The sequence below is a fragment of the Nitrospirillum amazonense genome (genome assembly GCF_007828045.1).
GTDB classification, from domain to species: Bacteria; Pseudomonadota; Alphaproteobacteria; order Azospirillales; family Azospirillaceae; genus Nitrospirillum; species Nitrospirillum amazonense_C.
This window is the reverse complement of record NZ_VITN01000018.1, coordinates 1-55528: the sequence shown is the minus strand read 5'-3', so window position 1 is coordinate 55528 and position 55528 is coordinate 1. Positions and strand designations below refer to the sequence as shown.

The following is a 55528-nucleotide window of genomic DNA, read 5'->3' as shown; positions in this document are numbered from 1 at the left end:
CCCTGGGCGCCGTCCCCCTGGGCGCCGCTCCCTTCAGCGCGGTTCCCGGCCGCCAGCGCCCGGGCCAGCTGCTCCTCCTCCGCCACCGACAGGAAACGGTCCAGATCGTGGATCAGCAGCAGGCCATCCGACAGCCGCACCACGCCGACGATGGCGTCGTCCACACCGGGGACCACGCCCTGGGCCGACACCCAGTCGACCGGTGCGCCCGCCACCGTGCCCACCACGCTATCGACCAGCAGGACGACGGTACGGCGCAGGCCGCGCGCCACGATCATATGGTCGCTCAGCGACAGGGGGCGGCTGTCCAGGCCGAAGCGGCGGCGCACGTCCATGACCGGCACCACCTGACCTTGCAGGTTGATGACGCCGCGCACCAGGCCCGGCGCGCCCGGCAGGGGCGTCACCGCCACGGCCCGCACCGCCCGCTCCACCATGGCCAGCGGCAGACCATAGGCCTGGCCGTCCAAGTCGAAGCGCAGTAGGAAGGCGCCGGCGCCTTCCGCCGTGGCGGGACCCGAGGTCAAGCCCCGCTCAACCATGGGCGTCCCCTTCCCCATCCGGCAACCCCACCGTGGCGGCGGTCAGCAGCAGCTTTTCCAGATCGACGGGCTTGCTCAGGAAGACCTCCAGGCCCACGGCACGGCAGCGTTCCCGCTCCTCCGCCGTGACCCCGGCGGTCAGCACCACCAGGGGCGGCAGCGGCCGGTCGGGCGTACGCTGCAGGGCGCGAATCCGGGTCGTGGCCTCCAGCCCGCCCATGATCGGCATATGCATGTCCATGAACACCAGGTCGTAGGTGCCCGTGTCCACCGCCCGCACGGCGGCGGCGCCGTTGTCCACGATATCCACCTCATGCCCCACGCCGCGCAGGATGGTGGACACCAGGATCTGGGTGGACCGGTCATCTTCCACCAGCAGGATGCGGCGGCCGCCCCTGGCGCGGCCCGACGGGGCCTGGGCCTCGGCTCCGGTGAGCGGAGGCAGCGCCGCCGCCTCTTCCGCCGGCACGGCCAGCGGCAGTTCGAACCAGAAGCGGCTGCCCTGATCCGGCACGCTCTCCACCCCGATGCGCCCGTCCATGTGCTCCACCAGGCGGCGGCAGATGGCCAGGCCCAGGCCCGTACCGCCGAAACGGCGGGCCGTGGTCTCGTCCACCTGGCTGAATTCCTCGAACAGGCCGGACAGCCGCTCCGGCGGGATGCCGATGCCGGTATCGGTCACGGATACCCGCAGGCGCGACGGCGCGCCCCCCAGGCCAGCCGGCGGCGGCAGCACCTCCGCCGTCAGGCTGACGCTCCCGGCCTGGGTGAACTTCACGGCGTTGGTCAGCAGGTTCAGCACCACCTGGCGCAGCCGGGTGGGATCGCCCATGATCTTGGCGGGCAGGGCGCTGGTCACGGCGGAGTTGAACGCCAGGCCCTTGCCGCTGGCCGAGGGGCGCACCAAGGCGATGCAGTCGTCCACCAGGGTGCGGAAATCCAGGGGCAGGCTTTCCAGGGTCAGGCGCCCGGCCTCGATCTTGGACAGGTCCAGAATGTCGTCCAGCAGGCCCAGCAGGGCGCGCCCCGCCTCCGCCTGCAAGGTCAGCAGGCGGTGCCATTCGCCGGGGCTGACGCCACCGCGCAGCAGCAATTCGGAAAAGCCGATGACGCCGGTCAGCGGCGTGCGCAGTTCATGCGCCACGGTGGCCAGATAGCGCGACTTGGCCTCGTTGGCCATGTCGGCGGCCTTGCGCGCGGCCAGCAGGTCGCGGGCCGTGGCCGCCAGATCCTCCGTCCGCTCCGCCACCCGGCGCTCCAGCGTGGCGTGCGCCTCGCTCAAGGCCTGTTCCGCCTCCTTCGCCGCGGTGATGTCGCGGGCGATGGTGACCAGGCCCTCGGTCGCCCCCTCGCCGTCCTTGAAGGTGGAACGCACGACCGAGTACCAGCGACGGCGCGATGGCGCCTCCGCCGAAGCCGGGGCGTCCTGCTGGATGTCGGTGACCGTGATGCCGGCTTCCAGGGCCGCCTGGTCCGCCGCCTCGCGGCGCGCCGCTTCCTGGGCCCCGATCTCCTGGTCCGTGCGGCCGACCAGGTCGTCGGGGTTGTCCACGCCCAGGGCCTTGGCATGGGCCACGTTGCTGCGCAGGTAGCGCAAGTGCTTGTCCTTGAAGGCGATGGGATCCGGCACGCTGTTCATCAGGTGCGACAACAGCAGCCGCTCCTCCGCCAGGGCGCGGCGGACGGCGCAATGTTCCGCCGCCTCGCGAATCAGGCGGCGCAGCCGGTCGGGCGTCCATGGCTTGGGCAGATAGCCGAAAATCTGGCCGGCGTTGACGGCGGCGCCCAGGGCGTCGATGTCGGTGTAGCCGGTGATCAGCACACGGGTGGCATCCGACAGTTCGCGCGCCCAGCGCAGGAATTCATGGCCGGCCATGCCCGGCATACGCTGGTCGGAAATGATGACCAGGGGGGCGATGTCGTCGCCCTCCAGCATCGCCCGGGCCTTCAGCGGCGACGTGCTGGTCAGGACATAGAACTCGTCCTCCAGCGCGTCGGCGACCGCCATAAGCACCTCCGGCTCATCGTCGACCACCATGACGGTGGGCAGCTCCTGGGCGATCATCATGGTTCCCCCGGCATCATGCTTCCCCCGGCGTCGCATGCGCCGTTTGCGCAGGGTCTGGCAGGGTCGGCGCGCCGGCGGACGCCCCGTCCATGGGGATCTCGATCACCACCTCCGTACCCCGCCCCTCGTCACTATGGAATTCCAACCGCCCCCGGTGGCGCTGGATGATGCTATAGGAAATGGAAAGGCCAAGGCCAGTCCCTGACCCCACGGGCTTGGTGGTGAAGAACGGCTCACAGATGCGGTCGCGGATGGCAGCGGGGATGCCGTGGCCGGTATCCCGCACGGACAGGCGGAACATGGCCCCGTCCCGGCCCGTCGCCAGGGTGATGGTGCCCGTGTCTTCGATGGCGTCGATGGCGTTGCCCACCACGTTCATCAGCACCTGGTTCAGCGGCCCCGGCTGGCAGGTGATGCGCTTGGGCCCCTCATACCGCCGCTCCACCGTGATTCGGTCGGACAGCTTGTGCTGCAGCAGGGTCAGCACCGATTCCAGGCTGTCCTCGATCTCCACCTCCTTCACCTCCGCCTCGTCCAGGCGGGAGAAGGTGCGCAGCTTCACCACCAGGTTTTCCACCCGGTCGATGCCCAGGCGCATGGCGTCCAGCCGTTGGCGCATCTTGTCCAGGTCGCGGGCGCCCTTGTCCGACAGGTGGCCCTGCACCTCCGGCGTGATGGTCTCCAGGCAGCGCAGCACGGTGCCCAGGTGGTTGCCGACGAAGGCCAGCGGGTTGTTCAGCTCATGCGCGATGCCGGCCACCAGCGCGCCCAGCGAGGCCATCTTGGCCGCCTGCACCAGCTGCGCCTGCGTGCCCTGCAGTTCCTGGTACGCCTGCGCCAGCTCGGCGTGCGACCGCTCCAGCGCCTCCGTCATGGCGGCGCGCTCCTGGGCGATGCGCCGTTCGTCGCGCGTGCGCTCCAGCTCCAGCTCCTTGTCCCGGAATTCGCCGCTGATGCGCAGGTTCTCCTCATGCAGGAACTTGCGGCGCAACAGGGCGCGGATGCGGGCCTTCAGGATCTCGCTCTCGCCGGCCTTGCCCACGAAGTCGTCGGCCCCCGCCTCCAGGCCGCGCATCATGTCCTCTTTGTTGTCGCGGGAGGTCAGGATGATGATCTGGAACAGGCGGTCATGCTGGCGGCGCATCCGGTCCAGGTGCTGGCACAGCTCCGTGCCGCTCATCTCGGGCATGACCAGATCGACCACGACGCAGTCGAACTTCTCCTCCGCCATGCGGGCCAGCGCCTCGCGCCCGCTGGACACGCCGATCACCTCGTGCCCGTCCTCCTGCAACTGGGCGGTGATGAAGAAGAGATAGGTGGGGCTGTCGTCCACCACCAGCAGGCGGCTCTGGCGGATGTCCACCGGCGCCTGGACCACCGCCGCCGTGGTCTTGCGCAGCAGGGCACCCACCCGGCTCAGCAGGATGTCGGTGTCGACCGACTTGGGCACATAGGCGTCGGCGCCGCTGTCGTAGCCCTGGCGTTCCCGGTCGGCGGCGTGACTGTCGGTCAGCATCAGGACCGACAGGCCGCGCGTGCGCATGTCCATGCGCACCCGGCGCACGAACTCGTCCCCGTTCATGCGCGGCAGGTGGTAATCGACGATGGCCAGGTCGGGCATTTCCCGGCCCAACTGCTCAAGCGCGCTTTCGGCGTCGCCACAAACGGTGACGGACCATCCCTGGCGTTCCAGCATCATCTGCAATTGCAGGGCCTGCGTCGGCGAATCCTCGACCAGCAGGACGCGATGCGCGGACCCGCCCGTCATGGGCCGGCCCAGACCGCCGCCACCCGCGCGGCGACCCCTCGCTGATCCGTCATTTCCGTCTCCAGGCCGGAACCCACCACGCACTGCCTTTTCCGGGACATCCCCCGTCCCACCTTGGTTAGCGGGGCCATATTGGTTAACTGGGAAAGTGCCGGTTTCTCGAACCGTTTTCCACCATTCCCTGATGAAGGGGAAACCGTGGCGCCTGACCGCCCCCCTGTCGACTGACGCGTCATGGGTACCCCGTGCGGGCGAACTTGGGGGCCGGGCGTGAGGCCTCCCCTGGGATCGCCTGGAATGATAGGCGGTGGCATCCGTTCATGCGCGGGCTCATCCGCATAGATTCCACCACGGGGGCGCGGCCCATGCCCGCCCACCGGCGCGCCAACCCGCCCTCTCATAATTGCGCGATGGGCATCCCATATGGGACGGTGGACCTGAAACCGGCACGCCTAGACCAAGGACTTGAGCGCACCCATGAGCACCACGCCCACCGACACCGCCGCCGGCACCGCTGACAACCCCTTGCTGGCCACCACCGGCCTGCCCGCCTTCGACGCGGTCAAGCCGGAACATGTGGGCCCGGCGCTGGAGGCCGCCATCGCCCGGCACGACGCCGTTGTCCAGGCCGTCATCACGGGAGGCGACCGCGGTTTCGACGCCGTCTGCCGCGCCATGGAACAGGCGGAGGCTGACCTGTCCGACCTATGGGCCACGGTCAGCCACTTGCACAGCGTCGCCGACACGCCCGAACTGCGCGCCGCCCATGCCGCGGCGCTGGAGCGGCTGATCGGCTATTCCTCCTCCGTCGCGCAGAACCCGGACCTCTACGCCGCCTATGCGGCCGTGGACCTGTCCGTCCTGGGCGCGACGGAGCGGCGCCTGGTGGAACTCAGCCTGCGCAACTTCAAGCTGGGCGGAGTCGCCCTGCCGCCGGCCGAGCGGGAACGCTTCGCCGCCCTGCAGGTGGAGCTGGGCCGGCTGCAAACCGCCTACAGCAGCGCCGTGCTGGACGCGACCGAGGCCTGGGTGGAGCACATCACCGACGAGGCCCTGCTGGCCGGCGTGCCCGAGGCCGACAAGGCCATGCTGGCCAGCCTGGCGGCGGCGCGCAACCTCGACGGCTGGGCCGTCACCCTGCACCAGCCCTCGGTGCGCGCCATCCTGACCTACGCCGACAACCGCGACCTGCGCGCCCGCGTCTACCGCGCCTATGGCACCCGCGCCTCCGACCAGGGCCCCCTCGACCAGAAAAACGGGCCTGAGACCTTGGACAACAGCGACCGCATGGGCGCCATCCTGGCCCTGCGGCGCGAGGCGGCGGCGCTTCTGGGCTTCAATGACCCGGTGGACCTGTCACTGGCCACCAAGATGGCGCGGTCGGGTGCCGAGGTCGTGGACTTCCTGCGCGACCTGGCCCGCCGCGCCCGCCAGCCGGCGCTGGCCGACAAGGCGCAGCTGGAGGCCTTCGCCCGCGACACGCTGGGCATCGACGCGCTGGAGCCCTGGGACAACGGCTATGTGGCGGAGAAGCTGCGCCAGGCGCTGCACAGCGTCGACGACCAGAAGATCAAGGCCTACTTCCCCCTGCCCCGCGTGCTCGACGGCCTGCTGGCCCTGCTGCGCGACGTCTTCGGCATCACCCTGACGCAGGAGGAAGGCACGCGCGTCTGGCACAAGGACGTGCGCTACTACACCCTGTCGCGCGACGGCGTGCCCTTCGCCGGGCTGTACATGGACCTGTTCGCCCGCACCGGCAAGAAAGGCGGCGCCTGGATGGCGGTATGCCGCGCGCGCCTGAAGCGCCAAGACGGAACCCAGCTGCCCGTCGCCTACCTCAACTGCAACTTCGCCCCGCCGGCGGGGGGCAGGCCCAGCCTGCTGAGCCATGGCGACGTGCTGACCCTGCTGCACGAGATGGGGCACTGCCTGCACCACGTGCTGAGCGAGGTCGATTATCCCTCCATCAGCGGCGTCACCGGCTTCGAGTGGGACGCGGTGGAACTGCCCAGCCAGTTGCTGGAGAATTTCGCCTGGGACCGGCAGATCCTGCGCTCCATGTCCGGCCATGTCGACACCGGCGAGCCCCTGCCCGACGCGCTGTTCGACGCCATGCTGGGGGCCCAGCGCTTCCAGGCGGCGCTGGCGCTGCTGCGCCAGGTGGAATTCGCCCTGTTCGACCTGCAGATGCACCTGGACGCCGGGATCACCGACGCCGCCGGCGTCCAGGCCCTGCTGGAGCGGGTGCGGGCGGAGGTGGCGGTGCTGACCCCGCCGGAATGGCACCGCTTCGCCCACGCCTTCACCCACATCTTCGCCGGGGGCTACGCCGCCGGCTATTACAGCTATCTCTGGGCGGAGCGGCTGTCGCTGGACGGCTTCGGCAAGTTCCTGGAGGGCGACAGGGCGGCGGCCGGCGAGGCCTTCCGCGCCCAGGTCCTGGCCGTGGGCTCCTCCCGCCCCGCGCTGGACAGCTACATCGCCTTCCGTGGGCGCGAGCCGGAAAATGATGCGCTGCTCAAGCGGTACGGTCTGGCGGCTTAGTTCGCCCTCAGGCGGCGGGCGGGTCCATCCGGGCCCTTGCCTTCCTCGCTCTCCAATCCCCTACGCTCCCCGGAAAGCTCCGGCGCCCGCGGTCGCGGGCTACCAATAGCGCGGGAAGGTTCCCACGCTATTGGCTTTTGGGGCCCAAGATCAAAAAAGGTGGCTGGCGGCCAGCACCAGGATCAGGCCGGTGACGGAGACGATGGTTTCCATCACCGACCAGGTCTTCAGCGTGTCGGCGGTGCTGAGGCCCAGGTAGTTCTTCACCAGCCAGAAGCCCGGATCATTGACGTGGGAGAAGAACAGCGAGCCGGCGCCCACGGCCAGCACCAGCCATTCCGGCGCCACCCCGGACGTGGCCGCGACCGAGGTCAAGGCACCGGAGGCGGTGATGGTGGCGACGGTGGCGGAGCCCGTGGCCAGGCGGATCATCACGGCGATGCCCCAGGCCAGCAGGATGGGCGACACCGCCCCCTGCTCGGCGAAGCGCGCCAGCGTGTCGGCCAGCCCGGCCTCCACCAGCACCTGCTTGAAGGCTCCGCCGCCGGCGATGCTGAGCAGGATGCTGGCCGCTGGCGTCATGGCCTCATGCCACAGCGCGTCCCAATCGACCGGCTTACCCCCACCCCACGTTCCAGGGCTGAAGAAGGCGGCCAGGGCCACCAGGTTGGCCAGCAGCAGGGCCACCGGCGGGGCACCCAGCAGGGACAGCACGGGCCCATGGCTCAGCGCCGGCACCGCCTTGGCGGCGATCAGCACCACCGGCAGCAGGATGACGGCCAGCGCCGTCCAGGGTGAGGGCAGCGGCCTGTCCGGCATCTCTACCCGGGCGCCATCCCCGCCAGCGACATGGGGTGTGATCAAGCCGGCGAACACCGGCCCCGCCAGCACGGCGATGGGCAGGCCCAGCAACACGCCCAGCACCAGGGTCGGCCCCACGCCGGCGCCCAGCTGGTCCACCGCGATGATGGGCCCGGGATGCGGCGGCACCAGGGCGTGCAGCACCGACAGCCCGGCTAGCGCCGGCAGCATCAGCAGCAGGCGCTGCCGCCCGCCCCGGTCGCCGGTAATCGGCAGGGCCGCGATGATGGGCAGCAGCAGGACGACGCCGGTTTCGAAGAAGAGAGGTAAGCCCAGCACCAGGGACGCCAGCAGACAGCCCCACGGCCGCCAGCGCGGCCCCACCGCCCCCACCGTGGCATTGGCCAGGGCGGCGGCGGCGCCGGAGACCTTGAGCATGGCCCCCAGGGTCAGGCCCAGGGCCACCACCAGGCCCGCCCCGCCCATGATGTCGCCGAAGCCCTTCTGAAGGGCGGCCAAGGCCCGATCCGCAGGCATCCCCCGCGCCACCGCCAGGGCCAGCGCCGCGCACAGCAGCGCCAGGAAGGGGTGCAGCTTCAGCCGGATGATCAGGACCACGGCCAGGGCGATGCAACCGCCCGCCGCCAGGACCAGCCAAAGATCGCCGCCTACCACGCGGCCGCCCCGCGCGATCGGGAACCGGTATCGCCCAACGCCATCGCCCATCCTTCCAGGCCGTTCACTCCCGGACCGGAGCTTCCCTGGCGGGAGCGCTTTTGTCCACCGGTTCCCTTACGCTTACAGCGGCGCCAGCAACCAGTGCAGGCTGAACAGGCCGTCCGGGTCCACCCACACCTGCGTCGGCTCGAACCCCGCGGCCCGGGCCATGTTTTGGAAGGTGGCGGGCGCCAGCTTGTAGGAATCCTCGATGTGGATGCGTTCGCCGGCACGGAAGTGGAAAAAGCGGCCCGCCACGGCGGCGCGCTGTTCGCGCTGGCTGATGAGAAAGATCTCTATCTTCGACTGGTCCTCGTTGAAATAGGCGTAGTGGCGGAAGCCGGACAGGTCGAAGGTGCCGCCCAGCTCACGGTTGATGCGGGCCAGCAGGTTGAGGGAGAAGGCGGCGGTGACGCCCGCGCTGTCGTTGTAGGCGGCCTCCACCACCGTGATGTCCTTGGGAATGTCCACGCCCACCAGCATGGCCCCACCCGGCAGCATGTTGGCGCAACGCGCCAGGAAGGCCGTGGCCGCCACCGGCGTCAGGTTGCCGATGGTCGACCCGGGGAAGAAGCCCACGCGGCGCCGGCCCACGGTGGGCAACGACAGGGTCTGCTGGGTATAGTCGCCGCAGACGGCCACCACCTCGATCTGCGGCATGTCCAGGGCCAGGGCCGCCGCCTCGCGGATCAGCTGGTCGCGGGAGATGTCGATGGACACGTAGGAGGCCGGGCGGTCCAGCGCATTGAGCAACAGGCGGCTCTTACGGCCGTCGCCGGTGCCGAACTCCACCACCTGCGCCTCCGGCCCCGCCAGCGCGGCGATCTCCGGCCCCAGCCGCTGCAACATGGCCAGCTCCGTGCGCGTGGGATAATACTCCGGCAGCTCGCAGATGCGCTCGAACAGGGCGGCGCCGGCCGCGTCGTACAGATATTTGCAGGGGATGCGGCGGATGGGGTGGGACAGGCCCGCCAGCACATCATCGCGGAAGCTGGCCGTGGCCGGCTCAAAATCCACGAAGCTCACGCGATCGATCACGTCCGTCACGGTCATGGCGTCGTCCTCGCAAGTCGAATGCCGGAGAATTGCCAGCGCGCGGCCGGCGGGAAGAAATTGCGGTAGGTTTTGCGCACATGGCCGGCCGGGGTGGCGCGCGACCCGCCGCGCAGCACCATCTGGCCGCTCATGAACTTGCCGTTGTATTCGCCGATGGCGCCGTCGGGCGGGCGGTAACCGGGGTAACCAGTGTAGGCGCTGGCCGTCCATTCCCAGACGTCGCCGTAGAAGCCGGCCACGGTATGGGCGTGGAAACTGCCGTCGTCCCCGGGCCGCTGGCCCGGTTCGCCCGCCGCGATCTCCCACTCCGCCTCGGTGGGTAGGCGGGCGCCTGGCCAGCGCGCCTCTGCCCACTTGGCGTAGGCGTCCGCCTCATACTGGCTGACATGACAGACCGGATCATTGGGATCGATGGCGCGAACGCCGGACAGGGTCTTCACCTGCCACTCGCCATCCTCCGCCCGCTGCCAGTACAGGGGCGCCTGCCAGCCCTGGGCCTGCACGGTGGCCCAGCCGTCGGACAGCCACAGGTCGGGACGGCGATAGCCGCCATCGGCGATGAAATCCAGATACTCGGCGTTGGTGACCACGCGGTCCGCGATTTCGAACGCCTCCAGCCAAACCTTATGGCGGGGGCCTTCGTTGTCGAAGATGAAGTCCTCCTGCCCCGTGGCGCCGATGGCGTAGAGGCCAGCGGGCACGCCGCGCCAGACGATCTCCGCCGCCGTCAGCGCCGGCGTGGCCGGCGCCGGGAAGACGGCCGCCGGGAAAGGGTGTAGCAGCAGGGCGTGCTTGATGTCGGTGATGATCAGTTCCTGGTGTTGCTGCTCATGCTGCAGGCCCAGCTCCAGCAGGGCGGCGGCGCGGGCGTCCACACCCCCGGCCAGCCAGGCATCCATGGCGTGGTCGACATGGGCGCGATAGTCCAGCACCTGCGCCACCGTGGGACGGGACAGCAGCCCGCGCGCGGGGCGCGGCCAGCGCTCGCCCACGCCTTCGTAATAGGAGTTGAAGAGGTAGCGGAAACTGGGGTCGAAGGGCTGGTAGCCCGGGACCAGCGCCGTCAGCAGGAAGGTTTCAAAAAACCAGGTGGTATGGGCCAGATGCCATTTGGTCGGGCTCGCGTCCGGCATGGACTGCAGCGTCTGGTCCTCAGCGGTCAGGCCCCGGGTGCGGTCCAGCGTTTCCTGGCGGACGGCGCGGTAACGCGCCTGGGCATCGGCCGGGCGGTGGCGGCCCAGCAACGACAGAGCGGGCTGCACCGGCGACGCGGCGTCAGCGGGTACCGGAACGGCGAAAGGCACAGGCGAAGTCCCCCTGGTAGGAATAGCCCCGATTGGAAAGGCCAGCGGTCAGCCCCGCGCTGATGCCCCTGCCGATGACTGGATCATGCCGGCGATGCCCCGTATTGCACGGACTACGCGTAATCGCACCGAAACGGGCGACGCCCCATAAGGTTAGGACTCACCAGGGGGATTGCAAGGAAGGCAAACGACGGGAACGGCCCCGGAATACCGCGGCCGTTCCCGAAACGCCTGGGGTCAACGGCTGCACAGCCGGGCCAGGATGAAGCCCGCCGCGCCAGCCAGCGCGATGGCGGTCAGGGGCCGCGCCGCCACGCGGGTACTGACTTCCTGCACGGCGACGTCGCCCTTGGCCTTCGCCAAGTCGGCCGCGGCGTAGGCGCCTTCGCGCAGGGCGTCATAGGCGGTGCGGCCAGCCCGGCTCGCGGCGGCGGCGGTATCCGCCGCGATGTCCGAGGCCTTACCGGTCACGTCGTCGATGCTCATGCTCGCCATGGGACTGATCTCCTTATCGTCTCCGGGATTGGATCGTCTCCGGGATTGGTCCGGGATTGGAATGATGGTGTGAAACCCGCACCGGCGGTGATTTGTTCCCACCGTTCCGCTTGGGGCGGGTACCTCTACCGGGGCGGCCCTACCCCACTTTCCCCGGGCCGGACGGACGCTCAAGTCCGCCCAGGGCCGACAGCGCGTCGCAAACCGCCTTCATCTGTTCGGCGGTTTGCCCCGGGGTGGCGCCGGTCATGCTTTCCTCCGACGCGACCATCAGCAGCTGCAGGTCATGTTCCCAATGCTGCAGCAGCTGAATTTTCTGCTCGCGGGTGTATTGGTCCGACACGACGATATCGTGCGGCCGTTCGAAATGGCTGGAAACGTCGCCCAGAAGGCGACCCAGGTCCTGGCTCATCATCTTGTCCTCCGTCGTTTGGCGTGGGACAGGGGTGCGGAGGTCGGGCGTCAGGCTCTGCCTGTCAGCACCAGGACCAGCACGACGATCAGCACCAGGCCCAGCAGTCCGCTGGGGCCGTATCCCCAGCCGCTGCTGTAGGGCCAGCTGGGCAGGGCGCCGATCAACAACAGGATCAAAATAACCAACAAGACGGTTCCGATCATGACGGGCCTCCTGAACAGGGTTCGGTTGTCAAATCGCTGACGAACCCAACCACGCCGGCAGTCATTTGTTCCGGCTTAGGCCATCCGGACCAGTCCCGGACCAGTCTAGGACTTTGGTCACGGCAGCGAAGCTTTGGCCGAAGCGTGTTCCGGCGAAAGAGGGTCGGACCGTCGGCGGGGAACAAAGGCGGCGGGGCCTGATTTAGACTGCACAAATGACGGCCCGGCCCGGAGGGCAGGCCCAGCGCCCCGATTCCCGCCACCCCATGCCCCGTTCCGTCACAGGGCAGACGACCGTGGGACGGACAGGTCCCGGGGGGCGACGCCGGGACGCGACGCCCCGGGCGTCGATGACCTGGGCGTCGATGACCCGGGCGTCAATGAGATGAAGGGACATCGTCATGCAGCTGTTATTCTGCGTCGGCCTGGGCGTCGTCTTGGGCCTGGTCTGCGGCCGGATCGTCAACGGCCAGCCGGGGTTTTTTACGGTGGAGGCCCTGCTGGGCGCCATCGGCGCCGTCATGGGCGCCTTTTTCTTCGGCGGCCTGGGCGTGCCCGCCAGTGCCCCGGTCTTCCTGCACACGATGCTGTTCGCCACCTTTGGCGCGGTGGCCGCCATGATCACCCTCTATGCCATTCTCATGGCCGTTTATTGGGGCAGCACCTTGTTGCGCGAGTATGAGGAGGAGGAGGGCGACACTGACCCGCCCCCGGCGGAAGCCCTGCCGGTCGCCACACCCCTGGCGGCCGGTGCCCGGCAGATGGAAACCACCATCAGCCTTTAACCCACCCAGCGAATGCCAACCAGCATATGGAGGACATCCATGCCCGCCAAATCCCAGTCACAGCAGAAGGCCGCCGGCGCGGCGCTGGCCGCCAAGCGCGGCGACATCAAGAAAAGCGAGTTGAAGGGCGCCTCCCGCTCCATGGAGAAATCCATGAGTGAGAAGGAGCTGCACGACATGGCGTCGACCAAGCGCAAGGGCAAGGCCGAGCACGTCCGCCACTGAGCGCTCGTCATTCCAGGTTGCGTCCCATGAACGATCGGGGGGCCGGGCGGCGACGCCCAGGCCCCCGATCATTTCCGCGCCCCATCCCCCCTCCTGGTTCTGCCCCCTTGCCGGCGCCGGCCAGGGCGGTATAGTCGGCGGCATGATCCGGCTGCCCCTCCTTCCCTTGCTGGCGTTCCTTGCCCTCGTGACCCTGGTCACGGGCTGGTCGGCGCCCGCGCGGGCGCATGAGTGCGGGCAGGCCATTACGGTGGCCGCGTCCACCGCCCCCGCCGATACCCCCGCCCCACACCCCGTCGCGACCGCCGCCCACGACTGCCATGAAACGGCCGACTGCTGCTGCGCCGGCGGCATGGCGGGCTGTGCCACGGGGTGCGCCGGCCTGCTGGTGCCGTCCGCCCTGCCGGGCGCGGAGCGGACCGCCGCGCCGCTGGTGCTGGCGCCCGCCGGCGACAGCCGGGGTGTCGGCCTGGCCTTGGCGCCCGCCCTGGGGCCGCCCAGACCCAGCCGCATCGCCTGAGGCCCGGGCGCCCCTTGGCGGGGCCCCCGCGCGTTCCCCCGCGACCGGTTTGCCCTTTCTCCCGAGCTTTCCCATGCCCCCATTCCTTGCGCGCGTCGCCCTGCTGGCGACCGTGGCGGGCTGCGCCCCCGTGGCGCCTCCCGCCTTTCCGCCGGAACCCGGCGCCGCCGACGCCGGCGCCCCCGTGACACCTTGGGTCCGGCCCGCCCCGCCCGCCGAGGCGGCGCCCACCCCGGATGCGGCCCCCATGCCGGCCATGCCCGGCATGAACCCCAGCATGGACCATGGTTCCCACCACGGGAGCACGCCATGACCATATCGAAATGGCTGACGCCGCTGATGATGGCCGGCGCGCTGGCCGGCTGCGCCACCGTCCCGCCCGAGGCCGGCTTCCCCGACGTGCAGAAGCAGCTGGCGGCCCGCGTGCCCCAGCGCGTGGCCTGGAACCGCGATGCCGCCGCCGACGCCCAGGCCGGCCAGGCGGTGGCCGCCCTGCTGGCCCGGCCGCTGACCGCCGACGGCGCGGTGCAGGTGGCGCTGCTGAACAACCCCGGCCTGCAGGCAACCTATGAGGATCTGGGGGTAGCCCAGGCCGACCTGGTGCAGGCGGGCCTGTTGCGCAACCCCATCCTGTCCCTGGCCACCGAGTTTCCCACCAAGGGGGCGGAGCCGCCGAAACTGGAATTCAGCGTCGTCGCCAATTTCCTGGATCTGCTGTGGCTGCCCGCCCGACAGAGGGTGGCGGCGGAACGGTTCGAGCAGGTGAAGCTGACCGTCAGCGCCGAGGTGGTGGACCTGGCGGCCGAAGCCCGGGCCGCCTACCTGCGCCACCGCGCGGCGCTGGAGGAGGCGCAGACCCTGGCCCAGGCGCTGGACGCGGCGCAGGCGGCCTATGACCTGATGGTCCGGCTGCATCAGGCCGGCAACGTCAGCGACCGTCGCCTGGCCACCGAACAGGCCGCCCTGGAGGAAACCCGGGTGGAAAGCATGGAGGCCGCCGCCGAGGTCACCGCCACGCGGGAGACGCTGACCCGCCTGATGGGCCTGTGGGGCGCGCGGGCCGATTGGAGCGTGGCCGGCGACCTGCCGCCCCTGCCCCCCGAGGAACCCGGGCTGGCCGCCGTGGAGAGCGCCGTCATCGCCGGCAACCTGAAGCTGGACGCCGCCCGGCGCGCCACCGCCACCAAGGCCTCGGCCCTGGGCCTGGCCGACGCCAGCCGCCTTTGGACCGACGGTGAGCTGGGCGTGGCCGGGGAGCGGGAGACCGACCGGTCCCTGGTCATCGGCCCGTCCCTGACCCTGGCCCTGCCCCTGTTCGATCAGGGCCAGCCGGCCGTGGCCAAGGCGGAGGCCGAGTACCGGCAGGAGGCGCGGCGCACCCTGCAACTGGCCGTGGACCTGCGGTCGGAGGCGCGGGAGGCCCGCGACCGCCTGGTGCGCGCCCGCGACCTGGCGGACCATTACCTGCACACCGTCCTGCCCCTGCAGGACCGGTTGGTCCGCCTGGGCATGGCCGAATACAACTACATGCTGACCAGCCCGTTCGAGGTCATGGCCGCGCGCCAGGCCCGCCTGACGGCCTATCGCCGCTACATCGCCGCCGTGCGCGACTATTGGCTGGCGGACGGCGACCTGATCCGCCTGGCGGGCGGACGCCAGACCATTTCCCAACCCACCCCCAACGAAGCGCCCCAACCGGGAGGCCCGTCATGACCACCTATCTTCCCTGGGGCCGCCGCCAGTTGCTGAAGTCCGCCGCCCTGCTGGGCGGTGCCGGCGCCCTGCTGCGCGGGACACCGGCGGCCGCACAGGACCACGCCCACCATACGGCACCGACCGCGCCCACCGGCGGCCCACGCGCCATGAGCATGGACCGCAAGACGGTGGCGGCGTCGGTCACGCCACCCCGCCCGCCCAGGCTGGTGCCCGGTACCGACCGTCCGGCCACCATCACCCTGAACGGCGGCACCCTGCCCTTCGTCCTGAAGGACGGCGTCAAGGAATTCCACCTGACGGCGCATGAGTTCGAGCAGGAGTTCGCGCCCGGCTTCAAGGTCAAGGTCTGGGGCTACAACGGCAGCAGCCCCGGCCCCACCATCGAGGCGGTGGAGGGCGACCGGGTGCGCATCCTGGTCACCAACAAACTGCCGGAGCCCACCAGCATCCATTGGCACGGCGTCCTTCTGCCCTCCGGCATGGACGGGGTCAGCGGCCTGTCCGCGCCGCCCATCCCGCCGGGGGAGACCTGGGCCTATGAATTCACCCTGCGCCAGCACGGGACCCAGATGTACCACCCGCATTTCGATGAGATGGTGCAGATGGCGGTGGGCATGATGGGCATGTTCATCATCCACCCCAGGGACGCCGGCATCGGCCAGGTGGACCGCGACTACACCATGATGCTGCACGCCTGGGCCATTCACCCCGGCACCTCGCGCCCCGATCCGGCCGTGATGCTGGAACACGACACCTGGACCATCAACGGCCGGGTCTTCCCCGCCGTGGAACATCTGGTGGTCAAGACGGGGCAGCGGGTGCGCCTGCGCATCGGCAACGTGTCCATGCACGAGCATCCCATGCACATCCACGGCCACCACATGTGGGTGACGGGTACCGATGGCGGCATGATCCCGGAAGGCGCCCGCTGGCCGGAGACCACCATCCAGGTGCCGGTGGGCAGCACCCGCACGGTGGAGTTCGTGGCCGACAACCCGGGCGACTGGGCCTTCCACTGCCACAAGACCCACCACGCCATGAACACCATGGGCCACGACATCCCCAACTTCCTGGGCGTCAGCCAGGGTGAGGTGGCGCAGCGCCTGGGCGCGCAGCTGCCGGGCTACATGCCCATGGGCGGCGGCGGCATGGGCGACATGGGGGCCATGACCGGCATGATGCCCGGCCCGGCCAACACCCCGCCCATGATGACCGGCACCGGGCCCTATGGCGGCCTGGACATGGGCGGCATGGTGACGGTGATCAAGGTACGCGACGAGGTCGCCGCCGACTACCGCGACCCCGGCTGGTACAAGGCGCCCAAGGGCACCATGGCCTGGAGGGTGGGGTGACCTAATAGCGTGGGACGGGGGCGGGGCGGCACGCCATAGTCGGCCCCGTCCCCCGCTTCTACCTCGCGTGCCCCCATGCCTGACAGCGCCGCCCCAGCCCGCCACGCCCGCGCCGTCACCTATCTGGTCGCCGGCGCCTTTTTCATGGAGCTGCTGGACGGCACGGTCATCGCCACCGCCATGCCGCGGATGGCGCGGTCCTTCGGCGTGGCGCCGGTGGACATGAACATCGGCATGACGGCCTATCTGCTGGCGCTGGCGGTGTTCATCCCCATCAGCGGCTGGGTGGCCGACCGGCTGGGGCCGCGCACGGTGTTCGGCGGCGCCATCGCCCTGTTCACCCTGTCGTCCCTGCTGTGCGGCCTCAGCCCCAGCCTCTGGACCTTCACCGCCGCCCGCGTCCTGCAGGGGTTGGGCGGGGCGGCCATGGTGCCGGTGGGGCGCCTGATCATCCTGCGCATCACGGAAAAGAAGGACCTGATGCGGGCCATCGGCACCACCGTGTGGCCCGGCCTGGTGGCGCCGGTGCTGGGCCCGCCGCTGGGCGGCTTCATCGTCACCTATGCCGACTGGCCCTGGATCTTCTTCTTGAACCTGCCCCTGGGCCTGGCGGCGCTGGCCATGGCCGTCGCCTGGGTGCCCAACGAGCGCCCGACCGACACCCGGCCCCTGGATGTGAAAGGCTTCCTGCTGTCGGGCGCGGCCCTGGTGGCCCTGGTCTTCGGCCTGGACACCCTGGGCCAGGGCACGCGGGCGCCGGCGCAGGCCGTCGGCGGCATCGCCCTGGGCTTGGCACTGTCGGTCCTGACCATCCGCCACTGCCGCCGCCACCCGGCACCGCTGTTCAAGCTGGACGCCTTGCGCCTGCCGACCTACGCCATCGCCGTCTGGGGCGGGTCGGTGCAGCGGGTGGCCATCGGCACCGTGCCCTTCCTGACCCCGCTGCTGCTCCAGACCGTGCTGGGCCTGGACGCCCTCCAGTCCGGCACCCTGGTGCTGTGCATCTTCGCCGGCAACCTGTCGATGAAGATGGTGACCAACCAGGTGCTGCGCCGCTTCGGCTTCCGCCGGGTGCTGCTGGTCAACGGCGTGCTGATGTCCTTGTCGCTGGCGGCCTGCGGCTTGTTCACGCCGGACACGCCCAAGGCGGTTGTGGGGCTGGTGCTGTTCCTGGGCGGCCTGTTCCGCTCCATGCAGTTCACCGGCCTCGGCACCATCCAGTTCGCCGACGTGCCCAAGGAGGAGGTCTCGGCCGCCAACACCCTGGCCGCCATGCTGGGCCAGCTGACCTCCGGCCTGGGCGTGGTGGCGGGGGCGCTGGCCTTGAACCTGGGCGCCTTCCTGCGCGGCCATCCCCAGGGGCAGTCGGACCTGATTGATTTCCGCAACGCCTTCTTCGTCATGGGGGCCGCCGTGCTGCTGAGCCTCTACGACGCCTGGAAACTGGCGCCCGACGCCGCCCGGAACGTCAGCGGCCACCAGCGCGCCTGACGCGAGGGTGCGCGGTCGACAGCACCGTCCATCTGAGCCAACGCCGCCCTGTTCGGCTACGGCGCCCAGCACGCGGTCTTACCCGGGCTGGGATTACGTTGAACTGATGGTGTGCATTGCCCTTTCCCGGCATCAGTTCAGGTCAGCAGTTCCGGAATCCGCACGCCAAATCATGATGAGGACGGTCACGTCCCGCCGAGGAACCCGGCGGCTTTACAGGGTGGCCAGCGCGGACTCCACCAGGGCGTCCAGGGTGCCGTCATGGTGGAACCCCGCGGCCTCGGCGGCCGGCGTCAACAAGGGCGGATGGGCGCCGAACGCCGCCTCCAGCGCCGCATCGGGGGCATGGACGACCAGGCCGGCGTCGGTCCCCGTGCGATGGGCGATCGCCGCGATTAGGTCCCCCATGGGGACGCGCAGGGCCGGCAGGGTGACGGCGCCGCCGGCGGGCATGAGCGCGCTGTCGATATGGGCGGCGTACAGCAGGTTGTCGATGCAGCGGTCCAGCGACATGGCCCAGAGGGTGGCGGTCGGCGACACCGGGCAGGTGTAGGGCCGCCCGGCCGCCAGGGCATGGAACACGTCGCTCATGAAGGCGGACTTCAGGCCGGTGGCGCCGCCCGGGCGGGCCAAGATGCCGGACAGGCGGACGGCCACCGGATCGACCAGGCCCCGGCGGCGATAGTCAGCCAGCGCCACCTCCACCATCAGCTTGTGCGCGCCATAGGTCATGGCCGGTCGCAGGGGGGTGGCGTCATCGACCAGCGCCGGCAGGGGATGACCCAGCACGGCGATGGTGCTGGTGTAGACCACGCGCGGCGGCGGCGTCCGGCCCCCGTGCGCGGCGGCCATCGCCTCAATCAGGTCCAGCGTGCCGTCCAGGTTCACCTTGCGCGACAGGCCCGGGTCGCGGGCCGCCGCCCCGCCCGGCAGGGCCGCCAGGTGGAACAGCACGTCGGCGCCATCCGCCACCAGCCGGGCGCGCACCGCCGCGTCCGACAGGTCGCCCGCCACCCGCGTGACGCGGATGTCGTCAACCTGTGGCGGTTCCAGGTCAGCCAGCGCCAGCCGCTCCACCCCCCGCCCGTCCAGGCCCTGGGCCAGCAGGCGCCGGGCCAGGTGGCGGCCGACGAAACCGCCGGCACCGGTCAGAATGATCCTCATGGGCGCACCCGCATTTGCCTGGCTCTTCCGCCGGCCACGATAGCCGCGCCCCGCCCCATCCCATAAACGATAGGATGGAGGCGTGGTATCGACGGCACCGAAGGGTCGCGCTGGAAAGGGCGCCGCTAGCGGCGGCCGGCCTGACGCGGCGGCCGAACTAAGCGGCACACGAAACTGCCGCGCGACAAAATATAAAGGTGAGCCCCATGCACTACAAAAAGTGTTAATGCCTCTGCCCGGGTGCGTTACGCTGCGCCCACCTCTAGTAATGGGCCCCCTTCCGGGATGAGACGCGGACTTAGCTGACCAGATGGCCGAAAAAACACTGAAACCCGGCAACGACCTGATGAAACGGGTGCAACAGGCCTTCCTCACCTATGGGTACAGCGACCTCACCATGGTGGACCTGGCGGAGGCCTGCGGCTTCACTCGCCGGGCCCTGTACCACTATTTCAGCAACAAGGAAGACGCGTTCAAAGCCACCATGCGGCATGAGAACGCGGCCCTGATCCAGGCGGGGATGGAGGCCGGCACCCGCGTGCGCCAGGCCGGCGGCGGCGCGCTGGACATCATCACCGAGATCATGGACGTGCGCTACGGCTACACCCGCCGCGTCCTGTCCAAATCCCCCCACATCATCGACCTGAACGCGGAGGCGTTCAAACGCGGCCGCGAGCAGATGATCGAGGCCGCGATCAATTTCCAGGCGCAGCTGGAAAAGCTGCTGCGGGACTTGGAGCAGGACGGCCTGCTGCGCCTGTCGCCGGAATTCACCCACGCCATGGCAGCGCAGGCCTTGGCCGATGGCGGCCGCGCCGTGAACCAGAGCCTGCCGCCCTTCCCCGCGGAGCACCTGACGGCCCGCTATCGCGCCATGTGCCGCGCCGTGCTGTTCGGCTGCGCCACATTACCCGAACCTAAAGCGGGGCCCGAACCCAAAGCGGGGTGAACCCCGGCGGGGCCTAAAGCGCGCGGCGCAGCGTCAGGTTGACGCGCCGCGCGCCCAGCAGCGGGTGCGTGCCCGCCTTCAGCGGCAGGATGCCGTGATGGAACAGGCGCGACGGCCCGCCCCAGACCACCACATCGCCATGGGCCAGGACCACCCGGCGCACGGGATCGGTGCGCTTCAGCCCGCCGAACTGGAAGGTCGCCGGCAGGCCCAGGGACAGCGACACGATAGGGTGGCCCTTGTCCCGCTCATCCCGGTCCTGGTGCAGGGTCAGGCGTGCGCCGGGCTCATACTGGTTGATCAGGCAGGCGTCGGGATCGAGGCCGGCGTAGCCGGCCGCCCCCGCCGCCGCGCGCGCCAGGTCGCGCACGATCCCCGGCAGGGGCGGCCACGGCAGGCCGGTCAGCGGGTCATGGGACGCGTAGCGATAGCCGGACCGGTCGGTGACCCAGCCGGCGGGCCCGCAATTGGTCATGGCCACCGACATCTCGAACCCGCCGGGCGTCACCATGCGGCGGAAGGGCGCGGCGGCCGTGACCTGCGCCAGCGCCACCAGCAGATCCCCGACCCGGGCCAGTGCCCAGCCGCGCAGCAGCACGGCGCCCGGGCCGATCTCCTCCCGCGCCGGCGGGGGAGGCTCCAGCCCGGCCAGCAGATCGGTCATCATCCCAGGCGTTCGATCAGGGCCATGGCGGCGGCGGGGTTGCGCACCTTATGGCCGCTGATGACATAGAGGTAGACGTCCTTGCCGCCCGATGCCCAGTCCTTGGCCTTCTTGGCCCAGGCGTCCAGGGCGGCATCGCTGTAGCCCTTTTCCTCCCCCTCCGTCGTGCCCATGATGCGGGCGTAGATGAAGGGGGCGGTATCGACCTCGATCTCCGGATAGTCGCTGTCGGCGGCGTGGATGACGGCCACGCTGTGCGTGCGGGCCAGCTCCGCGAACTGCGGATCGCGGAAGCTGTCGTGCCGCACCTCCACCGCGTGACGCAGCGCCCGCCCTGCCGATTCGGCCGGCAAAGCCGCCAGGAAGGCGCCGAAATCCTCTGGATCGAACTTCTTGGTCGGCATGAACTGCCAGTTGATGGGGCCCAGCTTGTCCTTCAGCTCCAGCACGCCGCTGTCGATGAAGCGCTGCACCGACTCCGCCGCCTCCGCCAGCACGCGGCGGTTGGTGGTGAAGCGCGGCCCCTTGAGGGAGAAGACGAAATCGTCCGGCGTCTCGTCATGCCACTTGGCGAAGCTCTCGGGCTTTTGCGAGCCGTAATAGGTGCCGTTGATCTCGATGGAGCTGAGCTTGCGGCTGGCGTATTCCAGCTCCCGCTTCTGGGTCAGGCCGTCGGGGTAGAAGGTGCCCCGCCAGGGCTCGTACGTCCAACCACCGATGCCCACCCGGATACGGCCCTGCTTCGCCATCGCTTCCTCCCCTCGCCCATCGCCAATCGCCGACGTCGCATAGCGCGCCGCGCGTCATCCGCCCGCCCGTTTCCCCACACGGAAACGGGCGGCCCCGCCATAGGTGGGGCACGCCCGGGAAACGTCAACGGTGACGGAAGGAGGAACGCCTTCAGGCCTTCAGCCGTTCCGCGTGCCATTCCAGATGGTCGCGCATGAAGGTGGAGATGAAGAGGTAGGAATGGTCGTACCCCTCCTGCAGCCGCAGGGTCAGGGGGATGCCGGCTTCGGCGCAGGCCTGGCGCAGCAGCTCCGGCCGCAGCTGGTTTTCCAGGAAGCTGTCGGCCGTGCCCTGGTCTACCAGCAGCTCGGGCACCCGCGCGCCATCCTGGATCAGGGCCACGGTGTCATGCCGACGCCAGGCGGCCGGGTCGTCGCCCAGGTAGCCGGGCAGCGCCTTCTGCCCCCAGGGCACCTGGGTGGGCGCCACGATGGGCGCGAAGGCGGAGACGGACTTGAAACGGCCCGGGTGGCGCAAGGCCACGGTCAAGGCGCCGTGCCCGCCCATGGAATGACCGGTGATGCCTTGGGCGGCCATGTCGACGGGGAAGTTGGCGGCCACCACGTCCGGCAGTTCCTTGGTCACGTAGGACCACATGCGGAAATGCGGCGTCCACGGCGCTTGCGTGGCATCGACGTAGAAGCCCGCGCCCTGGCCCATGTCCCAGGCGCTGTCATCGGCCACGCCCTCACCCCGGGGGCTGGTGTCGGGGCAGACGATGACCAGGCCCAACTCGGCCGCCGCCTGGCGGAACTCGCCCTTGTCGGTGACGTTGGCATGGGTGCAGGTCAGGCCCGACAGGTACCAGACCACGGGCAGCTTGGCCCCCTTCTCCGCCTGCGGTGGCAGGAAGACGCTGAACACCATGGGCGTGCCGGTCTCGGCCGAAGCGTGGCGGTAGACGCCCTGGGTCCCGCCGTGGCTGCGGCTGGTGGATACGGTCTCAAGGGTCATGGGATCAGCTCCAGACATGGAAAGACCGGGCGCGGCGGCCGCGCCCGGTCCTGCATCGGGTTTATCAGTACACCACCACCGAGCGGATGGACTCGCCGGCGTGCATGAGGTCGAAGCCCTTGTTGATCTCGTCCAGGCTCAGGGTGTGGGTGATCATGGGGTCGATCTGGATCTTCCCGTTCATGTACCAGTCGACGATCTTGGGCACGTCGGTGCGGCCCTTGGCGCCACCGAAGGCCGACCCTTTCCACACCCGGCCCGTCACCAGCTGGAAAGGACGGGTGGAGATCTCCTTGCCGGCCTCGGCCACGCCGATGACGACGGAGACGCCCCAGCCGCGGTGGCAGGCTTCCAGCGCCTGGCGCATCACCACGGTGTTGCCGGTGCAGTCGAAGGTGTAATCGGCGCCGCCATCGGTCAGGGCCACCAGGTGCTGGACGATGTCGCCCTCCACCTTCTTCGGGTTCACGAAGTGGGTCATGCCGAAGCGGCGGCCCCATTCCTCCTTGCTGTCATTGATGTCGACGCCGACGATCTTGTCGGCGCCCACCAGCTTGGCACCCTGGATGACGTTCAGGCCGATGCCGCCCAGGCCGAAGACGATGACGTTGGCGCCGGGCTCCACCTTCGCCGTCTTCACCACGGCGCCCACGCCGGTGGTGACACCGCAGCCGATGTAGCAGGAGGTGTTGAAGGGCGCATCCTCCCGGATCTTGGCCAGGGCGATCTCCGGCAGCACCGTGAAGTTGGAGAAGGTGGAGCAGCCCATGTAGTGGAAAATGGGCTGGCCCTTGTAGCTGAAGCGGCTGGTGCCGTCGGGCATCAGGCCCTTGCCCTGGGTCGCGCGGATGGCGGTGCACAGGTTGGTCTTGCCCGACAGGCAGGATTTGCACTGGCGGCATTCCGGCGTGTACAGCGGGATGACGTGGTCGCCCGGCTTCACGCTGGTGACGCCCGGCCCCACCTCGCGCACGATGCCGGCGCCCTCATGGCCCAGGATGGAGGGGAACAGGCCCTCGCTGTCCAGACCGTCCAGCGTGTAGGCGTCGGTGTGGCAGATGCCCGTCGCCATGATCTCGACCAGGACCTCGCCCGTTTTCGGGCCCTCCAGGTCCACTTCCACGATCTCCAGGGGCTTCTTCGCCTCGAACGCCACAGCGGCACGGGTCTTCATGGGTGCGTTTCCTATCTGGTGCAGGATTGATGCCGGCGCCTTCCCCATCCAGACTAGGGGAAACCGGCCCGTGAGCCGCCACCTTACGCCAAGGCGGGCGCCCCCGTCCGCGCGACTATAGTATCGATTTCCCCGGCAACGATATCCTTCCCATGCTGATCGAGAACCTGACCGACATCACCATCTTCATCCGCGTCGTCGCCACCGGCAGCCTGTCGGCGGCGGCGCGGGAGCTGGACCTGTCCCTGGCGGTGGTGTCCAAGCGCCTGGCGCGGCTGGAGGAACGGCTGGGCGTGCGCCTGGCCAACCGCACCACCCGGCGCTTCAGCCTGACGGACGAGGGGCTGGAGTTCCATGAGCGCTGCGTGCGCATCGTGGCCGACCTGGAGGAGGCGCAAGACCTGGTGGCCAGCCGCCGCCGCGCCGCCACCGGCCTGCTGCGGGTGACGGCCACCGCCGCCTTCGCCCGCCGCCACATCGCCCCCCGCCTGCCCCGCTTCCACGCCCAGTATCCCGACGTGCGGGTGCACGTGCTGGTGACCGACACGGTGGTGGATCTGGTGGAGGGCGGCATCGACATCGCCATCCGCCAGGCGGCCCTGCCCGATAGCAGCCTGATGGTGCGCTGGCTGGCGCCCAACTATCGCATCCCCTGCGCCGCCCCCGGCTACCTCGCCCAGCATGGGGAACCGGCGACGCCCCAGGATCTGCTGCGCCACCACTGCATCGTCATGGGCGACCCGCCCATGTCCACCTGGCGATTCGACTGCCGCGAGGCGGACGGCGAACCGGTGGCGGTGGAAATCCGCCCCCTGATCCAGACCAACGACGGCGAGGTGGGCCACGCCGCCGCCTTGGCCGGGTCGGGCATCGTGCTGAAATCCATCTGGGACATCTGCGACGACCTGGCGACCGGCCGCCTGAAGGGCCTGCTGCCCGGCTACCACTCCCCCGCCCCGGCCATCCAGGCCGTCTACCCCGCCGGCCGCCATCCCGCCGCCAAGCTGCGCGCCTTCCTGGATTTCCTGTCGGCGGAACTGAAGGCCGATCCCTGCTGGCCGACCGCCAACCGGCCGGCGCGCGACACCGTCACGGCCTGAGCGGCAGCCTGATCTCGAACGCCACGCCCTGGGGCGCCGCCGGTTCGGCCCGCACGTCGCCGCCATGGGCGCGGGCGATGGCCTGGACGACGGCCAGACCCAGGCCGGTGCCGCCGCTGATGCGGGCGCGGGACTCGTCGGCGCGCCAGAAGGGATCGAAGGCGTGGGTTTCCATGCCCGGCGGCAGGCCGGGCCCCTCATCCGCCACGCGCAGGACGACGCTGCCGCCCTCGGCTTTCGTCTCCACCCGCACCCGGCCGGGGGCGGCGTAGCGGCGGGCATTCTCCAGCAGGGCCAGCAGCGCCTGGCGCACGCGGGCGCCGTCGGCCGAGACCTCCACCCGGGCGAGATCCGTCTCGATGGCCAGGCCGGCGGCGGCGCAGGTGGGCCCCACCAGGGCCACGACGGCGGCGGCCTCCGCCGCCACGTCCACCTGCTCGCGCCGCAGTTCCAGCCGGCCGCTCTGCGCCAGGGTCAGCAGCTTCAGGTCATCGACGATACGGGTCAGCAGATCCACCTGGCCCGCCAGGCCGCGGAAGGCCTCCATGTCCGGGGTGAACACGCCGTCGGCGTAGCCTTGCAGGCGGCCGCGCAGGATGGTCAGGGGTGTGCGCAGCTCATGCGCGATGGCCACGTTCCAGGTGCGCATCTCGATGGCCGCGCGCTCCAGCTGGGCGGCCATGGCGTTGAAGTCCTGGACCAGTTGCTTGGTCTCGCGGAAGCCGCTCTCGTCCACCTGGGCGCGGGCCGTCAGGTCGCCACCGGCGATGCGCTTGGCGGCCCCGGCCACCGCGTCCAGCGGGGCGATCAGCCGGCGGGCGAAGCGCACCGCCGCCCGCGCCGCCATGGCGACCCCCACCATGCCCAGCAGCGCGGTGACCGACCAGTCCATGACATGCTGCCAGATGCCAGGCGGATGGTGGAACAGGTCCGGCCACAGGCGGAACATGACGGTGAAGAAGATGGTCAGGCCCACGGTCATGATGACCAGGGCCAGACCGGTGACGGCGGCCATGGACAGCACCAGCTGCCGGTTCAGGCCGGTGATGCGCCGGAAGCGCCACATCCTAGATTGCCGGTCCCAGGCGATAGCCCACACCGCGCACCCCTTCCATGAAGCCGCCGGCGCCGGCGGCCTGCAGCTTGCGCCGGATGTTGCTCGCGTGGCTGTCGATGGTGCGTTCCAGCGTGTCGCCCTCGGGCAGGCAGGCGTCGATCAGTTCCCCCCGGGTGAAGGCGCGGGTGGGGGCCCGCATCATGTGGGCCAGGATGCGGAATTCCGTCAGCGTCAGGTCCAGCCGGTTGCGCTTCCCCTCCGTGGTCATCACCGCCATATGGGCGGTCAGGTCCAGTTCCAGCCCGCCCAGGCGCAGCAGGGTCTGCCCCTCGGTGGAGCGGCTACGGCGCAGGACGGCCTTGACCCGCGCCACCACCTCCAGCGGGTTGAAGGGCTTCACGATGTAATCGTCGGCGCCGATGCGCAGGGCCTGCAGCTTGTCCAGATCCTCGCTCAGCGCCGTCACCATGATGACGGGGGTGTCGCCGCGCCGGCGCAGCTCGGCCAGCACCTCGTACCCATCCACCCGGGGCATCTTCACGTCCAGGATGACCAGGTCGGGCGGCAGGGCGCGGTGCAGGTCCAGCGCCACCTGGCCGTTGATGGCGGTGACGGTGCGCAGGCCCTCCCGCTCCAGATAGCCCTGCAGGATGCTGGCGATCTCCGGCTCGTCCTCGGCAATCAGCACCAGGGAACTCATGATCCCCGTCCCCTTCCTATTTCACCCCGCCGCCCAGCACCTGATACAGCGTGACCAGGTTGCCGGCGTTGGTCAGCTGCACCGACACCAGGGTCTGCTGCGCGGAATAGAGGGTGCGCTGGGCATCCAGGGCGTTCAGATAGCTGTCCGCCCCCTGCTTGTAACGGGCCTGCGACAAGTCGTAGCTGGTCTGGGCGGCCCTCACCGTTGACTGCTGGGCGTCCAGCTGCTCGGCGATGGTGCCGCGGCGGGCCAGGGCGTTCGCCACCTCCTTGAACGCGGTCTGGATGGTCTTCTCATAGGTGGCCACCGCCGCCTGCTGCGTGGCCTTGGCATAGTCCAGGTTGGCCTGGTTGGCGCCGTTGTCGAAGATGGGCACCGAGACCGAGGGCGTGAAGCTCAGCGACTGCGACTGGGCCTGGAACAGGTTGCCGAAGGCCTTGCTGGCGAAGCCCGCCGCAGTCGTCAGGCTGACGGTGGGGAAGAAGGCGGCGCGGGCGGCGCCGATGTTGGCGTTGGCCGACTTCAGGCTGTGTTCCGCCGACAGCACGTCCGGCCGGTTCAGCAGCACGCCGGTGCTCATCCCCGCCGGCAGGGCCGCCAGGGTGAAGGTGCGGCCCTCGATGCCGTCGGGCAGGCGGGCGGGGTCCACCGGCGCGCCGGTCAGCGTCTCCAGCGCGTTCAGGTCCTGCGCCACCAGGGTGGTGTAGTTGGCGACGTCCGCCCGCGCCGTCTGGTAGATGGTGTCGGCCTCCGCCGCGTCCAGCCGGGTGGCGACGCCGTTACTGAGGCGCTTGCGCGTCACGTCGGCGGAATGCTGGGCGCTGTCCATGGTCTGTTGCGCGATGCGCAGCAGGCTCTTGTCGGCGGCGTAGGTGATGTAGGCGGTGGCGACCTCGGAAATCAGGCTGATGCGGGTGGCCCGCGCCGTCTCCTCCTCCGCCAGGTAGGTTTCCAGGTCCGCCCGCGTCAGGCTGGCGACGCGGCCGAACAGGTCGGCCTCGAAGGCGCTGACGCCGATGCCGGCGGACAGGGACTTGGTTTCCTGCCGGTTGGCCCCGGCCCCGGTCCGGCTGTAGCCGCCGCTGGCCGAGGCGTCCACCGTCGGCAGCCGCGCCGCGTCCTGCACCTGATACTTGGCCCGGGCGGCCAGCACATTCTGCACCGCCACCCGCAGGTCGCGGTTGTTGTCCAGCGCCTGGCCGACGACGGCGCGCAGGTCGGCGTCGACGAAGAAGTCCTGCCAGCCCGTCTCCGCCACCGGCGTGGCGGCGGGGGCCGGTGGGGCATAGGCGGCCCCCTGCGGCCAGGCGGCCGGCACCGGGGCGGCCGGACGCTGGTAGTCCGGATCCAGCGAGATGCAGCCGGCCAGCAGGCTCAGGGCCAAAAGAGAGGTCGTGCTCCGCATCAACCAGCGCGTCATCACACGCCCTCCGACGTCAGGTCGTCTTTGGCGCCACCATGCTTGGCGGCCAGGTCGCCGCCGAACAGCTTGCGCACCAGGACGTAGAACAGGGGCACGAAGAAGATGGCCAGCACGGTGGCGGAGATGACGCCGCCGACCACGCCGGTGCCGATGTCGTTCTGGCTGCCGGCCCCCGCCCCCGTGGCCAGGGCCAGCGGCAGCACGCCGGCGACGAAAGCCAGCGAGGTCATCAGGATGGGACGCAGGCGCAGGCGCGCGCCCTCGATGGCGGCCTGTACCGTGGGCACGCCGCGTTTCTCCGCCGCCTCCGCGAACTCCACGATCAGGATGGCGTTCTTGGCGGACAGGCCGATGGTGGTCAGCAGGCCCACCTGGAAATAGATGTCGTTGCTGAGGCCGCGCAGGGTGGCCGCCGTGACGGCGCCCAGGACGCCCAGCGGAATGACCAGCAGCACCGACACCGGGATGGACCAGCTTTCATACAGGGCGGCCAGGCAGAGGAAGACCACCAGGATGGACAGGGCGTACAGCATGGGCGCCTGACCGCTGGACAGCCGTTCCTGATAGGACAGGCCGGTCCACGACAGGCTGGTGCCCGGCGGCAGCTGGGCCGCCAGCTTTTCCATGGTGTTCATGGCATCGCCGGAGCTGGTCTCGCCGGCAGCGGCACCCTGGATTTCCAGGGCGGCCAGGCCGTTGAAGCGCTGCAGCTGCGGCGGGCCCATTTCCCAGCGCGCCTGGGCGAAGGCGGTGAAGGGCGCCATGGCGCCGCTTGAGCCCTTGACGTACCAGGCGGCCAGATCCTCCGGCGCCGAGCGATAGGGCGCGTCGGCCTGGACGTAGACGCGCTTCACGCGACCGCGGTCGATGAAGTCGTTGACGTAGTTCGCGCCCCAGGCGCCGCTGAGCGTGCTGGTGATGTCGCCGATGGACAGGCCCAGCGCGGTCGCCTTGGCATGGTCGATGTCGATCTTCAGCTGCGGCGTGTCATCCAGGCCGTTGGGACGGACGGCCTGCAGGGTCTTTTCCTGCGCCGCCAGGCCCAGCAGCTGGTTGCGGGCGCCCATCAGGCCGGCATGGCCCAGGGTGCCGTTGTCCTGCAGCCACATGTCGAAGCCGTTGGACTGGCCCAGGCCTTGGATGGACGGCGGGATGAGGGAGAAAATCTGGGCGTCGCGGATGCTGGACAGGCTTTTCGTCGCCCGGGCGGCGATGGCCTGGGCGCGGTGTTCCGCCCCCGGCCGGTCGCTCCAGTCCTTCAGCGCCAGGAAGGCCATGCCGGCGTTCTGGCCGGAGCCCGCGAAGCTGAAGCCCGCCACGGTGAACAGGGCGCGCACCGTGCCGCTCTCATTCTCCATGAAGTATTTCTCGATGGCGCGGGACACCTGGTCGGTGCGGGCGTAGGTGGCGCCCACGGGCAGGGTGTACTGCACCATGACGCTGCCCTGGTCCTCATCCGGCAGGAAGCTTGTGGGCAGGCGCACGAACAGCAGGGCCATGGCGCCGACGATGACGCCATAGGCCAGCATGAACAGAGCGGGGCGGCCGACGATGCCGCCCAGGCGGCGGGCGTAGCCCTCCTGCCCCCGGTCGAAATTGCGGTTGAACCAGCCGGCCAGGCCCTTGGTATGGGCATGGCCGTTGGCCTTCAGCAGCGTGGCGCAGAGGGCGGGCGACAGCACCAGGGCCACCACCACCGACAGCGCCATGGCCGACACGATGGTGATGGAGAACTGGCGGTAGATCACGCCGACGGACCCGCCGAAGAAGGCCATGGGCAGGAACACGGCCGACAGCACCATGGCGATGCCCACCAGGGCGCCGGTGATCTCGGTCATGGATTTCGCCGTGGCCTCATAGGCCGACAGCTTGTCCTCGCGCATGATGCGCTCGACGTTTTCCACCACGACGATGGCGTCGTCCACCAGCAGGCCGATGGCCAGCACCATGGCGAACAGGGTCAGGGTGTTGATGGAATAGCCGGCCGCCGACAGCACGCCGAAGGTGCCCAGCAGCACCACGGGCACGGCGATGGCCGGGATCAGCACGGCGCGCCAGCTCTGCAGGAAGACGAACATCACGATGACCACCAGGATGATGGCCTCGATCAGGGTCTTGATCACCTCATGGATGGACAGCTTCACGAAGGCGGTGCTGTCGCGGGGATAAGCGATCTTGTAGCCGGCGGGGAAGGTGTGGGCCATGGCCTCCACCTTGGCCTTCACGGCGGCGGCGGTCTTCATGGCGTTGGCGCCGGAGGCCAGCTGCAGGGCCATGCCCGAGGCCGGGTGGCCGTTCAGCCGGGTGCTGACGCTGTAATCCTCGTTGCCCAGTTCCACCCGCGCCACGTCGCTGAGGTGAACGGTGGCGCCGTTGGTCAGCGTCTTGACGATGATCTTGCGGAACTGGTCCGGCGTCTGCAGCCGCGACATGGCGGTGACGGTGGCGTTCAGCTGCTGGGTGTCGGCGGAGGGCCGGGCGCCGATCTCGCCCGCCGTCACCTGGGTGTTCTGCGCCTGGATGGCACTTTCGATGTCAGACGGCATCAGGCCGTAGCTGTGCAGCTTGTGCGGGTCCAGCCAGATGCGCATGGCGTACTGCGAACCGAAGACACGGGTGGTGCCCACGCCGTTCACGCGGCTCAGCGGATCCTGGAGGTTGCTGACCAGGAAGTCGGCCACGTCGGCGCTGGTGGCCTTGTCCGTCTCGTCATAGACGGAAACCACCATCAGGAAGTCGGTCTGCGCCTTGGCGACGGTGATGCCCTGTTGCTGCACCTGGGTGGGCAGGCGGCTGGTGGCCTGGGACACCTTGTTCTGCACCTGCACCTGGGCCACGTCGGGGTTGGTGCCCTGCTCGAACGTGACGCTGATGCTGGCGCTGCCGTTGGAACTGCTGCTGGAACTGAAGTACAGCAGGTGGTCGATGCCGGTCAGCTGCTGTTCCAGCACCTGCACCACGCTGCTTTCCACCGCCTCGGCCGACGCGCCGGGGTAGGAGGCGCTGATGGAGACCGACGGCGGCGCGATGTCGGGATATTGCGAGATCGGCAGGGTGAAGATGGCCAGCACGCCGAACAGCATGATGACGATGGCGATGACCCAGGCGAAGATGGGCCGGTCGATGAAGTAGCGTGCGAACATGGCGGCTTATTTCCCGTTACCGGGTGCGGGCGCCGCCTTGGCCGACAGGGTCACCTCAACCGGCGTCACCGTCTGGCCGGCCTTGACCTTCAGCGAGCCCTCGACGATCAAGCGGTCGCCGTCCTTCAGGCCGTCGGTCACCAGCCACTTGTCGCCCACCGTGCGGTCCACGGTCAGCGACCGCTGCTCCACCTTGTTGTCGGCCACCACCACCAGGGCGATGGGCTCGCTCTTGGGGTTGCGCGACACGCCTTGCTGCGGCGCCAGGATGGCGTCGGGCATCACGCCCTGCTCCACCATGGTGCGGACGTACATGCCGGGCAGCAGCATTTCCTGCGGGTTGGGGAACATGGCGCGCAGGGTCACGGCGCCGGACTCCTGGTCCACCGACACCTCGGCGAACTTCAGCGTGCCGGGCGTGGCGTAGGCGGTGCCGTCCTCCAGCTTCAGGGTCACAGCTGCGTCGGCCTTGCCCAGCCCGCCGGAGACCAGCCGCCGCTTCAGCGATGTCATCTCCATGCTGGACTGGGTAATATCGACGTAGATGGGGTCCAGCTGGGTGATGGTGGCCAGCGCCGTGGTCTGGTCCGCCGTCACCAGCGCGCCCTCGGTGATGCTGGACCGGCCGATGCGGCCGCTGATGGGGGCGGTGATGCGGGTATAGTCCAGGTTCACCTTGGCGGCCTTCACCGCCGCCCTGTCGGCGATGATGGTGGCCTGGCCCTGCTGGTAGGCGGCGCGGGCGTCGTCGTAATCCTGCTTGCTGACACCCTCGACCTTCACCAGCTCGCCATAGCGCTCGGCCTTGGATTTCAGGCTGATCAGGTTAGCCTCGGCGTTGGCCAGGGTGCCCTGGGCCTGCTCGTAGGCGGCCTCATAGGGTGCCGGGTCGATCTGGTACAGCAGCTGGCCCGCCTGGACCATGGCGCCCTCCTCGAACAGGCGCTTCTGGATGATGCCGGCCACCTGCGGCCTCACGTCGGAGACGCGATAGGCGCTGGTGCGGCCGGCCAGCTCCGCGCGCAGCGGCACCGTCTGGGTATGCAGGACGACGTAGCCCACCTGTTGCGGCGGCGGGGCCGCCTGCTCCTGCTTCTTCTCACACGCCGTCAGGGCCAGCAGGGCGGTGCCCACCAGGGCCGCAAAACTCAATCGCTTCAACATCTCGGGCGTCATCCTGACGGTTACGGCGGCCATGTCCGATCACTACTCCCGGTTGCTACACGTTTCCGGGGAACCGAAGCAAGATAGCAAAGTGGCCAATAAGTCCGGGATGGGTTATCCGAGTTTTGTGGAGAATACGTGGACGGGCGGTCCAGGCCTTATGGTTAAGGCCACTTGCCAGGGCGTTAGATGCCCTGGCGGCCGCAGAGCGTCAGCGCGGCGGCGATCGTATCGCTGCGCGGCACGCCTTGGCCTTGAGCGTACAGCATCCCTAACTCGATCAAGGCCAAGGGGTCACCACCCGACAGCGCGGTCTGGTTGACGGGCACGGTGTAGCCGGGCTGCTTGCCCACGGCGGGGGCCATGATGAACTGGGTCGTGGTGTGCTCCACCACCGCCGCCCTGCGGGTCCAGGCCAGGGCCTTGACCGGGTCCACCGCCACATCGACGCCGGCGCGGTAGCGTTCCCCCAGGACCCGGGCCGCCGCCAGGTCGCCATGATCGGCCTTGGCCTCCAGCGCCCTTGCGTCCAGGTCGTCGTAGGCTTTGGAGGGGGGCACCGGCCCACCCGCCGCCGGGCAGGCCATCGTCAGCAAGGGATCACCCTGCGGCGCCCCGCCACACGCCGCCATCCCCATCGCCAGCACCACGGCCGGCGCCGTCCGCACCCAATGCCGCACCTTGTTCCTCATGCCCCCGGTCCCACGCTGTCCCCTACGGAAGCATTCTAGCATCCATGGCCGCCAAACACGAACGCCGGCCCTGGCGGGGGCCGGCGTCGAGAGGGGGGCAAGGTGGGGGCTTAGCACGAGGCCGCCGCCACCTTCAGGCTGGTCGCCGCCCGCCGGTCCTGGCCCCACCCCAGCAGGGCCAGCATCAGGCCGCCGGCCGCCACGGCGGCCCCGGCATAGGCCACCGCCTCATAGCCCAGGCCACCGTCGATCACCAGGCCACCGAGGAAGGCGCCGCCGGCGTTGCCCAGGTTGAAGGCGCCGATGTTGAGGGATGCCGCCAGGTTGGGGGCGTCGCCGGCCTTTTCCAGCACCCGCATCTGCAGGGGTGGCACGGTGGCGAAGGCGGCCATGCCCCAGACGAACAGGGTGGCGATGGCGGCGACCGGGTTGTGCATGGTGACGGAGAAGCCGGCCAGGACCAGGCCCAGCAGGGCCAGCACACCCACCAGGGCGGGCATCAGCGCCCGGTCGGCCAGCTTGCCGCCCAGGACGTTGCCCAGGGTCAGGCCCAGGCCGAAGACCAGCAGGGCACTGCTGACGCCGGTGGGCGACAGGCCCGCCGCGTGTTCCAGGATGGGGGTGATGTAGGTGAAGACGACGAACACGCCGCCGAAGCCCAGCACCGTGGTGGCCAGGGCCACCAGCACGGCCGGCCGCTTCAGCACCGCGACCTCCCGCCCCAGGCTGCCCTGTTCCGAGGCGGCCACCGGCGGCACCAGCGCCGCCACCGCCAGCGCCGCCGCCAGGCCCAGCCCGGCCACGGCCCAGAAGGTGGCGCGCCAGCCGAAATGCTGGCCGACCAGGGTACCGAGCGGCACGCCCAGGATGTTGGCCAGGGTCAGGCCCGTGAACATCAGGGCGATGGCGCTGGCCCGCCGTTCCGCCGGCACCAGGCTGGCCGCGACGACGGAACCGATGCCGAAGAAGGACCCGTGGGTGAAGCTGGCGACGATACGCGCCACCATCAGCATGGTGTAGTTGGCGGACACCGCCGCCATCGCGTTGCCCACGATGAACAGGGCCATGAGGCCGACCAACAGCGTTTTGCGTGGCAGCCGACCGGTGGTCAGGGTCAGGATGGGGGCGCCCACCACCACGCCCAGGGCGTAGCCGGAGATGAGCAGGCCCGCCATGGGGATGGAGACGCCCAGGTCCACCGCCACGTCGGGCAGCAGACCCATGATGACGAATTCCGTGGTGCCGATGGCGAAGGCCGCGGCGGCCAGGGCGAAAAGGGGAAGGGGCATGGCTATCACTCCGCCTCATGCGTTCGGCCGCACGGGAAAAATCGCGTCGGCGGCCTATCTGTTTGGTGTCGTCCCCACCCTCACCCTTTTCGCGCCGGCGAAAAACGGGACGGTCACGGAAACACTCTTCGCGTTTTGGAAAGAGTGATTTGGCAACGGCGCCCATTCTTGCCAGCAGCAGCCGGTGCTACATCAAGGTCCATGCACGGCGCCGCATCCGACGCCTTTCCTGATGGAGAAAACACTATGCAGATCGACCTGAAGGGCCAAACGGCCATCGTCACCGGTTCCACCGCCGGCATCGGCTTCGCCATCGCCCTGGGCCTGGCCAAGGCCGGCGCGTCCCTGATCGTGAACGGCCGCAGCCAGGCCACCGTCACCGCCGCCGTGGCCAAGCTGAACGAACTGGTGCCGGGCGCCGACGCGCGCGGCGTGGCCGCCGACGTCAGCACGGCCGAGGGCGCCGCCGCCTTGCTGGAGGCCGTGCCCCAGGCCGACATCCTGGTGAACAACGCCGGCATCTTCGAGCTCAAGGATTTCTTCGAGACGCCGGACGAGGACTGGACCCGCATATTCGAGGTCAACGTGCTGTCGGGCGTGCGCCTGTCACGCAGTTACCTCAAGGGCATGCTGGAGCGCAACCAGGGCCGCGTCATCTTCATCTCGTCCGAGTCCGGCCTGAACATTCCGGAGGACATGATCCATTACGGCTTCAGCAAGACGGCCCAGCTGGCGGTATCGCGCGGCCTGGCCAAGCTGACGCGCGGCAGCAAGGTCACCGTCAACGCCGTGCTGCCCGGCCCCACCCTGTCGGAAGGGGTGGAGGCTCTGCTGAAGGACCAGGTGGCCAAGACCGGCAAGCCGGTCGAGGAGGTCGGCGCCGATTTCGTCCGCGCCTTCCGCCCGACCTCACTGATCCAGCGGACGGCGACGGTGGAAGAGGTGGCGAACATGGTGGTCTACGCCTGCTCCCCCCAGGCGTCGGCCACCAATGGCGCCGCCCTGCGCGTGGACGGCGGCGTGGTCGACTTCATCGCCTGATACTGGAAGGGCCATCCCCCATGCGCAGCATGCTTCCGCTGGTTCTGGCGGCCGTTCTGGCCGCCAGCTCCGCTGTCTTCACCGCGGCGGGGGCGTCCACCATCGCCCCGGCGACGGCCCCAGCGACGGCGGAGCCCATCGGCATCGCGCTGGAGGGATGGCCCTATCCCTTCCCCGTCAGTTATTTCGAGTTCGTGGCCGAAGGACAGACGCTGCGCCAGGCCTATATGGACGTAGCGCCCACCGGCACACCGAATGGCCGCGTGGCCCTGCTGTTCCACGGGCGCAACTTCCCCGCCAGCTATTGGGACACGGTCATCCGCGCCTTCGCCGCTGACGGCTACCGCGTCATCGCCACCGACCAGATCGGCTTCGGCAAATCGTCCAAGCCCGACCTGCCCTACAGCTTCGATTTCTTCGCCGCCAACACGGCGGCCTTGCTGGACAGCCTGGGCATCAAACAGGTGGATCTGGTGGGCCATTCCATCGGCGGCATGCTGGCCGCCCGCTTCACCCGCACCTACCCCGGCCGGGTGCGCCGCCTGGTGCTGGAGGCGCCGGTGGGGCTGGAGGATTACCGCCTGACCGTGCCGCCGGTCAGCGACGCCTTCCTCTATGACCGCGAATACGGCCTGACGGCGGACGCCTACCGCGCCTTCCTGAAGAACACCTATTCCCTGTCCGTTCCGGTGGCGGAGATCGAGCCCTTCGTCACCCTGCGCGAACGGCTGAAGGCCAGCGGCGAGTATCCGCGCTGGGTGAAGTCCTTCATCAAGTCCTACCAGATGATTCACGACCAGCCGGTGGTGCACGAATACCCGCTGATCGCCACCCCCACCCTGTTCATCATGGGGTCGGCCGACCACAACGCGCCGGGCAAGCCCTACACCACCAAGGAATTGGGCGCCGGCATGGGCCGCAACGCCGATAACGCCAAGGCCATCGCCGCCACCATGCCCAACGCCCAGGTGGTGGTGTTCGACGGCGTGGGCCATTTGGTGCACGTCGAACGGCCGGACGCCTTCAACAGGACGGCGCTGGAGTTCCTGGACCGCTGACGCCTCAGAGGTCGTCGTAGAGGTTGCCCTCGCCCGGGGGCGCGGCGGGCTGCTTGCCGGGGCGGGGGCCGCCTTGCTTGGCCGCCGCGTCCGCGCGCACGGCGGCCAGGGGACGGTCGTCCACCATCACATCCTCATCGGTGTCGGGGCCGGGGTCGCTCTCCGGCTTGACGCCGGCGTTGCGCAGCCATTCCCCGCACCAATCGGTGGACAGGGTGGTGGGAAAGACGCCGGCCGGCGCCCGGTCGGTCACCACGGGCGGATAACGCCGGCACTGCCCCTTGGGCCCCCGCTCCCGCACGCCGCCGCCCAGCCAATGGCGGCAGGTATAGCAAATCTCGGAACGGCGGACGGCCATGGGACCAGGCTTTCGGCTGCGGGAACTGTAGGCGCCCTTATACCACGCGCCCAGCCCCGCAGGGCAAATGGGTAAGCCGTGCCTGAAGGCTATAATGTTCCCTATAATATGATATCATCTGGAACATGATGCGCTTGGTTCTGGATACCAACATTCTGGTGCACGCCCGTCGAAGCAGGCGGGGCGCGTCCAATGCGTTGCTGCGCATGGTGGATCAGAACGCTTTCCGGATGTTGGCCAGCGTGCCTCTGTTTCTGGAATATGAGGCCGTGCTGACGCGACCGGAGCAATTGCTGGCCTCGGGCCTTTCACGGTCCCTGGCGCTCGGCTTTCTGAACTATCTGGCTGGCCTCGTGGAGCCAGTGCGCCTTCACTACCTCTGGCGCCCTCAGTTGGGCGATGTGGCTGACGAAATGGTATTGGAAACCGCAATCAATGGCCGTGCCGATGCTATCGTTACCTTCAATCAACGGCATTTCGCGCCAGCCGCCCGGTTCGGCATTGAGTTACTATTCCCCGAGGACGCCCTGAGGAGGTTGCCATGACCAAAGCCAACTATTCCCTGAGGCTGCAGCCATCGCTCAAGGCGGCTGCGGAGCGGCTGGCCGCGGCTGATGGCACCAGCCTGAACCAGTTCATCAATGTGGCGGTCGCTGAAAAGCTGTCCGCTCTGGAGACGGAGGCGTTCTTTCGCGCCCGGGCCGCCGATGGTTCGCGCGACGCTTTCCGGGCTTTCCTGGATGGCGCTGGAGATGAAGATCCTGCGACTGGTGATGCCCTCGTTAAATCACCTCACTGACATAAAGGGAGGCGGGCGACCGCCCACCTCCACCACCCCGCACTCAGGGCATGAAGGGATCGACGGTCTGGATGGAGCCGTCGGCGTTGAAGTACAGCTCGGTCACCTTGACGTTGCGCAGGTGGTTTTTGCCGCTCAACTGGTTGTCGGCGTAGAACAGCCAGGTCTTGCCGTCCCAATCCACGATGGAGTGGTGGGTGGTCCAGCCCTGCACCGGCAGCAGGAAATGGCCCTGGTACTTGAACGGGCCATAGGGGTTGTCGCCGGTGGCGTAGGCCAGGAAGTGCGTGTCGCCGGTGGAATAGGTGAAGTAGTAGGTGGCGCCGCGCTTGTACATCCACGACGCCTCGAAGAAGCGCCGCTCATGGTCGCCGCCCAGCAGGGGCTTGCCGTCCTGGCCCAGGATGACGACGTCGCGCGGCTTTTCCGCGAAGGTCTTCATGTCCGGCGACAGCTTGGCGACCTTGGCGGTCAGCGCCGGCTTGTCGTCCTGCTTCAGGTCGGTGTCGCCGACGCTGGCGTCATAGTGGCCCTTGGCCCACTTCTGCAGCTGGCCGCCCCAGATGCCGCCGAAATAGATGTAGCTGCCGCCGTCCGCGTCGGTGAACACGGCCGGATCGATGGAGAAGCTGCCGGGAATGGGCTTCGCCTCCGCCTTGAAGGGGCCGGCGGGCTTGTCGCTGGTGGCGACGCCGATGTGGAAGACGCCCTTCTTATCCTTGGCGGGGAAATAGAGGTAATAGGTGCCGTTCTTGTACGCGGCATCCGGGGCCCACATGAATTCCTTGGCCCAGGGAACCTGCTCCACCGACAGGGCAACGCCGCCGATGGTCACCTTGCCGCCGATCGTGTCCATGGACAGGACGCGATAGTCGCGCATGGCGTACTGGCTGCCCAAATCGTCGTCGGGGATGCCGGCGTCGATGTCGTGGCTGGGATAGACGTAGATCTTGCCGTCGAACACATGCGCCGAGGGGTCGGCCGTGTAAATCTCGGTCACCAGCGGCTGCGACAGGAAATGCTTGCCGTTGAGCGCGACCGGATTCTGGTCGGCCGGCTTGTCCTGGGCCGTGGCGGGGCCGGCCGCCATGAGCGCGCCCACGACAGGCAGGGTGAAACCGAACAAGCGACGCATGTGTCCTCCCGATATTTTTATGGCCCCATATCCTTGCAGTGGGGCGGCAAGGCCGGAAAGTTACCGCTACCATTGGCGGAACACAAGGGTATCCGCGCGGGCGCGACCCGCGGACACGGGCCTGATTTGCCAGCATTAGCTGTGTGGTTTCCCCGCCGCTCAACGCAATATGCGGGGGCCAACATGCGGGGGTCGCGCTTGAAGGGCGCGCGCGGGCTCACTAGTCTCTGCACATCCCATCGGGGCCGCCTTGGCGGCGCCCGCACCTCGACACGACGGAAGACGGCCTTGGACATACGCGACGGTTTCATCGGAACGATTGGCCAAACCCCCCTGGTCCGGCTGGAAGCGGCCTCCAAGGCGACGGGCTGTGACATCCTGGCCAAGGCCGAGTTCCTGAACCCCGGCGGGTCGGTCAAGGACCGCGCGGCCCTGGCCATCATCCAGGACGCCATCAAACGCGGCACGCTGAAGCCCGGCGGCACCATCGTGGAAGGCACCGCCGGCAACACCGGCATCGGCCTGGCCCTGGTGGGCAACGCCTGGGGCTTCAAGACCGTCATCGTCATGCCGGAGACGCAGAGCCAGGAAAAGAAGGACATGCTGCGCCTGATCGGCGCCGACCTGCGCCTGGTGTCGGCCGTGCCCTACAAGGACCCCGGCAACTACGTCCATGTCAGTCGCCGCATCGCGGAGGAATTGGCGGCGACGGAGCCCAACGGCGCCATCTGGGCCAACCAGTTCGACAACCTGGCCAACCGCGAGGGCCACCGCGCCACCACCGGCGTGGAGATCTGGGAACAGACCGGCGGCAAGGTCGACGCCTTCACCTGCGCCGTGGGTACCGGCGGCACGCTGGCCGGCGTGGCCTTGGCCCTGAAGGACCGCAACCCCAACGTCCGCATCGTGATGGCCGACCCGCTGGGCAGCGTGCTGTACAACTGGAAGAAGACGGGGGAACTGGCGTCTTCCGGCACCTCCATCACCGAGGGCATCGGCCAGGGCCGCGTCACCGCCAACCTGCTGGACGCCCCCATCGACGACGCCGTGCAGATCCCCGATGAGGAAGCCCTGCCCATCATCTTCGACCTGGTGAAGACGCAAGGCCTGGTCGTGGGCGGGTCCAGCGGCATCAACGTCGCCGCCGCCATCCGCGTCGCCCGCGACCTCGGCCCCGGCCATACGGTGGTGACGGTGCTGTGCGATTTCGGCACCCGCTACCAGTCCAAGCTGTTCAACCCCGAATTCCTGCGGGAACGGAACCTGCCCGTTCCCGGCTGGCTCTAAGGAGGCCTGGCCCCGTGACCCAGAGCGCGCTTGTCACCACCGACTGGCTGGCCCAGCACCTGAATGACCCGGACATCCGGGTGGTGGACGCCAGCTATCACATGCCGGCCGTGCCGCGTGAGGCCAAGGCCGAGTTCGCGGCCCAGCACATCCCCGGCGCCGTCTTCTTCGACATCGACGGCATCGCCGACAAGACCGTCCCCCTGCCCCACATGCTGCCCACGGCCGAGGTGTTCGCCCAGGCCGTGGCCGACCTGGGCATCGGCCGCAACAGCACCGTCATCGTCTACGATGTCTATGACCTGTTCAGCGCGGCCCGGGTGTGGTGGACCTTCCGCGTGTTCGGTCACGACAAGGTCTATGTCCTGGACGGCGGCCTGCCCAAATGGCTGGCGGAGGGCCGGCCGGTGGAGGCCGGCCCGGCCCAGCCCAAACCGGCGGGAGAGCCGATCGCCGCCCGCCTGAACCCGGCCCTGGTGCGCGATGCCGACGCCGTCCGCGAAAACGTGGACCGCAAGGTGGAGCAGGTGGTGGACGCCCGCTCGCAAGGCCGGTTCGCGGCGACGGCGCCGGAGCCGCGCGCCGGCTTGCGCGGCGGCCACATCCCGGGCAGCCGCAACGTGCCCTTCAACGACCTGATCGCGGGCGGCCGCCTGCGGCCGCCGGATGAACTGGCCGCGCGCTTCCAGGATGCCGGCGTGGACGTGAACCGCCCCTTGGTCACCAGCTGCGGCAGCGGGCTGACCGCCGCCATCCTGGCCCTGGCGCTTTACGAGATCGGCCAGCCGGACGTCGCCATCTATGACGGGTCATGGACGGAATGGGGCGGCCGGGCGGACCTGCCCGTCGCCACCGGCCCGGCCTGAGGCCCGATCCATGGAGCTTGCGACCTGGACGCTGCCGGACGATCTGCCGGCGGGCAAGCTGCCCGTCACCGTCACCTATCTGGAGATGGCGGCACCGCCCGCCGGCCCTGCCCGGCCGCGGCCTGACAGGGTGGACGGCCCGGTGCACGCCCGGAACTGTCCGACCGCCTACTACCGCTTCCTCTACGACACCGTGGGGGAGCCTTGGCTTTGGGAATACCGCCGCCGCATGGCGCCGGAGCGCCTGGCCGAAATCCTGGCCGACCCGGCGGTGGAGGTGCACGTCGTCTTCGTCCAGGGCGTGCCCGCCGGCTATATCGAGCTGGACGCGGAAAAGTTATCCAGCGATGGCGCCATGGACGTGGCCTATTTCGGCCTGATGCCCTGGGCCATCGGCCGGGGCATCGGCCCCTGGCTGCTGGACTGGGGCGTGCGCCTGGCCTGGACCAAGCCGTCGGTACGGCGCCTTACCGTCAACACCTGCACCTTCGACCACCCGTCGGCCCTGGGCCTGTACCAGCGCGTGGGCTTCAAGGTCCTGCGGACGGAGGACAAGCTGGTGGACGACCCCCGCCTGACCGGCCTGCTACCCCTGTCAGCCGCCCCGCACATCCCCCTGGCACGCCGGCCTTAAGCTCCCGCCCCGCCCCCAAAGCTTGCGCTATTTGCCGCATCCCAGGACCCGCAAGGTTCCAGGATCGTCCGACGTGCCATCCCTGAAGGGGCGCAACGCGTGCAGTTCTGTGCGCACTCCTGCACAGGAGCCGCCCCGCCATCAGGCAGGGGGAACCGGGGCGATGACGACCATGGTGACGACGGCAGAGGCGCCGGCCGGCAAGCTGCCGGTGCTGATCACCTTCATGGAAATGGCTAGGCGGCCGGAGGGGACGGCCCGGCCCATGCCGGAAGGGGTGCACGGTCCGGTCTTGGCCCGGCACTGCACCCTGGCCTATTATCGCTTCCTCTACGACACGATCGGCGAGCCATGGCTGTGGGAAATCCGGCGGCGCATGGACCAGGGTGAACTGGCCCGGATGCTGGCCGACCCGCAGGTGGAGGTGCATGTGATCCATGTCGACGGTATGCCCGCCGGCTTTGTGGAACTGGATTGGCGCCTGTTGCCGGCCGATGGCACGGTCGCCATCGACTACCTGGGCCTGATGCCCTGGGCCATCGGCCGGGGCCTGGGGGGCTGGCTGCTGGACTGGGCGGTGCGCCGGGTATGGGAACGCCCGCGCGTCCGCCGCCTGACCATCAACACCTGCAGCTTCGATCACCCCGCGGCGTTGCCCCTGTACCAGCGCGCCGGCTTCCGCCGCCTGCGCCAGGAACGCAAGTTCGTCGACGATCCCCGGCGCGCGGGCGTCCTGCCTCTGGGCGCCGCGCCCCACATTCCGCTGGCGCGGCCGGCGCCCCCCGCCCCCGCCCCACCCCTTGCCCCGCCCTCTGGCCCGACCCCGCCCGACGGCGCGCCGCCGCAAGCCGGCGACCCGTCCCGCCGGCCCATGGCCTTCCGCCCCACGGCTGGCAGCCCATGAGCCTGCTGGCGGCCTTGCGTGCGCCTGAGGTGCGATTGGCCTTCCGCGTCACCGTCGCCGGCACGGCGGCGCTGGCCATGGCCCGCCTGTTCAACCTGCCCCAGGGCTATTGGGCCGTCATCACCGCCATCATGGTCATGCAGGCCAGCATCGGCGGCTCATTGAAAGCGGCGCTGGACCGGTTCGCCGGTACCCTGTCCGGGGCCGCGTGGGGTGCCCTGGTCGCCACCTTCGGCCAGCACGACACGCTGCTGCACCTGTGCCTGACCCTGGCCGTGGCGCTGGCGCCCCTGGCGTGGCTGGCCGCCCGCTATCCCGTATGTAAGCTGGCGCCCGTCACCGCCGTCATTGTGCTGTTGACCTCCGGCGGGGGGACGCAATCGTCCTTCATGCTGGCGCTGGACCGCGTGTTCGAGATCGTCATCGGCAACGTCATCGGCCTGGCCGTGGCCCTGTTCGTATTTCCCGCCCGCGCCCATGGCGTGGTGCTGACCACCGCCGCGCGGGTGGCCGACCTGTGCGCCGACATGCTGGACGTACTGCTGGACCCGGACCTGGCCGACGATGTGCGCCAGGGACTGTCGAAGCGCCACGCCCAGCTGTGGGCGGCGCTGCGCCCCCTGGACACTGCGGCGGAAGAGGCGCAACGGGAACGCCGCACCTGGCTGGGCGATCAGCGCGACCCGGCCCCCCTGGTGCGCACCCTGACACGCGTGCGCCATGACCTGGTAATGGTGGGCCGCGCCACCAGCAGCCGCGCGCCCTCGGGCGTGGCCGCCGCCCAGCGGCTGGAAGGTCCACAGGCGGAGGTGCGCCGGCAGGGCGTCCTGTTCCTGCGCCACGCCGCCATGGCCCTGCGCGCGCCCTCGGCGCTGCACGGGCAAGGGCAGATACCGCCCGTCGAGCCGGTGCAGGCCGCGACCCGCGCCTATCTGGACATGGTGCAGACCTTGCGGGCGGAGGGTGTGCTGCGGGAATTGCCGCGCGGCGTGACGGGACAGATCTACACCCTGTCCTTCGCGGTGGAACAGCTGAGCCAGGATCTGGCGGACCTGCATGCGCGGGCAGAGGAGATGATCCCACCGGCCCGGCATCAGGACAAGACACCGGAGGAAGCCGCCGTGCTGGCTGGTGTGGAACCGATGGCCCCCCAGCCGCCGGCGGCGCCATCCCAGGATACCCCGTCACCGGGATAGAGGGCCCCAGCGTGAGGCGGGGACGGGGTAAACCCCGCCGTCCCGCCCCGGCACCGGAGAGACGCTGGCGGACCTGATCAGCGGGCGGTGTCGGCCACCTGCTCGGCCGGCAGGGTGGCGAAGTCGCGGGCCACGGCCTTCAGGTCATGGATGGCGCGGTCATAGCTGTTGGCGATGGCGGCGCGGCCATCGGGCGTCCAGGCGATGACGCTGCGGGCGCTGAGATTGTCCAGGCAAGCCAGGCGGGCCTGGGTGGCCTTGCCATAGGCACGAACCTCGGCCGTGGCGGCGCTGACCTCGGCGGCGGAGGCGGTGGCGGACAGGTGATTCACCGGGGCCACGGGAGCTTTGCCGCAGGCGCGCTCGACACCCAGGGACTGGGCGGAGGCGGGAAGGGCGGCGGTCACCAGGCCACCCAGGACCAGGGCGGCGAAAACGCGGGAAACGGTAGCCATAATCATCTCCGATGGCGAAAGGTGGAGCCCTTGACGGACGCGCCCTCCCCCACGGATTGATTGGCGAAATAGCGATTTCGCATACGCACATTTCTATTGTGCGCTGCGGCAAATCTACTGCCAGCCAGTTGCGCCGTCAACCATCGAGCCTCGATGTGATAACGCTGTCATAGGCGACGATCTTGCCCGGAAAGCATTGTCAGAAAAGTGAATTATGCTTCTGAATCTATTGACCAGCGGTTTTTGCGATCCTGCCATGCCAAAGCACGTCGAAGGCAGGCGGTTTGCCGGCCGTCTTCATAGGGGACGTGCGGGATGGGTCTTATACCAGCGGCACGAGATGGTGACTCGTGCCGCTGTAGGCCCCGACCGGGGCGGCCGGAGCGAGCACCGCCAGTTTACGTAAAGGGGGGCGCAGCGAGGATGAGCCTGGGCGGACGGATGTCCGCCGCCCGGCGCATGAGGGGGCATTTGAACGGCCACGTTCAAATGCCGCGCATATTAGGTTCAGTCGCCGGATGGGGCGGGGGCCATGGTCGGGCTGGTGTGGGTGGTGGCATCGCCATTCGCGGCGACCTGGGCCAAACAGGCGCCACGGGCCTTGGCCTTGGCGGCGTAGCGTTTGACATGGGCGACGAAGGCGTCGCCGTCGATGGCGGCCGGCGGCGCATCGAGGTGCTTCAGGGATAGGACGGGGGCCGCCCCACAGGGGCTGGACGAAGCGCCGCCGGCACCCGCCGCCATGGCACCACCGGCCCCAGAAAGGGCGAAACCAGCAAGGGCAATAATGGTAAAAAAAGCATAAATCCGGGTGCGAGCTGCAAAAATCATCAGTCTTATCCTCTAAGAAACAGTGGCACGAACGTCCGAGCGTCACTCCGCCCCTTCATGGACATTGCCCCACCATTATTTGAGAACGTGAATTTTGAGTTAATACTACTCTTCCGCTTCCGGCTCACTCAATGGCGCGGAGGGTAAAGGCATGACGCCGAGGCCATAGATTGGCCCACGCAAATGGGAGAGGACGAATCAGCCGGACACCCACATGGGTTATCTAAGGGGATAGCCCGCACCCCGAACACATATCTGCCATGCGTCGCCAACCGAATGCGACAGGATGGCCGGGATGGGGTGGACCGGGATGGGGTGGATAGGTACCCTTTCCCAGAAGGCCAAGCCAATCCAAGGCGATGGCGGCAAACAACAAGAGGCGGTGACAGATGGGCAAGCGGCATTTCGGCTGGACTTTGGCCTTGGGTGCGGGCGTGAGCGCCCTGCTGGCCTCGGGGACGGCGGCCTGGGCCGGCGACCGGGAACAGGCGCAGGCCACGGTGGACACCCGCGCCGCGGTGGAGCAGCCCAAGATCATCGCCTGGCGCCGCGACATCCATGAGCATCCCGAGTTGGGCAACCAGGAGACGCGCACGGCCGCCCTGGTGGCCAAGCACCTGAAGAGCCTGGGGCTGGAGGTGCGCACCGGCGTGGCCAAGACCGGCGTGGTAGCCGTGCTGAAGGGGGGCAAGCCCGGCCCCGTGGTGGCCCTACGCGCCGACATGGACGCCCTGCCGGTGGCGGAGCAGGTGGATGTGCCCTTCGCTTCCAAGGTGAAGACCCAGTACAACGGCCAGGAGGTGGGCGTGATGCACGCTTGCGGCCACGATACCCACGTCGCCATGCTGATGGGCGTGGCCGAGGTACTGGCCGGCATGAAGGACCAGCTGCCCGGCACGGTGAAGTTCATCTTCCAGCCCGCCGAGGAAGGCCTGCCCAAGGGCGAGGTGGGCGGCGCCGAGCAGATGCTGAAGGAAGGCGCCTTTGAGAACCCCAAGCCTGACGCCGTCTTCGGCGTGCACGTCATCTCCACCCTGCATGCGGGCGACGTGGGCTACCGCCCCGGCCCCTTCATGGCGGCGGCGGATGAGTTCGTCATCACCGTGCATGGCAAGCAAAGCCACGGCGCCCTGCCCTGGACCGGCGTCGACCCCATCGTCACCGCCTCGCAGATCGTTCTGGGCATGCAGACCATCGAAAGCCGGCAGATGGAGGTGATCAAGGAGCCGTCCATCCTGAGCGTGGGCAGCATCCATGGCGGCAACCGCAACAACATCATCCCCGACACGGTGACCCTGAACGGCACCATCCGCACCTTCGACGAGGGCATGCGCGCCGACATCGACAAGCGCCTGCGCCGCACCGTGGCCGGCATCGCCGAGTCCGCCGGCGCCACCGCCGACGTGGACATCATCAAGGGCTATCCCGTCACCATCAACAACCCGGAACTCACGGCCAAGATCGTCCCCACCCTGCAGCGGGTGGCGGGCAAGGACCATGTGAAGCTGATCGATAAGGTCACCCCGTCGGAGGACTTTTCCTTCTATGAACAGCAGGCGCCGGGCGTGTACCTGTTCGTCGGCATCACCCCGCCCGAGACGGACCTGTCCAAGGCGGCGTCCAACCACTCCCCCAAGTTCTTCGTGGACGAGTCCGGCCTGATCGTGGGCGCCCGCACCCTGGCCCACCTGACGGTGGATTACCTGTACGGGCTGTAACGCAACGGAGACATGACGGGACGCGGCGGTGGGGCCGCTTCCCTGGGGCCGGGGGCGGTGCCAAGATGCCCGCCTATTTCCGTTTATGACTTGGCGCCCCATGCCCCACGACACAAAGAAATCCGGCGACACAAAAGAATCTGGCGACACGCAGAACCCCGCCACCCTGCTGGTCCATGCCGGCCGCAACCCGCTGGATAATTACGGCGTGGTCAACGTGCCGCCCTATCGCGCGTCCACCATCCTGTTCTCATGCCTGGATGAGCTGGAGGGGCATGATCCCGAGCATCGGGCGCCGCGCTACGGCCGCCGCTCCACGCCCAGCAGCCTGGCGTTCGAGGACGCGGTGGCGGCGCTCGAGGGGGGGCACCGCGCGGTGGTGGCCAGTTCCGGCCTGGCCGCCGTCACCACCGCCCTGCTGGCCTATGCCAAGGCCGGCAGCCACCTGCTGGTGGCCGACACGGTCTATGGCCCGTCCCGCGATTTCTGCGACAGGGTGCTGACGCGCCTGGGCGTGATCGTGGAATATGTCGATCCGCTGATCGGTGCCGACATCGCGCACAAGCTGCGCCCCGAGACCACGGCCATCCTGCTGGAATCCCCCGGGTCCCTCACCTTCGAGGTGCAGGACATCCCCGCCATATCCCGGGCCGCGCATGACAAGGGCGTGGCCGTGCTGGTGGACAGCACCTGGTCGGCCGGCATTTGCAGCAAGCCGCTGGACCTGGGCGCGGATGTCGTCATCCACGCCGCCACCAAGTATTTCGTGGGCCATGCCGACGCCACCGTGGGCGTCATCGCCGGCACACGCGAGGCCTGGCAGCGGGTGAAGGACACCGCCCTGCAGCTGGGTCAGAACGTGGGCGGCGACGACCTGTACCTGGCCATGCGCGGCATGCGCACCCTGGCCGCCCGCATGGCCCGCCACCAGGAGACGGCGCTGGCCATCGCCCGCTGGTTGAAAGGGCGGGACGAGGTGCAGCGCGTCCTGCACCCGGCCTTCGCCGACTGCCCCGGCCATGACATCTGGAAACGGGACTTCACCGGGTCCAGCGGACTGTTCACAGTGGAACTGAAGAAGCAGCCGCGGGCCGCCATCGCCGCCCTGGTCGATGGCATGTCCCACTTCGGCATCGGCTTCAGCTGGGGCGGGTTCGAATCCCTGATCCTGCCCACCGACCCACGCAAGATCCGCACGGCCACGCCCTGGGCCGGCACCGGTACCCTGATCCGTCTGCATGCAGGCCTGGAGGACGCCGACGACCTGATCCGGGACCTGGAACGGGGCCTCGCCCGCATGAAGGGAGCCACCGCGTGAGCGCCGTCATGTCCTATCCCCTGCCCCCGGCCACCGTTGACGCGACTCTGGCCGCCATCCGCTTCGACGCCAACGGCCTGGTGCCGGCCATCGCCCAGCAGCATGACACGGGCGAGGTGCTGATGATGGCGTGGATGAACGCCCAGTCCGTGGCGGAAACCCTGGCCACCGGCCGGGTCTGTTACTGGTCGCGCTCGCGCCAGTCCTTCTGGCGCAAGGGCGACACCTCAGGCCAGGTGCAGCGCTTGCGCGAATTGCGGGTGGACTGCGACGGCGACACCCTGCTGCTGCTGGTCGACCAGGCGGGTGTGGCCTGCCATACCGGCCGCCGGTCCTGCTTCTACCGTGCAGCGACGGCGGACGGGCTGTCCACAATCGCGGATGTGGTCACCGATCCCCTGGACCTGTATCCGTCGCATGGCCACGAACACACAACAACTTAGCTAAAAGTCCAGCAATCGTTTCCCGTTTCCAGTATTGTCCAATTGACGGCGACTGCTTGGTCGCCGACCATTTGGCGGTGGGGCCGATCCGGTTTTTGGGTGGAACCGGGGGATCCCCCCCGTGGGGGAATACGGGTATGACTGGCGCTGTTCAGGGGGCTGGTGGCGAATTGGGATCGTCATCCCCACGCCCCCGTGACTTGGCGCAGGCCGCCACCCTGTTCGCGGCCCCCACCACACCATCACAGCACGCGGCGGCCTTCCTGGTCGGCCTGGCGATGCTGGCCCTGTTCCTGATCGGCGCCATGGGGGCGAAGACTCCCGTGGGCAACATCCCCGGCCTGCTGCCCGCCTACGCCGTCATCATCCTGGTCACCGACCTGCTGACGTCCTTCCTGATCGCCAGCCAGTTCCTGCTGTCGGGCCACCGCGCGCTGCTGTGGCTGGTGGGCGGCTATGCCTATTCCGGCGTCATGGCCGTGCTGCAGGTGGCGGCCCTGCCCGGCGCCTTCGCGCCCCTGGACCCGGACGGCACGCTGTCGCAGTCGGCGCTGTGGCTGTACACGGCTTGGCATATGGCCTTCCCGCTGGCGGTGCTGGGCTTCGCCCAGCGGCAGCGCCAGGCCCCGCCGCCGGTGGCGGGCGACGTGCGCAAGATGCTGGCGCTGGGCGTGGGGGTGGGCGCCGTGCTGGCGGCCGGCCTCACCCTGGCCGCCGTCCTGTTCTCCATAGACCGTTGGCTGCCGCGCGTCACCCTGGTCAACACCTACAACAACGACATGGTGGTCAAGGTCATCTACGTGGCCATGCTGCTGATCAACTTCTGCACGCCGGCCATCCTGGCGACGGTGACCAAGGTCCGCACGGTGGGCCATCTGGGGCTGTTGATTTCCACCGTCGCCCTGGCGATGGACACGCTGCTGAACGGCCTGGGCCTGGCGCGCTTCACCCTGGGCTGGTTCCTGGCCCGCGCCGATGGCGCCATCGCCTCCAGCGTCGTTCTGCTGCTGCTGCTGGCGGAAATGGTCAGCCTGTATCGCCGCGTTCACCTGATGAACGGCCAGTTGAACGCCCAGCGCGAGCGTCTGCTGACCCTGACCGGCGACCTGGACCGCGCACGGCGCACGGCGGAAGAGGCCCGGCAGGTGGCGGAGCGGGCCAACGCCGCCAAGTCGGACTTCCTGGCCAACATGAGCCACGAAATCCGCACCCCCATGAACGGCGTCACCGGTATGGCGCAAATCCTGCTGGACACGCCGCTGACCACCCAGCAGCGCGGATATGCCGAAATCATCCGCGACAACGCCGACGCCCTGTTGGGGGTCATCAACGATATCCTGGACATCTCGAAGCTGGAGGCGGGCAAGGTCAGCCTGGAACGCATCCAGTTCAACCTGGATGAGCTGGTGGACGGTGTCCTCTCCATCCTGGGACCCAAGGCCCGCGACAAGGGGCTGGAGATCGGCGCCCTGGTGCACGAGGGCGCCATGGGCATGTGGTGGGGCGACCCCACCCGCGTGCGCCAGGTGCTGCTGAACCTCGTGGGCAACGCCATCAAGTTCACCGCCAAGGGCGCCGTGTCGGTGGACATCAAGCTGCTGGGCGACGGACCCACCCTGCCGGAACAGACGCGGCGCCTGCGCGTCACCGTGCAGGACACCGGCATCGGCATCGACCCGGCGAAGGCGGGCAGGCTGTTCCAGATGTTCGAGCAGGCCGACAGTTCCATCACCCGCCGCTTCGGCGGCACCGGCCTGGGCCTGGCCATCAGCCGCCAGCTGGTGGAGCTGATGGGGGGCAGCATGGGGGTGGAGAGCACGCCCGGCGAGGGTTCCACCTTCTGGTTCGACATTCCGCTGGAACGGGCGGTGGCGCCCAGCCGCACGGTCCAGCCCCTGGGCGACCGCCTGCGCGGCCGCCGCGCCCTGGTGGTGGACGACACCCCCGTCAACCGCCTCATCCTGGTGCATCACCTGATGACCTGCGGCATGACGGTGGATGAGGCCTCGGGTGGGATTCAGGCCCGCAACCATCTGCTGCGAACCATGGCGGTGATGGACGGGACGCTGGATGGCGCTTGTACGGACGGCGGCCAGGCCGCCCTGCCGGACGTCATCCTGATCGACCACCACATGCCTGAGCTGGACGGGCCCGGCCTGGCCGCCTGGATCCGGGCGGAACCGCGCCTGGCCGGCGTGCGCCTGCTGCTGGCCAGCTCGCTGGAGGCGCCGGCGATGGAGGTGGGCGCCCGCGAAAGCCTGTTCGACGCCGTGGTGCCCAAGCCCATCCGCCGGCCCCAGCTGCTGGAGGCGCTGGCCAAGGCCTGCGGCCTACGCGTCGAATTGGCGGAAACCATCCCGCCCCGACCTGCCGCGGCCGTCACTCCGGCGGGCGCCCCGGTGGGCTCCCTGGCGGCCGCCAACAAGCCCCGCATCCTGGTGGTGGAGGACAACATCACCAACCAGACCATCGCCTCGGTCCTGCTGGAGAAGGCGGGATACCAGGTGCAGATCGCCGAGGATGGGGCGCAGGCCGTGCGCGCCTGTCTGCAGACCCGTTTCGACCTGGTGCTGATGGACGTGCAGATGCCCGTGATGGACGGCATCGAGGCCACCCGCCGCATCCGCGCCGTGGACGTCCGCGTGCCGCAGATGCCCATCATCGCCATGACCGCCAACGCCATGGCCGGTATGCGCGAGGAATACCTGGCCGCCGGCATGGACGACTATGTGTCCAAGCCGTTCAAGTCCGATCGCTTCCTGGAAACGGTGGGCCGCTGGCTGGCGGAGCGCGCCCCCCAGCCAGCGGCGGAACCGGACGCGGCCACCCTGTTGCTGGAACCCCGGGTGCTGGCGCGGCTGGAACGGACGGTGCCACCGACGGACTTCCGCGCCCTGGTCGACGGCATCGTCAGCCGCGGCCGCAGCCGGCTGGATGCCGTCCTCGACCTGGGTGCCACCAACGCCACCGAGGCGTTGCGTGAAGCCACGCGCGACCTGGCCGTGATGGCCGACAGCTGCGGCCTGGTGCTGCTGGCCCGCCAGGCGCGCCTGCTGGGCGACAGCCTGGCCCAGCCGGATGTCGGGGCAGGCGGCGGGGCGGACGTGGATGGCCAGCTGCGGACCCTGGCCGACCTGGGCCATCGTTCCTGGGATGCGCTGCGCCAACGTTTCCTGGGTGTGGGCGTAGCGTAGGTTCCCCCAGGTCCCCCTGACCTTGGCCTGCCCTTTCGCCACGACAACAAGGCGGTCCCTGGATGGGGACCGCCTTGCCAGATGCCTGCGAAGCGCCCGGGTCAGAAGCGGAACTTGCTCACGAAGCGGGCGTCATAGCCGATAAAGCCGCGACGGTCTTCGCCGCCCAGTTCCAACGCGATGTCGGAATAGCGGTTGCCGCCCTGCACCGTGATACGGGCGATGGGTCCGCCGCCGACCACGGACTGCGGCATCAGGGTGAAGCTGGACCCGCCGGCGAAGCTGGCGGTGGTGTCGCCCGGGCCATCGCCGAACACCTGCTTCCACCCCACGGTCAGGGCGGGCTTCCACTGGAAATCGCCGCCCAGCTGGGTGCCGAAGGTCAAGGCGGCCTCGGCATTGCCCTGCTGGCCGGTGCGCTCGTCGATCTTCAGGTTGAAGCCGTCGCTGCCGCCGCTTTCCTGGTGGGCGCCATCCGACAGCACGAAATAGTCCAGCGAGGCGGTGGGCCGCACGAACATGAAGCCCAGCGACTGCTCATACCCCAGGCCGAAATGGGCGTCGCCCAGATAGCCCGACCAGTGGGCGTTGGCGTCGCGCTCGAACGCGGCGCCCTCATCGTCCGTGCCGCTGAAGACGCGCTTGCTGGAGAACCGGATATAGCCGGCGTTCAGGCTGGCGCTGGCCATCAGCCCACCATACCGGTCGCGCCAATAGGCGCCGCCGGTGAAGACCTCGCCCTTCACCTGGTTGCCGCTGGAGGCATCCGGGTCGTTGACCGCGGTGATCATGTAGGAAGAGGACAGGCCGACGATGCCGACATTCTCCATGGATTTCTCGTAGCCGCCCATCAGCGCCACGCCGTTGCCGTTGTAGCCCGGGCCCTCACCGCGGTTCTGCGACACGGCGAAGCCCAGCTCCTGCACCCAAGCGCCGCGCCTCTCGTCCTTCATGGCCACGGTGGGGTCGGATTCGGTACGGGCCAGCGCCATCATGCCGCGGTTCAGCAACTGGAAGGGGCCGCCGTTATAATCCGGCAGCATCTTCTCATAGAGGCTGCCGAAGGTGCTGGCGCTGGTGGCGTTGAAGAAGGCCTCGCCGATCTGCGTATCCTTGTCGAAGGCGCCATAGACGGCGTTGAACGCGCCGGCACCCACGGTGATGCCCGCCTCGGCCGCCGTCCGGCGCGCCACGTTCACCGTCACGGTGCCGGCGGTGGTGTCGGCGGCGATGTTGGCCTTGTACCAGTAGGACACGTCGCCCAGCAGCGACTGGTCGGTGCTGCCCACGCTCAGGCTGCTGGCCTTGATGACGGTGAAGCTGTTGCTGTCGGTGACCTTGCTCTTGAAGATCAGGCCGATCTTGGCGCCCGAGGCCAGCGAGGCGGCGCCGGAGACGTTGAACAGCGTGTTGGTGTTGTTGACCGGGTCGGCGGTGAAGTCGATCTCGCCGCTGGACCCCACGGCCAGGGAGCGCAGGGCGACGGTGCTGGTGCTGCTGTTGCGCAGCTGACCGCTGGTGACCGTGGCGGCCAGGGTGCCGTCGCTGGTCAGGGCGCCGGTGTAGACGGCGCCGCCGTCGATGGTCAGCGTGTTGGTGCCGCTGCCGAAGGACAAGGCGCCCGTGACCTTGCCCCCCGTCAGGTTGACGGTCGCATCGCCCGAACCCAGCAGGATGTCGCCGGTGATGGTGCCGCTGCTGGTGATGGTGACGCCGACGGTGTTGGCCCGCAGGTCCAGCGCCGTGGCCGTGCCCGTGATGCCGGTGTTGTCCGTGGACTGCGTGACGGTGGCCGAGATGGTGCCGCTATTGGTGATCTGCGTGACGGTGCCGGACCCGTCGTAAATGGCCACGGCGTTGCTGCCCACGGCGGTGGTGGCGCCGGCAAAGCCGGTGGCATAGGCTGCGACGGTGCCGCTGATGGTCAGGCCGTTGACGTTGGCGCCGCTGGCAATGGAAATGGCGGTCGCCTTCGAGGACTGCGAGGATACCGTGGTGCTGACGGTGCCCGACACCGTGATGTTGTCGGGAATGGTGGCGCCCGACCCGACCGACAGGCCGGTGGAATCCGCCTTGTAGGACACGGTGGTCACGGTACCCGTCAGGTTGATGCCGCCATCCACCAGCACCGTTCCGCCCAAGCCGCCGATCTGGACGCCGGTCGTGCTGAACCCGTCATAGACGCCGTTGGCGACGATGCCGCCGGCCAGCAGCAGGCCATGGGTGTCGCCCGGTACCACCCCCAGTTCGACCTCGCCGGTGGCGCTGCCGATCACCACCGCCGGGGCCGACCCGTAGGAGGTGATGGAGGAGGTCGATTCCAGGTTCAAGCCACCCGTCGAGGTCGAGGCGATGCGGAAGGCGGCACCGCCCTGCAACTCGTCATTGGCGGTCAGCGCCGCGAAACCGGCCGTGGTCGTGGGACGCGTGGTCGAGAGGTAGCCGGTGGACGTGATGCTGCCCGAGACGCTCACCTCGCCTTGCGTGACACCATCCACCGCCACGCCGACCGAGCCCGTGCCCAGCGCGCTGACCGTGCCGGAAATGTCGATGTTGCCGGTCGTGGCCGTGGTCCGGATGCCGTAGGAATTGTTGCCGGTCACGGAAACGGTGCCGCTCATCGTCAAGTCGCCATCCATCTGGGACGCGACCAGGATGCCGGCGCTGTCGTTGCCCCGGACCGTGATGGTGGCCGAGGTGTTGATGGCGCCGGTGAACACGCCGTCGCCCGAGACCCAGATGCCATAGCGCCGCTCGGCCGAGGTCAGCGGGATGGTGGAGCTGACACTGCTGTCGGTCAGCGTCAGGGTGCCGCTGACCGCGACGCTGCCGGTGGTACCGCCCTTCACCAGGATGCCGGTGGTATCGTTGCCGTCGGTGATGGAGATGGTGCCGGAACTGCTGACCGTGTTGTTGCTGTCCAGCGTCACCGCGGTGCCGCTGGATGGGCTGACCGTGCCGGTGATGGTGAGGTCACCAGTTGTGGATGTCGCCACCCCGCTGGTCCGGGTGTCGGAGATCGTGGTCGCCGCGTGAAGGTCGGTCAGGGCGGCGAGGCACAGGGGCGCGGCGGCCACCGGCGCGAGAAGGCGCTTCATTTGCTGAAAAATCCTGCCTGTTCAGACGAATTGAAGGACATTTGGCCGGTGGACCGGCGGGAAAGGACGGAACTGGGCCAAGTGGTGGCGGCCGGGTTGCGGGCGGGGATCGCGGCCCATACGGACCGGGTTACACGGCGCGGCCGTTCAAACCCGGCGGGCGGTTTTGAAAAAAATTCCCCCCGTCGCGGTGATCGGCCAATTTGCCGCAGCCCAGCCCGCGCCTATCCTTCCGAACGGCGGAACGCGATGGGCCTGGAATATTTGCAACTGGCCGCGACGCGGAGACCTGGCGTAGAGTTCCCGCGTCCCAGCCTGCCGGAACGCGAGCGCATGAAGGAACTACGCTGCATCGTCTTCACCGACCGCGAGGTGGTCAGCGCCATCACCGAACGGCGGCGCAAGCTGAACGACGCCTTCCCTGACGGGGATGTCACCAGCCTGGAATACACCATCAACCGCGGCGTCAGCGCCCGCCTGTCCGTGACCCTGAACGGTGCCGCCAACGACGTCACCATTCCGGAACAAGAGCTGCAGGCGGCCCTGGTGGGCTATTGCATGTCCCGCAATGTTCCGCTGCCCGTCGTGGCCGACAAGGCCCTGTACGTCATCAAGGGACGGGCCACCCTGATGATCACCATGAATTTCAAGAAGCCGGCGCGCCTGGTCGTTCTGGGCGTGGAATGATCGGCGCGACGCCTCATACCAGCGGCATGAGATTTCGACTCGTGCCGCTGTTAGGACGCGACTGCGTCCGCCGGAGCGTTTTGGGGAGCGTGAGCGGACTGAAACGCGAGGAAGCCAAGGCCACGGATGTGGCCGCCCGGCGATTGAGGGATGGCAGGCCGAGGGTGTCGAAGAAGGATTTGCGGTAGGCGTCGTTCATGTGGCTGGCCCCGGCATTCCACCAGGGGCCGCGTCCGTTG

52 protein-coding genes (1 of these 52 cut by a window edge) are annotated in these 55528 nt (G+C 69.0%); 25 read left to right on the top strand and 27 right to left on the bottom strand.

Annotated elements, in window-relative coordinates:
* The 3 genes in view from FBZ89_RS22860 to FBZ89_RS22850 are tightly spaced (at most 13 nt apart) and all read right to left on the bottom strand, a layout consistent with a single transcriptional unit that may run on beyond the window.
* A protein-coding gene (locus FBZ89_RS22860; protein WP_145752467.1) for a chemotaxis protein CheW crosses the window boundary here: on the bottom strand, positions 1 to 542 show its 5' portion. It extends 28 nt beyond the left edge of the window; the window shows 542 of its 570 coding nt (coding positions 1-542); the start codon lies at positions 540 to 542; its stop codon lies off the left edge, out of view.
* Positions 535 to 2610 (bottom strand): response regulator, encoded by a 2076-nt coding sequence (locus FBZ89_RS22855; RefSeq protein ID WP_186457515.1) that lies wholly within the window; start codon positions 2608 to 2610, stop codon positions 535 to 537. The genes FBZ89_RS22860 and FBZ89_RS22855 overlap by 8 nt, the downstream gene beginning before the upstream one ends.
* A 13-nt stretch (positions 2611 to 2623) precedes the next feature.
* Positions 2624 to 4378: a response regulator gene (locus FBZ89_RS22850; RefSeq protein WP_145752464.1), complete on the bottom strand. Its 1755-nt coding sequence runs from the start codon at positions 4376 to 4378 to the stop codon at positions 2624 to 2626.
* A gap of 477 nt (positions 4379 to 4855) precedes the next feature.
* Between FBZ89_RS22850 and FBZ89_RS22845 the strand changes: the two genes are divergently transcribed.
* Entirely contained in the window at positions 4856 to 6922 is a 2067-nt protein-coding gene (locus FBZ89_RS22845; RefSeq protein ID WP_145752462.1) for a M3 family metallopeptidase, read from the top strand.
* Between the two features lie 150 nt (positions 6923 to 7072).
* Here the strand turns inward: FBZ89_RS22845 and FBZ89_RS22840 are convergent, their stop codons facing one another.
* From FBZ89_RS22840 to FBZ89_RS22815, 6 genes are all read right to left on the bottom strand, one after another.
* Complete coding sequence (locus FBZ89_RS22840; RefSeq protein WP_211115321.1) at positions 7073 to 8398, bottom strand: GntP family permease; 1326 nt, start codon at positions 8396 to 8398, stop codon at positions 7073 to 7075.
* A 123-nt stretch (positions 8399 to 8521) separates the two neighbouring features.
* A complete protein-coding gene (gene egtD, locus FBZ89_RS22835) occupies positions 8522 to 9493 on the bottom strand; it encodes an L-histidine N(alpha)-methyltransferase (protein ID WP_145752458.1) in 972 nt (323 codons plus the stop codon).
* Entirely contained in the window at positions 9490 to 10800 is a 1311-nt protein-coding gene (gene egtB, locus FBZ89_RS22830; protein ID WP_246172476.1) for an ergothioneine biosynthesis protein EgtB, read from the bottom strand. The genes egtD and egtB overlap by 4 nt, the downstream gene beginning before the upstream one ends.
* Before the next feature lie 237 nt (positions 10801 to 11037).
* Positions 11038 to 11295: a hypothetical protein gene (locus FBZ89_RS22825; protein ID WP_138918527.1), complete on the bottom strand. Its 258-nt coding sequence runs from the start codon at positions 11293 to 11295 to the stop codon at positions 11038 to 11040.
* Between the two features lie 139 nt (positions 11296 to 11434).
* Complete coding sequence (locus FBZ89_RS22820; protein ID WP_040843939.1) at positions 11435 to 11710, bottom strand: hypothetical protein; 276 nt, start codon at positions 11708 to 11710, stop codon at positions 11435 to 11437.
* A 47-nt stretch (positions 11711 to 11757) separates the two neighbouring features.
* Positions 11758 to 11913, bottom strand: coding sequence for a DUF3309 family protein (locus FBZ89_RS22815; protein WP_088873524.1), 156 nt, complete (start codon positions 11911 to 11913; stop codon positions 11758 to 11760).
* 401 nt (positions 11914 to 12314) lie between these two features.
* Here FBZ89_RS22815 and FBZ89_RS22810 point away from each other — a divergent pair, with 401 nt between their 5' ends.
* The 7 genes from FBZ89_RS22810 to FBZ89_RS22780 all read left to right on the top strand — a co-directional run bounded on the left by FBZ89_RS22810 (position 12315) and on the right by FBZ89_RS22780 (position 18002).
* Positions 12315 to 12698 carry a GlsB/YeaQ/YmgE family stress response membrane protein gene (locus FBZ89_RS22810; RefSeq protein ID WP_145752456.1) on the top strand — a complete coding sequence of 128 codons (384 nt, stop codon included), beginning with the start codon at positions 12315 to 12317 and terminating at the stop codon, positions 12696 to 12698.
* Positions 12699 to 12737: 39 nt separating this feature from the next.
* Complete coding sequence (locus FBZ89_RS22805) at positions 12738 to 12923, top strand: DUF3008 family protein (protein WP_145752455.1); 186 nt, start codon at positions 12738 to 12740, stop codon at positions 12921 to 12923.
* 142 nt (positions 12924 to 13065) lie between these two features.
* A complete protein-coding gene (locus FBZ89_RS22800; protein WP_145752453.1) occupies positions 13066 to 13443 on the top strand; it encodes a hypothetical protein in 378 nt (125 codons plus the stop codon).
* Positions 13444 to 13516: 73 nt separating this feature from the next.
* Positions 13517 to 13756, top strand: a complete 240-nt coding sequence (locus tag FBZ89_RS22795; RefSeq protein WP_145752451.1) for a hypothetical protein — start codon at positions 13517 to 13519, stop codon at positions 13754 to 13756.
* Positions 13753 to 15156: a TolC family protein gene (locus tag FBZ89_RS22790; protein WP_145752449.1), complete on the top strand. Its 1404-nt coding sequence runs from the start codon at positions 13753 to 13755 to the stop codon at positions 15154 to 15156. Before FBZ89_RS22795 ends, FBZ89_RS22790 begins: the two co-directional genes overlap by 4 nt.
* Positions 15153 to 16511, top strand: a complete 1359-nt coding sequence (locus FBZ89_RS22785) for a multicopper oxidase family protein (RefSeq protein WP_145752447.1) — start codon at positions 15153 to 15155, stop codon at positions 16509 to 16511. The genes FBZ89_RS22790 and FBZ89_RS22785 overlap by 4 nt, the downstream gene beginning before the upstream one ends.
* A 75-nt stretch (positions 16512 to 16586) precedes the next feature.
* Positions 16587 to 18002 (top strand): MFS transporter, encoded by a 1416-nt coding sequence (locus FBZ89_RS22780; RefSeq protein WP_145752445.1) that lies wholly within the window; start codon positions 16587 to 16589, stop codon positions 18000 to 18002.
* Positions 18003 to 18215: 213 nt separating this feature from the next.
* On the opposite strand, the gene FBZ89_RS22775 is transcribed toward FBZ89_RS22780, so the two are convergent.
* Positions 18216 to 19166 carry an NAD-dependent epimerase/dehydratase family protein gene (locus tag FBZ89_RS22775; protein ID WP_145752443.1) on the bottom strand — a complete coding sequence of 317 codons (951 nt, stop codon included), beginning with the start codon at positions 19164 to 19166 and terminating at the stop codon, positions 18216 to 18218.
* 310 nt (positions 19167 to 19476) lie between these two features.
* Between FBZ89_RS22775 and FBZ89_RS22770 the strand changes: the two genes are divergently transcribed.
* The gene (locus FBZ89_RS22770; protein WP_145752441.1) at positions 19477 to 20115 is read left to right on the top strand and encodes a TetR/AcrR family transcriptional regulator; all 639 of its coding nucleotides are present in this window, start codon (positions 19477 to 19479) and stop codon (positions 20113 to 20115) included.
* Positions 20116 to 20128: 13 nt separating this feature from the next.
* Here FBZ89_RS22770 and alkB read toward each other — a convergent pair whose 3' ends face one another.
* The 4 genes from alkB to FBZ89_RS22750 form a co-directional block, all read right to left on the bottom strand.
* Positions 20129 to 20782: a DNA oxidative demethylase AlkB gene (gene alkB, locus FBZ89_RS22765; RefSeq protein WP_425465975.1), complete on the bottom strand. Its 654-nt coding sequence runs from the start codon at positions 20780 to 20782 to the stop codon at positions 20129 to 20131.
* Entirely contained in the window at positions 20779 to 21528 is a 750-nt protein-coding gene (locus tag FBZ89_RS22760; protein ID WP_145752439.1) for a DUF72 domain-containing protein, read from the bottom strand. The genes alkB and FBZ89_RS22760 overlap by 4 nt, the downstream gene beginning before the upstream one ends.
* Before the next feature lie 151 nt (positions 21529 to 21679).
* Complete coding sequence (gene fghA / locus FBZ89_RS22755; RefSeq protein ID WP_145752437.1) at positions 21680 to 22522, bottom strand: S-formylglutathione hydrolase; 843 nt, start codon at positions 22520 to 22522, stop codon at positions 21680 to 21682.
* Between the two features lie 64 nt (positions 22523 to 22586).
* A complete protein-coding gene (locus FBZ89_RS22750) occupies positions 22587 to 23696 on the bottom strand; it encodes an S-(hydroxymethyl)glutathione dehydrogenase/class III alcohol dehydrogenase (protein ID WP_145752435.1) in 1110 nt (369 codons plus the stop codon).
* A 152-nt stretch (positions 23697 to 23848) separates the two neighbouring features.
* Here FBZ89_RS22750 and FBZ89_RS22745 point away from each other — a divergent pair, with 152 nt between their 5' ends.
* A complete protein-coding gene (locus FBZ89_RS22745; protein WP_145752433.1) occupies positions 23849 to 24796 on the top strand; it encodes a LysR family transcriptional regulator in 948 nt (315 codons plus the stop codon).
* Here the strand turns inward: FBZ89_RS22745 and FBZ89_RS22740 are convergent.
* The 7 genes from FBZ89_RS22740 to FBZ89_RS22710 form a co-directional block, all read right to left on the bottom strand.
* Positions 24786 to 25862 carry an ATP-binding protein gene (locus tag FBZ89_RS22740; protein WP_145752431.1) on the bottom strand — a complete coding sequence of 359 codons (1077 nt, stop codon included), beginning with the start codon at positions 25860 to 25862 and terminating at the stop codon, positions 24786 to 24788. The genes FBZ89_RS22745 and FBZ89_RS22740 overlap by 11 nt on opposite strands.
* 1 nt (position 25863) lies before the next feature.
* Positions 25864 to 26553 (bottom strand): response regulator, encoded by a 690-nt coding sequence (locus FBZ89_RS22735; RefSeq protein ID WP_145752429.1) that lies wholly within the window; start codon positions 26551 to 26553, stop codon positions 25864 to 25866.
* Between the two features lie 16 nt (positions 26554 to 26569).
* Positions 26570 to 27976 (bottom strand): efflux transporter outer membrane subunit, encoded by a 1407-nt coding sequence (locus FBZ89_RS22730; RefSeq protein ID WP_246172475.1) that lies wholly within the window; start codon positions 27974 to 27976, stop codon positions 26570 to 26572.
* Positions 27976 to 31122 carry an efflux RND transporter permease subunit gene (locus tag FBZ89_RS22725; RefSeq protein ID WP_145752427.1) on the bottom strand — a complete coding sequence of 1049 codons (3147 nt, stop codon included), beginning with the start codon at positions 31120 to 31122 and terminating at the stop codon, positions 27976 to 27978. Before FBZ89_RS22725 ends, FBZ89_RS22730 begins: the two co-directional genes overlap by 1 nt.
* Positions 31123 to 31128: 6 nt before the next feature.
* Entirely contained in the window at positions 31129 to 32286 is a 1158-nt protein-coding gene (locus FBZ89_RS22720; protein WP_246172473.1) for an efflux RND transporter periplasmic adaptor subunit, read from the bottom strand.
* Positions 32287 to 32471: 185 nt separating this feature from the next.
* Positions 32472 to 32978, bottom strand: coding sequence for an SEL1-like repeat protein (locus tag FBZ89_RS22715; RefSeq protein WP_145752425.1), 507 nt, complete (start codon positions 32976 to 32978; stop codon positions 32472 to 32474).
* A 110-nt stretch (positions 32979 to 33088) separates the two neighbouring features.
* Complete coding sequence (locus FBZ89_RS22710; RefSeq protein ID WP_145752423.1) at positions 33089 to 34267, bottom strand: MFS transporter; 1179 nt, start codon at positions 34265 to 34267, stop codon at positions 33089 to 33091.
* Between FBZ89_RS22710 and FBZ89_RS30980 the strand changes: the two genes are divergently transcribed.
* The 3 genes from FBZ89_RS30980 to FBZ89_RS22700 all read left to right on the top strand — a co-directional run bounded on the left by FBZ89_RS30980 (position 34266) and on the right by FBZ89_RS22700 (position 36366).
* Positions 34266 to 34415 carry a hypothetical protein gene (locus tag FBZ89_RS30980; RefSeq protein ID WP_186457514.1) on the top strand — a complete coding sequence of 50 codons (150 nt, stop codon included), beginning with the start codon at positions 34266 to 34268 and terminating at the stop codon, positions 34413 to 34415. The genes FBZ89_RS22710 and FBZ89_RS30980 overlap by 2 nt on opposite strands.
* Before the next feature lie 98 nt (positions 34416 to 34513).
* Positions 34514 to 35308 (top strand): SDR family NAD(P)-dependent oxidoreductase, encoded by a 795-nt coding sequence (locus FBZ89_RS22705; RefSeq protein ID WP_145752421.1) that lies wholly within the window; start codon positions 34514 to 34516, stop codon positions 35306 to 35308.
* A gap of 20 nt (positions 35309 to 35328) precedes the next feature.
* Positions 35329 to 36366 (top strand): alpha/beta fold hydrolase, encoded by a 1038-nt coding sequence (locus FBZ89_RS22700; protein ID WP_246172472.1) that lies wholly within the window; start codon positions 35329 to 35331, stop codon positions 36364 to 36366.
* A gap of 4 nt (positions 36367 to 36370) precedes the next feature.
* Here FBZ89_RS22700 and FBZ89_RS22695 read toward each other — a convergent pair whose 3' ends face one another.
* Positions 36371 to 36724, bottom strand: a complete 354-nt coding sequence (locus FBZ89_RS22695; protein ID WP_145752420.1) for a hypothetical protein — start codon at positions 36722 to 36724, stop codon at positions 36371 to 36373.
* 125 nt (positions 36725 to 36849) lie between these two features.
* Between FBZ89_RS22695 and FBZ89_RS22690 the strand changes: the two genes are divergently transcribed.
* On the top strand, positions 36850 to 37269 hold the full coding sequence (locus tag FBZ89_RS22690; protein WP_246172471.1) for a putative toxin-antitoxin system toxin component, PIN family: 420 nt from the start codon (positions 36850 to 36852) through the stop codon (positions 37267 to 37269).
* Positions 37266 to 37523: a toxin-antitoxin system HicB family antitoxin gene (locus FBZ89_RS22685; protein ID WP_145752418.1), complete on the top strand. Its 258-nt coding sequence runs from the start codon at positions 37266 to 37268 to the stop codon at positions 37521 to 37523. Before FBZ89_RS22690 ends, FBZ89_RS22685 begins: the two co-directional genes overlap by 4 nt.
* 43 nt (positions 37524 to 37566) lie before the next feature.
* Here the strand turns inward: FBZ89_RS22685 and FBZ89_RS22680 are convergent, their stop codons facing one another.
* Complete coding sequence (locus tag FBZ89_RS22680; RefSeq protein WP_145752416.1) at positions 37567 to 38658, bottom strand: glycoside hydrolase family 43 protein; 1092 nt, start codon at positions 38656 to 38658, stop codon at positions 37567 to 37569.
* 288 nt (positions 38659 to 38946) lie between these two features.
* Between FBZ89_RS22680 and FBZ89_RS22675 the strand changes: the two genes are divergently transcribed.
* The 5 genes from FBZ89_RS22675 to FBZ89_RS22655 all read left to right on the top strand — a co-directional run bounded on the left by FBZ89_RS22675 (position 38947) and on the right by FBZ89_RS22655 (position 43545).
* Positions 38947 to 39945, top strand: coding sequence for a cysteine synthase A (locus FBZ89_RS22675; protein ID WP_145752414.1), 999 nt, complete (start codon positions 38947 to 38949; stop codon positions 39943 to 39945).
* A gap of 14 nt (positions 39946 to 39959) precedes the next feature.
* A complete protein-coding gene (gene sseA / locus FBZ89_RS22670; RefSeq protein ID WP_145752412.1) occupies positions 39960 to 40811 on the top strand; it encodes a 3-mercaptopyruvate sulfurtransferase in 852 nt (283 codons plus the stop codon).
* Between the two features lie 10 nt (positions 40812 to 40821).
* Complete coding sequence (locus FBZ89_RS22665) at positions 40822 to 41445, top strand: GNAT family N-acetyltransferase (protein ID WP_145752410.1); 624 nt, start codon at positions 40822 to 40824, stop codon at positions 41443 to 41445.
* A 163-nt stretch (positions 41446 to 41608) separates the two neighbouring features.
* Complete coding sequence (locus FBZ89_RS22660) at positions 41609 to 42349, top strand: GNAT family N-acetyltransferase (protein ID WP_246172469.1); 741 nt, start codon at positions 41609 to 41611, stop codon at positions 42347 to 42349.
* Complete coding sequence (locus FBZ89_RS22655; protein WP_145752408.1) at positions 42346 to 43545, top strand: FUSC family protein; 1200 nt, start codon at positions 42346 to 42348, stop codon at positions 43543 to 43545. The genes FBZ89_RS22660 and FBZ89_RS22655 overlap by 4 nt, the downstream gene beginning before the upstream one ends.
* A 77-nt stretch (positions 43546 to 43622) precedes the next feature.
* On the opposite strand, the gene FBZ89_RS22650 is transcribed toward FBZ89_RS22655, so the two are convergent.
* Together FBZ89_RS22650 and FBZ89_RS22645 are read right to left on the bottom strand one after the other, a co-directional pair.
* Positions 43623 to 44000, bottom strand: coding sequence for a hypothetical protein (locus tag FBZ89_RS22650; protein WP_040847035.1), 378 nt, complete (start codon positions 43998 to 44000; stop codon positions 43623 to 43625).
* Positions 44001 to 44507: 507 nt separating this feature from the next.
* Positions 44508 to 44744, bottom strand: coding sequence for a hypothetical protein (locus FBZ89_RS22645; RefSeq protein WP_145752406.1), 237 nt, complete (start codon positions 44742 to 44744; stop codon positions 44508 to 44510).
* A gap of 476 nt (positions 44745 to 45220) precedes the next feature.
* Between FBZ89_RS22645 and FBZ89_RS22640 the strand changes: the two genes are divergently transcribed.
* The 4 genes from FBZ89_RS22640 (at position 45221) to FBZ89_RS22625 (ending at position 51504) form a co-directional block, all read left to right on the top strand.
* Entirely contained in the window at positions 45221 to 46549 is a 1329-nt protein-coding gene (locus FBZ89_RS22640) for an amidohydrolase (RefSeq protein ID WP_145752403.1), read from the top strand.
* Positions 46550 to 46649: 100 nt separating this feature from the next.
* Entirely contained in the window at positions 46650 to 47867 is a 1218-nt protein-coding gene (gene metC, locus FBZ89_RS22635) for a cystathionine beta-lyase (RefSeq protein ID WP_246172467.1), read from the top strand.
* Between the two features lie 8 nt (positions 47868 to 47875).
* Positions 47876 to 48310 carry a phosphoribosyl-AMP cyclohydrolase gene (hisI, locus tag FBZ89_RS22630; protein WP_145752580.1) on the top strand — a complete coding sequence of 145 codons (435 nt, stop codon included), beginning with the start codon at positions 47876 to 47878 and terminating at the stop codon, positions 48308 to 48310.
* Positions 48311 to 48447: 137 nt separating this feature from the next.
* A complete protein-coding gene (locus tag FBZ89_RS22625; protein ID WP_145752401.1) occupies positions 48448 to 51504 on the top strand; it encodes a response regulator in 3057 nt (1018 codons plus the stop codon).
* Between the two features lie 101 nt (positions 51505 to 51605).
* On the opposite strand, the gene FBZ89_RS22620 is transcribed toward FBZ89_RS22625, so the two are convergent.
* Positions 51606 to 54602, bottom strand: coding sequence for an autotransporter outer membrane beta-barrel domain-containing protein (locus tag FBZ89_RS22620; protein WP_145752399.1), 2997 nt, complete (start codon positions 54600 to 54602; stop codon positions 51606 to 51608).
* A 333-nt stretch (positions 54603 to 54935) separates the two neighbouring features.
* On the opposite strand from FBZ89_RS22620, the gene FBZ89_RS22615 reads away from it, so the two are divergent.
* A complete protein-coding gene (locus FBZ89_RS22615; protein WP_050897849.1) occupies positions 54936 to 55289 on the top strand; it encodes a hypothetical protein in 354 nt (117 codons plus the stop codon).
* Between the two features lie 13 nt (positions 55290 to 55302).
* Here the strand turns inward: FBZ89_RS22615 and FBZ89_RS22610 are convergent.
* Positions 55303 to 55528 (bottom strand): hypothetical protein (locus tag FBZ89_RS22610; RefSeq protein WP_145752397.1); only part of this gene is annotated, 226 nt, incomplete at its 5' end.

Excerpts from the sequence above, each read along its gene's own strand:
- FBZ89_RS22855 (WP_186457515.1), bottom strand. The coding sequence starts at position 2,610 with ATGATGATCGCCCAGGAGCTGCCCACCGTCATGGTGGTCGACGATGAG.
- FBZ89_RS22850 (WP_145752464.1), bottom strand. The coding sequence starts at position 4,378 with ATGACGGGCGGGTCCGCGCATCGCGTCCTGCTGGTCGAGGATTCGCCG.
- FBZ89_RS22845 (WP_145752462.1), top strand. The coding sequence starts at position 4,856 with ATGAGCACCACGCCCACCGACACCGCCGCCGGCACCGCTGACAACCCC.
- egtD (WP_145752458.1), bottom strand. The coding sequence starts at position 9,493 with ATGACCGTGACGGACGTGATCGATCGCGTGAGCTTCGTGGATTTTGAG.
- FBZ89_RS22825 (WP_138918527.1), bottom strand. The coding sequence starts at position 11,295 with ATGGCGAGCATGAGCATCGACGACGTGACCGGTAAGGCCTCGGACATC.
- FBZ89_RS22820 (WP_040843939.1), bottom strand. The coding sequence starts at position 11,710 with ATGATGAGCCAGGACCTGGGTCGCCTTCTGGGCGACGTTTCCAGCCAT.
- FBZ89_RS22815 (WP_088873524.1), bottom strand. The coding sequence starts at position 11,913 with ATGATCGGAACCGTCTTGTTGGTTATTTTGATCCTGTTGTTGATCGGC.
- FBZ89_RS22810 (WP_145752456.1), top strand. The coding sequence starts at position 12,315 with ATGCAGCTGTTATTCTGCGTCGGCCTGGGCGTCGTCTTGGGCCTGGTC.
- FBZ89_RS22805 (WP_145752455.1), top strand. The coding sequence starts at position 12,738 with ATGCCCGCCAAATCCCAGTCACAGCAGAAGGCCGCCGGCGCGGCGCTG.
- FBZ89_RS22800 (WP_145752453.1), top strand. The coding sequence starts at position 13,066 with ATGATCCGGCTGCCCCTCCTTCCCTTGCTGGCGTTCCTTGCCCTCGTG.
- FBZ89_RS22795 (WP_145752451.1), top strand. The coding sequence starts at position 13,517 with ATGCCCCCATTCCTTGCGCGCGTCGCCCTGCTGGCGACCGTGGCGGGC.
- FBZ89_RS22790 (WP_145752449.1), top strand. The coding sequence starts at position 13,753 with ATGACCATATCGAAATGGCTGACGCCGCTGATGATGGCCGGCGCGCTG.
- FBZ89_RS22785 (WP_145752447.1), top strand. The coding sequence starts at position 15,153 with ATGACCACCTATCTTCCCTGGGGCCGCCGCCAGTTGCTGAAGTCCGCC.
- FBZ89_RS22780 (WP_145752445.1), top strand. The coding sequence starts at position 16,587 with ATGCCTGACAGCGCCGCCCCAGCCCGCCACGCCCGCGCCGTCACCTAT.
- FBZ89_RS22775 (WP_145752443.1), bottom strand. The coding sequence starts at position 19,166 with ATGAGGATCATTCTGACCGGTGCCGGCGGTTTCGTCGGCCGCCACCTG.
- FBZ89_RS22770 (WP_145752441.1), top strand. The coding sequence starts at position 19,477 with ATGGCCGAAAAAACACTGAAACCCGGCAACGACCTGATGAAACGGGTG.
- alkB (WP_425465975.1), bottom strand. The coding sequence starts at position 20,782 with ATGATGACCGATCTGCTGGCCGGGCTGGAGCCTCCCCCGCCGGCGCGG.
- FBZ89_RS22760 (WP_145752439.1), bottom strand. The coding sequence starts at position 21,528 with ATGGCGAAGCAGGGCCGTATCCGGGTGGGCATCGGTGGTTGGACGTAC.
- fghA (WP_145752437.1), bottom strand. The coding sequence starts at position 22,522 with ATGACCCTTGAGACCGTATCCACCAGCCGCAGCCACGGCGGGACCCAG.
- FBZ89_RS22750 (WP_145752435.1), bottom strand. The coding sequence starts at position 23,696 with ATGAAGACCCGTGCCGCTGTGGCGTTCGAGGCGAAGAAGCCCCTGGAG.
- FBZ89_RS22745 (WP_145752433.1), top strand. The coding sequence starts at position 23,849 with ATGCTGATCGAGAACCTGACCGACATCACCATCTTCATCCGCGTCGTC.
- FBZ89_RS22740 (WP_145752431.1), bottom strand. The coding sequence starts at position 25,862 with ATGTGGCGCTTCCGGCGCATCACCGGCCTGAACCGGCAGCTGGTGCTG.
- FBZ89_RS22735 (WP_145752429.1), bottom strand. The coding sequence starts at position 26,553 with ATGAGTTCCCTGGTGCTGATTGCCGAGGACGAGCCGGAGATCGCCAGC.
- FBZ89_RS22730 (WP_246172475.1), bottom strand. The coding sequence starts at position 27,976 with ATGACGCGCTGGTTGATGCGGAGCACGACCTCTCTTTTGGCCCTGAGC.
- FBZ89_RS22725 (WP_145752427.1), bottom strand. The coding sequence starts at position 31,122 with ATGTTCGCACGCTACTTCATCGACCGGCCCATCTTCGCCTGGGTCATC.
- FBZ89_RS22720 (WP_246172473.1), bottom strand. The coding sequence starts at position 32,286 with ATGTTGAAGCGATTGAGTTTTGCGGCCCTGGTGGGCACCGCCCTGCTG.
- FBZ89_RS22715 (WP_145752425.1), bottom strand. The coding sequence starts at position 32,978 with ATGAGGAACAAGGTGCGGCATTGGGTGCGGACGGCGCCGGCCGTGGTG.
- FBZ89_RS30980 (WP_186457514.1), top strand. The coding sequence starts at position 34,266 with ATGGCTATCACTCCGCCTCATGCGTTCGGCCGCACGGGAAAAATCGCG.
- FBZ89_RS22710 (WP_145752423.1), bottom strand. The coding sequence starts at position 34,267 with ATGCCCCTTCCCCTTTTCGCCCTGGCCGCCGCGGCCTTCGCCATCGGC.
- FBZ89_RS22705 (WP_145752421.1), top strand. The coding sequence starts at position 34,514 with ATGCAGATCGACCTGAAGGGCCAAACGGCCATCGTCACCGGTTCCACC.
- FBZ89_RS22700 (WP_246172472.1), top strand. The coding sequence starts at position 35,329 with ATGCGCAGCATGCTTCCGCTGGTTCTGGCGGCCGTTCTGGCCGCCAGC.
- FBZ89_RS22695 (WP_145752420.1), bottom strand. The coding sequence starts at position 36,724 with ATGGCCGTCCGCCGTTCCGAGATTTGCTATACCTGCCGCCATTGGCTG.
- FBZ89_RS22690 (WP_246172471.1), top strand. The coding sequence starts at position 36,850 with ATGATGCGCTTGGTTCTGGATACCAACATTCTGGTGCACGCCCGTCGA.
- FBZ89_RS22685 (WP_145752418.1), top strand. The coding sequence starts at position 37,266 with ATGACCAAAGCCAACTATTCCCTGAGGCTGCAGCCATCGCTCAAGGCG.
- FBZ89_RS22680 (WP_145752416.1), bottom strand. The coding sequence starts at position 38,658 with ATGCGTCGCTTGTTCGGTTTCACCCTGCCTGTCGTGGGCGCGCTCATG.
- FBZ89_RS22665 (WP_145752410.1), top strand. The coding sequence starts at position 40,822 with ATGGAGCTTGCGACCTGGACGCTGCCGGACGATCTGCCGGCGGGCAAG.
- FBZ89_RS22660 (WP_246172469.1), top strand. The coding sequence starts at position 41,609 with ATGACGACCATGGTGACGACGGCAGAGGCGCCGGCCGGCAAGCTGCCG.
- FBZ89_RS22655 (WP_145752408.1), top strand. The coding sequence starts at position 42,346 with ATGAGCCTGCTGGCGGCCTTGCGTGCGCCTGAGGTGCGATTGGCCTTC.
- FBZ89_RS22650 (WP_040847035.1), bottom strand. The coding sequence starts at position 44,000 with ATGGCTACCGTTTCCCGCGTTTTCGCCGCCCTGGTCCTGGGTGGCCTG.
- FBZ89_RS22645 (WP_145752406.1), bottom strand. The coding sequence starts at position 44,744 with ATGGCGGCGGGTGCCGGCGGCGCTTCGTCCAGCCCCTGTGGGGCGGCC.
- FBZ89_RS22640 (WP_145752403.1), top strand. The coding sequence starts at position 45,221 with ATGGGCAAGCGGCATTTCGGCTGGACTTTGGCCTTGGGTGCGGGCGTG.
- metC (WP_246172467.1), top strand. The coding sequence starts at position 46,650 with ATGCCCCACGACACAAAGAAATCCGGCGACACAAAAGAATCTGGCGAC.
- hisI (WP_145752580.1), top strand. The coding sequence starts at position 47,876 with ATGTCCTATCCCCTGCCCCCGGCCACCGTTGACGCGACTCTGGCCGCC.
- FBZ89_RS22625 (WP_145752401.1), top strand. The coding sequence starts at position 48,448 with ATGACTGGCGCTGTTCAGGGGGCTGGTGGCGAATTGGGATCGTCATCC.
- FBZ89_RS22620 (WP_145752399.1), bottom strand. The coding sequence starts at position 54,602 with ATGAAGCGCCTTCTCGCGCCGGTGGCCGCCGCGCCCCTGTGCCTCGCC.
- FBZ89_RS22615 (WP_050897849.1), top strand. The coding sequence starts at position 54,936 with ATGAAGGAACTACGCTGCATCGTCTTCACCGACCGCGAGGTGGTCAGC.